At 75.6% G+C, this 46,736-nt stretch carries 50 protein-coding genes; 20 read left to right on the top strand and 30 right to left on the bottom strand.

The features are described 5' to 3' along the window. Window positions 1–1,024: terpene synthase family protein (locus ACFWA9_RS17360; protein WP_380388015.1), on the top strand; the 1,024-nt coding region annotated here is incomplete at its 5' end. Here the strand turns inward: ACFWA9_RS17360 and ACFWA9_RS17355 are convergent. From ACFWA9_RS17355 to ACFWA9_RS17345, 3 genes are all read right to left on the bottom strand, one after another. Next, window positions 1,002–1,133, bottom strand: a complete 132-nt coding sequence (locus tag ACFWA9_RS17355) for a DUF6126 family protein (protein ID WP_329491248.1) — start codon at window positions 1,131–1,133, stop codon at window positions 1,002–1,004. The genes ACFWA9_RS17360 and ACFWA9_RS17355 overlap by 23 nt on opposite strands. Window positions 1,134–1,207: 74 nt before the next feature. After that, window positions 1,208–1,582 (bottom strand): ArsR/SmtB family transcription factor, encoded by a 375-nt coding sequence (locus ACFWA9_RS17350; protein WP_380388013.1) that lies wholly within the window; start codon window positions 1,580–1,582, stop codon window positions 1,208–1,210. A 245-nt stretch (window positions 1,583–1,827) separates the two neighbouring features. After that, entirely contained in the window at window positions 1,828–2,283 is a 456-nt protein-coding gene (locus tag ACFWA9_RS17345) for a hypothetical protein (RefSeq protein WP_380388011.1), read from the bottom strand. 268 nt (window positions 2,284–2,551) lie between these two features. Between ACFWA9_RS17345 and ACFWA9_RS17340 the strand changes: the two genes are divergently transcribed. Continuing rightward, a complete protein-coding gene (locus ACFWA9_RS17340) occupies window positions 2,552–3,268 on the top strand; it encodes a polysaccharide deacetylase family protein (protein WP_380388009.1) in 717 nt (238 codons plus the stop codon). A gap of 22 nt (window positions 3,269–3,290) precedes the next feature. Here the strand turns inward: ACFWA9_RS17340 and ACFWA9_RS17335 are convergent, their stop codons facing one another. Beyond that, entirely contained in the window at window positions 3,291–4,502 is a 1,212-nt protein-coding gene (locus tag ACFWA9_RS17335; protein ID WP_380388007.1) for a glycoside hydrolase family 3 N-terminal domain-containing protein, read from the bottom strand. Window positions 4,503–4,678: 176 nt separating this feature from the next. Then, window positions 4,679–6,172 carry a PLP-dependent aminotransferase family protein gene (locus ACFWA9_RS17330; protein ID WP_380388005.1) on the bottom strand — a complete coding sequence of 498 codons (1,494 nt, stop codon included), beginning with the start codon at window positions 6,170–6,172 and terminating at the stop codon, window positions 4,679–4,681. 29 nt (window positions 6,173–6,201) lie between these two features. Here ACFWA9_RS17330 and ACFWA9_RS17325 point away from each other — a divergent pair, with 29 nt between their 5' ends. After that, window positions 6,202–7,131, top strand: a complete 930-nt coding sequence (locus ACFWA9_RS17325) for a methyltransferase domain-containing protein (RefSeq protein WP_380388003.1) — start codon at window positions 6,202–6,204, stop codon at window positions 7,129–7,131. A gap of 81 nt (window positions 7,132–7,212) precedes the next feature. On the opposite strand, the gene ACFWA9_RS17320 is transcribed toward ACFWA9_RS17325, so the two are convergent. After that, the gene (locus tag ACFWA9_RS17320; protein ID WP_380388001.1) at window positions 7,213–7,710 is read right to left on the bottom strand and encodes a MarR family winged helix-turn-helix transcriptional regulator; all 498 of its coding nucleotides are present in this window, start codon (window positions 7,708–7,710) and stop codon (window positions 7,213–7,215) included. A 98-nt stretch (window positions 7,711–7,808) separates the two neighbouring features. Here ACFWA9_RS17320 and ACFWA9_RS17315 point away from each other — a divergent pair, with 98 nt between their 5' ends. Both ACFWA9_RS17315 and ACFWA9_RS17310 read left to right on the top strand, forming a co-directional pair. Next, window positions 7,809–8,783 carry an EamA family transporter gene (locus ACFWA9_RS17315; RefSeq protein ID WP_380388000.1) on the top strand — a complete coding sequence of 325 codons (975 nt, stop codon included), beginning with the start codon at window positions 7,809–7,811 and terminating at the stop codon, window positions 8,781–8,783. 78 nt (window positions 8,784–8,861) lie between these two features. Then, a complete protein-coding gene (locus ACFWA9_RS17310; RefSeq protein ID WP_380387998.1) occupies window positions 8,862–9,500 on the top strand; it encodes an NAD(P)-dependent oxidoreductase in 639 nt (212 codons plus the stop codon). Window positions 9,501–9,657: 157 nt separating this feature from the next. Here ACFWA9_RS17310 and ACFWA9_RS17305 read toward each other — a convergent pair whose 3' ends face one another. The 3 genes from ACFWA9_RS17305 to ACFWA9_RS17295 form a co-directional block, all read right to left on the bottom strand. Then, window positions 9,658–10,758: a M20 family metallopeptidase gene (locus ACFWA9_RS17305; protein ID WP_380387996.1), complete on the bottom strand. Its 1,101-nt coding sequence runs from the start codon at window positions 10,756–10,758 to the stop codon at window positions 9,658–9,660. A gap of 114 nt (window positions 10,759–10,872) precedes the next feature. Next, window positions 10,873–11,067 carry a hypothetical protein gene (locus tag ACFWA9_RS17300; protein ID WP_380387994.1) on the bottom strand — a complete coding sequence of 65 codons (195 nt, stop codon included), beginning with the start codon at window positions 11,065–11,067 and terminating at the stop codon, window positions 10,873–10,875. A 38-nt stretch (window positions 11,068–11,105) separates the two neighbouring features. Further along, window positions 11,106–11,360, bottom strand: coding sequence for a helix-turn-helix domain-containing protein (locus ACFWA9_RS17295; RefSeq protein ID WP_380387992.1), 255 nt, complete (start codon window positions 11,358–11,360; stop codon window positions 11,106–11,108). A gap of 41 nt (window positions 11,361–11,401) precedes the next feature. Here ACFWA9_RS17295 and ACFWA9_RS17290 point away from each other — a divergent pair, with 41 nt between their 5' ends. Further along, window positions 11,402–11,539 (top strand): hypothetical protein, encoded by a 138-nt coding sequence (locus ACFWA9_RS17290; RefSeq protein WP_380387990.1) that lies wholly within the window; start codon window positions 11,402–11,404, stop codon window positions 11,537–11,539. On the opposite strand, the gene ACFWA9_RS17285 is transcribed toward ACFWA9_RS17290, so the two are convergent. Beyond that, on the bottom strand, window positions 11,536–13,071 hold the full coding sequence (locus tag ACFWA9_RS17285; RefSeq protein ID WP_380387988.1) for a hypothetical protein: 1,536 nt from the start codon (window positions 13,069–13,071) through the stop codon (window positions 11,536–11,538). The two genes, ACFWA9_RS17290 and ACFWA9_RS17285, sit on opposite strands and share 4 nt — an antisense overlap. A gap of 300 nt (window positions 13,072–13,371) precedes the next feature. Between ACFWA9_RS17285 and ACFWA9_RS17280 the strand changes: the two genes are divergently transcribed. Continuing rightward, the gene (locus ACFWA9_RS17280; RefSeq protein WP_380387987.1) at window positions 13,372–14,916 is read left to right on the top strand and encodes an alpha/beta hydrolase; all 1,545 of its coding nucleotides are present in this window, start codon (window positions 13,372–13,374) and stop codon (window positions 14,914–14,916) included. Between the two features lie 136 nt (window positions 14,917–15,052). On the opposite strand, the gene ACFWA9_RS17275 is transcribed toward ACFWA9_RS17280, so the two are convergent. The 3 genes from ACFWA9_RS17275 to ACFWA9_RS17265 all read right to left on the bottom strand — a co-directional run bounded on the left by ACFWA9_RS17275 (window position 15,053) and on the right by ACFWA9_RS17265 (window position 17,641). Beyond that, complete coding sequence (locus ACFWA9_RS17275; RefSeq protein ID WP_329491235.1) at window positions 15,053–15,415, bottom strand: hypothetical protein; 363 nt, start codon at window positions 15,413–15,415, stop codon at window positions 15,053–15,055. A 204-nt stretch (window positions 15,416–15,619) separates the two neighbouring features. Further along, complete coding sequence (locus tag ACFWA9_RS17270; RefSeq protein ID WP_380387985.1) at window positions 15,620–16,516, bottom strand: neutral zinc metallopeptidase; 897 nt, start codon at window positions 16,514–16,516, stop codon at window positions 15,620–15,622. A 144-nt stretch (window positions 16,517–16,660) separates the two neighbouring features. Continuing rightward, window positions 16,661–17,641: an EamA family transporter gene (locus tag ACFWA9_RS17265; RefSeq protein WP_380387983.1), complete on the bottom strand. Its 981-nt coding sequence runs from the start codon at window positions 17,639–17,641 to the stop codon at window positions 16,661–16,663. A 46-nt stretch (window positions 17,642–17,687) separates the two neighbouring features. Here ACFWA9_RS17265 and ACFWA9_RS17260 point away from each other — a divergent pair, with 46 nt between their 5' ends. Then, window positions 17,688–18,236 (top strand): MarR family winged helix-turn-helix transcriptional regulator, encoded by a 549-nt coding sequence (locus tag ACFWA9_RS17260; RefSeq protein ID WP_380387981.1) that lies wholly within the window; start codon window positions 17,688–17,690, stop codon window positions 18,234–18,236. 116 nt (window positions 18,237–18,352) lie between these two features. On the opposite strand, the gene ACFWA9_RS17255 is transcribed toward ACFWA9_RS17260, so the two are convergent. Next, the gene (locus ACFWA9_RS17255; protein ID WP_380387979.1) at window positions 18,353–18,895 is read right to left on the bottom strand and encodes an AAA family ATPase; all 543 of its coding nucleotides are present in this window, start codon (window positions 18,893–18,895) and stop codon (window positions 18,353–18,355) included. A gap of 131 nt (window positions 18,896–19,026) precedes the next feature. Here ACFWA9_RS17255 and ACFWA9_RS17250 point away from each other — a divergent pair, with 131 nt between their 5' ends. Continuing rightward, complete coding sequence (locus tag ACFWA9_RS17250) at window positions 19,027–19,683, top strand: AAA family ATPase (RefSeq protein WP_352290910.1); 657 nt, start codon at window positions 19,027–19,029, stop codon at window positions 19,681–19,683. Here ACFWA9_RS17250 and ACFWA9_RS17245 read toward each other — a convergent pair. Beyond that, complete coding sequence (locus ACFWA9_RS17245) at window positions 19,644–20,063, bottom strand: helix-turn-helix domain-containing protein (protein WP_329491229.1); 420 nt, start codon at window positions 20,061–20,063, stop codon at window positions 19,644–19,646. The genes ACFWA9_RS17250 and ACFWA9_RS17245 overlap by 40 nt on opposite strands. 141 nt (window positions 20,064–20,204) lie before the next feature. Between ACFWA9_RS17245 and ACFWA9_RS17240 the strand changes: the two genes are divergently transcribed. After that, complete coding sequence (locus ACFWA9_RS17240; protein ID WP_380387977.1) at window positions 20,205–21,140, top strand: NADP-dependent oxidoreductase; 936 nt, start codon at window positions 20,205–20,207, stop codon at window positions 21,138–21,140. A gap of 34 nt (window positions 21,141–21,174) precedes the next feature. Next, on the top strand, window positions 21,175–21,318 hold the full coding sequence (locus ACFWA9_RS17235) for a hypothetical protein (protein ID WP_380387976.1): 144 nt from the start codon (window positions 21,175–21,177) through the stop codon (window positions 21,316–21,318). Between the two features lie 100 nt (window positions 21,319–21,418). Here the strand turns inward: ACFWA9_RS17235 and ACFWA9_RS17230 are convergent, their stop codons facing one another. Together ACFWA9_RS17230 and ACFWA9_RS17225 are read right to left on the bottom strand one after the other, a co-directional pair. Then, window positions 21,419–21,682: a hypothetical protein gene (locus ACFWA9_RS17230; RefSeq protein WP_352290907.1), complete on the bottom strand. Its 264-nt coding sequence runs from the start codon at window positions 21,680–21,682 to the stop codon at window positions 21,419–21,421. Window positions 21,683–21,702: 20 nt separating this feature from the next. Next, a complete protein-coding gene (locus ACFWA9_RS17225; protein WP_329491226.1) occupies window positions 21,703–22,083 on the bottom strand; it encodes a hypothetical protein in 381 nt (126 codons plus the stop codon). A 420-nt stretch (window positions 22,084–22,503) separates the two neighbouring features. Here ACFWA9_RS17225 and ACFWA9_RS17220 point away from each other — a divergent pair, with 420 nt between their 5' ends. The 7 genes from ACFWA9_RS17220 to ACFWA9_RS17190 all read left to right on the top strand — a co-directional run bounded on the left by ACFWA9_RS17220 (window position 22,504) and on the right by ACFWA9_RS17190 (window position 30,160). Then, window positions 22,504–23,172: a hypothetical protein gene (locus ACFWA9_RS17220; RefSeq protein WP_380387975.1), complete on the top strand. Its 669-nt coding sequence runs from the start codon at window positions 22,504–22,506 to the stop codon at window positions 23,170–23,172. A gap of 285 nt (window positions 23,173–23,457) precedes the next feature. After that, window positions 23,458–25,026 carry a PQQ-binding-like beta-propeller repeat protein gene (locus ACFWA9_RS17215; RefSeq protein ID WP_352290905.1) on the top strand — a complete coding sequence of 523 codons (1,569 nt, stop codon included), beginning with the start codon at window positions 23,458–23,460 and terminating at the stop codon, window positions 25,024–25,026. Between the two features lie 278 nt (window positions 25,027–25,304). Further along, entirely contained in the window at window positions 25,305–25,472 is a 168-nt protein-coding gene (gene pqqA / locus ACFWA9_RS17210; protein WP_380387973.1) for a pyrroloquinoline quinone precursor peptide PqqA, read from the top strand. Then, window positions 25,457–26,203, top strand: a complete 747-nt coding sequence (locus tag ACFWA9_RS17205) for a pyrroloquinoline quinone biosynthesis protein C (protein ID WP_380387971.1) — start codon at window positions 25,457–25,459, stop codon at window positions 26,201–26,203. Before pqqA ends, ACFWA9_RS17205 begins: the two co-directional genes overlap by 16 nt. Beyond that, a complete protein-coding gene (gene pqqE, locus ACFWA9_RS17200; protein WP_380387969.1) occupies window positions 26,200–27,627 on the top strand; it encodes a pyrroloquinoline quinone biosynthesis protein PqqE in 1,428 nt (475 codons plus the stop codon). Before ACFWA9_RS17205 ends, pqqE begins: the two co-directional genes overlap by 4 nt. Further along, a complete protein-coding gene (gene pqqB / locus ACFWA9_RS17195; RefSeq protein ID WP_352290943.1) occupies window positions 27,543–28,532 on the top strand; it encodes a pyrroloquinoline quinone biosynthesis protein PqqB in 990 nt (329 codons plus the stop codon). The genes pqqE and pqqB overlap by 85 nt, the downstream gene beginning before the upstream one ends. Before the next feature lie 224 nt (window positions 28,533–28,756). Beyond that, window positions 28,757–30,160 (top strand): lytic transglycosylase domain-containing protein, encoded by a 1,404-nt coding sequence (locus ACFWA9_RS17190; protein ID WP_380387967.1) that lies wholly within the window; start codon window positions 28,757–28,759, stop codon window positions 30,158–30,160. A 102-nt stretch (window positions 30,161–30,262) separates the two neighbouring features. Here ACFWA9_RS17190 and ACFWA9_RS17185 read toward each other — a convergent pair whose 3' ends face one another. The 3 genes from ACFWA9_RS17185 to ACFWA9_RS17175 all read right to left on the bottom strand — a co-directional run bounded on the left by ACFWA9_RS17185 (window position 30,263) and on the right by ACFWA9_RS17175 (window position 33,007). Continuing rightward, the gene (locus ACFWA9_RS17185) at window positions 30,263–31,312 is read right to left on the bottom strand and encodes a DUF5954 family protein (RefSeq protein WP_380387965.1); all 1,050 of its coding nucleotides are present in this window, start codon (window positions 31,310–31,312) and stop codon (window positions 30,263–30,265) included. A 230-nt stretch (window positions 31,313–31,542) separates the two neighbouring features. After that, window positions 31,543–32,127 (bottom strand): TerD family protein, encoded by a 585-nt coding sequence (locus tag ACFWA9_RS17180; protein ID WP_329491221.1) that lies wholly within the window; start codon window positions 32,125–32,127, stop codon window positions 31,543–31,545. Window positions 32,128–32,356: 229 nt separating this feature from the next. Further along, window positions 32,357–33,007 (bottom strand): class I SAM-dependent methyltransferase, encoded by a 651-nt coding sequence (locus ACFWA9_RS17175; RefSeq protein WP_380387963.1) that lies wholly within the window; start codon window positions 33,005–33,007, stop codon window positions 32,357–32,359. Between the two features lie 275 nt (window positions 33,008–33,282). Between ACFWA9_RS17175 and ACFWA9_RS17170 the strand changes: the two genes are divergently transcribed. Next, entirely contained in the window at window positions 33,283–35,646 is a 2,364-nt protein-coding gene (locus ACFWA9_RS17170; RefSeq protein WP_380387961.1) for a glycosyl hydrolase family 18 protein, read from the top strand. A gap of 75 nt (window positions 35,647–35,721) precedes the next feature. On the opposite strand, the gene yidD is transcribed toward ACFWA9_RS17170, so the two are convergent. The 9 genes from yidD to ACFWA9_RS17125 form a co-directional block, all read right to left on the bottom strand. Further along, a complete protein-coding gene (gene yidD / locus ACFWA9_RS17165) occupies window positions 35,722–36,258 on the bottom strand; it encodes a membrane protein insertion efficiency factor YidD (protein WP_352290897.1) in 537 nt (178 codons plus the stop codon). Between the two features lie 86 nt (window positions 36,259–36,344). Further along, window positions 36,345–37,115 (bottom strand): hypothetical protein, encoded by a 771-nt coding sequence (locus ACFWA9_RS17160; RefSeq protein WP_329491217.1) that lies wholly within the window; start codon window positions 37,113–37,115, stop codon window positions 36,345–36,347. Between the two features lie 118 nt (window positions 37,116–37,233). Next, entirely contained in the window at window positions 37,234–38,088 is an 855-nt protein-coding gene (locus tag ACFWA9_RS17155; protein ID WP_380387959.1) for a hypothetical protein, read from the bottom strand. Window positions 38,089–38,342: 254 nt separating this feature from the next. Further along, window positions 38,343–39,752, bottom strand: coding sequence for a family 2B encapsulin nanocompartment shell protein (locus ACFWA9_RS17150; protein ID WP_352290942.1), 1,410 nt, complete (start codon window positions 39,750–39,752; stop codon window positions 38,343–38,345). Between the two features lie 429 nt (window positions 39,753–40,181). Further along, window positions 40,182–41,138, bottom strand: a complete 957-nt coding sequence (locus ACFWA9_RS17145; protein ID WP_380387957.1) for a hypothetical protein — start codon at window positions 41,136–41,138, stop codon at window positions 40,182–40,184. 161 nt (window positions 41,139–41,299) lie between these two features. Beyond that, window positions 41,300–42,187: a DUF1963 domain-containing protein gene (locus tag ACFWA9_RS17140; RefSeq protein ID WP_380387955.1), complete on the bottom strand. Its 888-nt coding sequence runs from the start codon at window positions 42,185–42,187 to the stop codon at window positions 41,300–41,302. A 130-nt stretch (window positions 42,188–42,317) separates the two neighbouring features. Next, the gene (locus ACFWA9_RS17135; RefSeq protein ID WP_352290893.1) at window positions 42,318–42,827 is read right to left on the bottom strand and encodes a hypothetical protein; all 510 of its coding nucleotides are present in this window, start codon (window positions 42,825–42,827) and stop codon (window positions 42,318–42,320) included. 218 nt (window positions 42,828–43,045) lie between these two features. Further along, on the bottom strand, window positions 43,046–44,590 hold the full coding sequence (locus tag ACFWA9_RS17130; protein WP_380387953.1) for a PLP-dependent aminotransferase family protein: 1,545 nt from the start codon (window positions 44,588–44,590) through the stop codon (window positions 43,046–43,048). Between the two features lie 102 nt (window positions 44,591–44,692). Next, on the bottom strand, window positions 44,693–44,980 hold the full coding sequence (locus ACFWA9_RS17125; protein ID WP_329491211.1) for a hypothetical protein: 288 nt from the start codon (window positions 44,978–44,980) through the stop codon (window positions 44,693–44,695). Between the two features lie 329 nt (window positions 44,981–45,309). Here ACFWA9_RS17125 and ACFWA9_RS17120 point away from each other — a divergent pair, with 329 nt between their 5' ends. Continuing rightward, window positions 45,310–45,585, top strand: coding sequence for a chaplin family protein (locus tag ACFWA9_RS17120; RefSeq protein ID WP_352290891.1), 276 nt, complete (start codon window positions 45,310–45,312; stop codon window positions 45,583–45,585). Between the two features lie 101 nt (window positions 45,586–45,686). Here the strand turns inward: ACFWA9_RS17120 and ACFWA9_RS17115 are convergent, their stop codons facing one another. Further along, window positions 45,687–46,199, bottom strand: coding sequence for a universal stress protein (locus ACFWA9_RS17115; RefSeq protein WP_352290890.1), 513 nt, complete (start codon window positions 46,197–46,199; stop codon window positions 45,687–45,689). Window positions 46,200–46,736 lie beyond the last annotated feature (537 nt).

Here is a 46,736-nt window from a genome sequence, read left to right as displayed (position 1 = left end):
GCCAGGCACCCCGCCGGACAACCCCACCCCCCCGGCGACCACCACGGCCGGGACCGCCACCCCCCGCCCCCCCCCCGCCGCCCGGCCGCCCGCCCCCGGAGGCCCGCGCCGGCCCGCCGAACTGCGCGCCTCCACCGCCCGGCACGCCGACTGGGTGGTCGGCCACGGCCTGCTCACCCCGGCCGACCTGCCGCGCTACCAGGCCTACGCGCTCCCCGAGCTGATCGGCCACGCCTACCCCCGGGCCCGCGGCGCCGAACTCGACCTGCTCGTCGACGTCCTGGGCTGGTTCACCATCCTCGACGACCGCTTCGACGGTGCCCCCGGCCGCCACCCCGACCGGGCCCGCGCCCTCGTCGATCCGCTGCTCGCCGTCCTCACCGGCCCCGACCGCGCGACCGCGCCCGCCGGACCGGCCCCCGGCGACGACCGGCTCCTGGGCGCCTGGCGGGAGCTGTGGCTGCGGCAGAACGAGGGCATGTCACCGGCCTGGCGCGCGCGCGGCGCCACCGAGTGGCGGTCCTGCCTGGACACCTTCATCGCCGAGGCGGTGCACCGGTCGCGGGGCACCTCCCCCGGCCTCCCCGAGACGATGCGGCTGCGCCGCCACGCCAGCTGCCTCTACCCGTTCATGAACATACTGGAGCGCGTCCACGGCGCCGACGCGCCCGCCGGGCTGCACGCCGATCCCGAACTGCACCGGCTGCGCGCCCACACGGCCGACGCCGCGACGCTGATCAACGACCTCTACTCGCTGGAGCGGGAGGAGCGCCAGCCGGCCGCCGCCTTCAACACCGTGCTGACCCTGCAGCGGGTCCGCGGCTGCACCCGCCGCCGGGCGGAGCTGTCGGTGCGCGCCCGGATCGCGCGGCTGCGCGAGGAGAGCCGGACGCTGCGCCGCCGGCTGCGGCGCCGCCACCCCGCCGGGCACTGGTACCTCGACGGCAGCCGGGAGTTGGTCGACGGCGTCTACGCGTGGACCAGCACCAGTCGCCGCTACCTCAGTGACGGTCGCCGAGGGTGAACAGCAGGAGCACGAACCCGGCGAACAGGTGGGTGGCGAAGATGTAGATGCCCGCGCGGATCAGCATCGCCCTGCGCCGGCTCTTCTCGTCGCTGGTGCCGCTGGCCATGGCCGGGTTCTCCTTCGGTCGGGGGCCGGGTGCGCGATCGGACGGCCGGGTGGCGGCTGCGGGCTGCCCGGCCCTCATCCGCTCGTCACCCGCTCGGCGCGGGGGCCCGGCGCCCCGGCGGCGTCCGGCCCCCGGAGCTCCGTGAGCAGCGCGCCCTGGTCGGTGATCAGGTCGGTGAGGATCCGCCGGGCGGCCCGCAGGAGTTCGGCGACGTCCGACGTGCTCAGGGCGTACACCACGGTGTTGCCCTCACGAGTGGCCGTGACCAGCCGGGTGCGGCGCAGCACGGCGAGCTGCTGGGAGAGGTTGGACGGCTCGATCCCGATCTCGGCCAGCAGCTCGCGCACCGGCCGCGGCCCGTCCTGGAGCAGCTCCAGGACCCGGATCCGGACGGGGTGCCCGAGGGTGCGGAAGAACTCCGCCTTGGCCTGGTACAGCGGGACCGCCATCGTCCGCTCGCTCCCTGCTGCTCGGTGGTGCCGGTGCGCACGCCCGCGCCGGCGGGGCCGTGCCCCGGCCGCCACGACCGGGAAGCATCATCCTGGCAGATGAAGATTTCTTCAAGTCATCATCATCCGGAGCCCGAGCACCCCGGGGATCGCGCCGGGCCGAGCCCGGGGCGCCCCCGGGAAACGCGGTGGCCGGGCCCGGGGGTTCGCACCACCCCCGGGCCCGGCCGCCGCGCACGCGTCGCCTAGCAGGCCACGACCACGTTCACGGTCACCGGAGCCGGGTTCCACGGGAAGGACGCCACGCCGAAGCTGCCGTGGACGGTGGACCCGCAGGGCACCGTGCCGCCGACGCCACGGGCCTGCACCGTGCTGGCGGTGAACAGCGTGCGCCCGTTCGACGAGCCGAGCGAGGCACCGCCCACGACCTCACCGGACAGCGTGGTCAGCAGCTCCTTGGTCTGCGGGGCGGGACCGCCCGGGGTCGGCGGACCGGCCAGCGAGACCTGTCCGTACAGCTGGACCTGGTCACCGGTCACCTCGACGCACACCTTGGTCGCCAGGCCGGCCTGCAGCCCGGAGGCACCGCAGGTGGTGACGGTGCCGGTGGCGGTCGTGGTGGCGGCACCGGCCTGGGCCGGAACGGCCAGCAGGGTCGCCGCACCGGCGACCTCGGCGGCGAGCAGAGCGATTCGGTTCATCGGGTTCTCCGTCTTCTCAAACATCGACTCATTCACATGTGACATTTCACATGTGCCATGCCTCAACCCTGGCATGGGATTCGAACGCCTGAGTGGTGATCCACCCCGGAAAACCTGAACAGACCAGAAATCGACCTTCGATGGCGCGATCAGTGCCGCCCCGCCCGTCCCGACCGTGACCGACCGAGCCGCCCAGGGTCCCTGCGCACGGGACACCCGGTCGGCGGTGCGCCGCGTGCCCCGCCCGGTCCGGACGCGTTGGGCAGGCGTGAAGCCCTTCCGCACGACCTTCGCCGCCGTGCTCGCCGCCCTCGCCCTCGTCGCCGCCCGGCCGGTGCCCGCACCGCTGATGGGTGCGGAGGTGCGCCTGCTCCCCACCGGGGATCGCGTCCTGGCCCTGACCTTCAACGCCGCCTGGGACGAGACCGGTCTGGACACCGTGCTGAGCACCCTGCGGGAACGCGGGGCGCCGGCCACCTTCTTCCCCACCGGCCAGTACGCCGAGCGGCACCCGGACGCGGTCCGCGCGATGGCGGCCGCCGGGCACGGGCTCGGCAACCACTCGTACAGCCACCCGCTGTTCACCGAGCTCGACGCCCGGCAGGCCGGGGCCGAGGTGCTGCGCGCCGACACGGCGATCCGCGAGGCCGCCGGGACGGACCCCCTGCCGTTCTTCCGCTTCCCCTACAGCGAGACGACGCCGCAGCGGATCGCCGACGTCAACGCGCTCGGCTTCGCCGACCTCGAGTTCACCACCGACACCAACGGCTACCTCGGCACCGCCGGCGGCATGACCACCGCCAAGGCCGTCGACCGCGCCCTCGCCGCCCTCGCCCCCGGCGCCATCCTCCAACTCCACGTCGGCGCGTCCGACGCGAGCGCCGAACGGCGCTGCCTGGACGCCGAGGCGCTCCCCCTGATCATCGACGCCGTCCGCGACCGCGGCTACCGCATCCTGGACCTGCGCACCCTCCTGGACGGCTGAGCCGTCCTCCCCCGGCTCCCGCTCAGCCCCCGCCGACGGACTCCCGGAGGGCGTCTATCCGCCGGACGGACTCCAGGAAGGCCGTCCGGTCCAGGCCGCCGGCATCGAGGGCGGCCGCGAGAGCGGTGGCGGCGGCCTCGCCCTGCTCGGCGTCGCGGGCGGAGCAGAGCAACAGGTCCATGCCCGCCCCGGCGGAGGCCAGGGCGCGGGCGCCGGTGTCGCCGTACGGGGCGAGGGCCCCGGCCTCCAGGGCGTCGGTGACGGTGACGCCCCGGAAGCCCAGCCGGTCGCGGAGTTCGCCCTGGACCACGGCCGGGGAGAAGCCCGCCGGACGGTCGGGGTCGAGGGCGGGGTAGACCGCCCAGGAGGCCATCACCAGCCGGACCCCGGCGGCGATGGCGGCCCGGTACGGCTCCTCGCCCCGGGCCCGGAGGTCCGCGAGGGGGACGGGCAGGGTGACGGGGCCCTCGTCGGTGTCCAGGCCCCCGGAGGCGGAGCCGAGGCCGGGGAAGTGCTTGGCGGTGGCGGCGACGCCGAGGTCCTGCTGGGCGGTGAGGAAGGCGCTCCCCAGCCGGGCCACATAAGCCGGGTCCTGGCCGTAGGAGCGCTCACGGTGGTCGATGAAGTTGTCCGGGGCGTCGTAGACGTCGAGGACGGGGGCAAGGTTGACGTTCAGGCCGGCGTCCGCGACCGTGCGGGCCGCCCCGGCTCCCGACCGGGCGGCCTCGCCGACGGGATCGGCCGACGCCCCGGTGCGGCGCGCGGAGAGTACGGGCGCGCCGGGCAGGCGGCGCACCTGACCGCCCTCCTGGTCGGTCAGCAGCAGGAGCGGGCGGGGGTCCGGCGCCTCGGCCGCGGCCTGCCGCAACTCGCCGACGGCTGCCTTGAGTTGCTCCGGCGAGGTGACGTTCTCGCCGAACAGGATGACACCGGCCGCCCGGCCCTCGCGGATCGCCCGGAGCACGGTGGGCGACGGCGTCGGGCCGGGGTAGGAGTAGACGATCCGCCGCCCGGCGAGGTGCCGGGAGTCCAGGCCGGCGGTCCGGTCGGTGGGCGAGGGGGAGCCCGCGGTGGTGGGCGACGCGGCATCCGGACCGGTGGCCATCGACGAGGTCCTCTCCGCCGCGGACGGCGGTCGCTGCCCGCCCTGGGCCGAACAGGCCGACACCAGGGCCGCCGCGGTCAGCAGCAGCGCCGGGAGCACGACACCGGCGGTCCGCGGCAGCGACGGCATCGGGCCTCCCCGGGACTGGGACGAGTGCGGGCGGGTGCGGGCGGACGGGTTCGAGCGGACCGAGCGGGGTGCCCGCCCGGTCCGCCACGCTACCGGGACCGCGGCCGACCGGCACGGCGGACGGCATCCGCCCTCCCCCGGCCCCGGGCGCCTCCACGGCCCGTCACCCCGGCCCGTCACCGCTGCCGGCGCAGCAGCCGGCCCAGGACGGCGATGCCCTCCTCGATCCCGCCCGGCGTGCCCGCCGCGTAGCCGAGGACGAGCCCGGGCGGGTGCGGCAGCCGGGCGTGCCAGGAGAGCGGCTGCACCTTGACGCCGTGCACGAGCGCCGCGGTGGCGAGTTCGGCGTCCCCGCAGCCGAGCCCGGCCGGGAAGGTGACCGTCAGGTGCAGCCCGGCCGCGGCGCCGTGCACGACGGCCCCCGGCAGGTGCGCGCCGATCGCGGCGATCATCGCGTCGCGGCGGCGCCGGTGCCGGGGCCGCAGCAGGCGCAGGTGCCGCTCCAGCTCGCCGGAGTCCATCAGCCGGGCCAGCACCAGCTGGGGCAGCACGGGATTGCCGAGGTCGGCGAAGCGCTTGGCCGCGAGGGCGGCCTCGCGGTAGCGGGGCGGGACGAGCAGCCACCCCGTCCGCAGCGCGGGGGCGAGCAGCTTGGAGACGCTGCCCATGTAGCAGACCTGCTCGGGGAGGACCGCGCGCAGGGCGGGCACCGGCGGCCGGTCGTACCGGTGCTCGGCGTCGTAGTCGTCCTCGATCACCAGGCCGCCCTCGCCGGCCCAGTGCAGCAGCTCGCGGCGGCGCCGGCCACCGAGCACCACGCCGGTCGGGAACTGGTGGGCGGGGGTGAGCAGCACGGCCGGGGCGCCGGTGGCGCGCAGTGCGTCGACCCGGATGCCCTCCGCGTCGACCGGGACGGGCGGGGTGGCGCGGAGCCAGTGGCCGAGGTGCTGGCGGGTGCCGAGCGAGCCCGGGTCCTCGACGGCGACCTCGGTGATGCCCGCCCGGCCGAAGACCTGGCCGAGCAGGGCGAGGGCCTGGGCGGCGCCCGCGACGATCAGCACCTCGTCGGGGTCGGCGCCGATGCCGCGGTTGCGGGCCAGCCAGCGGGCGACGGCCCGGCGCAGCGCGGCGCTGCCCCGCGGGTCTCCGTAGCCGAACTCGTGGGCGGGGAGCGCGTCGAGGACGGCGCGTTCGGCCCGGAGCCAGGCGGCCCGGGGGAAGGCGGCGAGGTCGGGCACGCCGGGCGAGAGGTCGATCCGGGCGGGCGCGGCCCGCAGCGCGTCGAAGCTGGCGGGGACGGGGTCGGCCGCGAACAGGGCGGGCTCCGGCCCGGCCGGCACCGGGGTCACGAACGGCGGCGGTGGTACGGAGACGGCCGCGGCGAGGACGACCGTCCCGCCGCGCCCCCGACCGGCGAGCCGGCCCTCCTCGGTGAGGCGGCGGTACGCGTCGGTGACGACCCCCCGGGAGATCCGCAGCTCCGCCGCCAGCACCCGGGTCGCGGGCACGCGGCTGCCCGCCGGGAGCCGGCCGTCCGAGATCGCCTCGCGCAGGCGGTGGGCCAGCCAGTCGCCGAGGCCGCCGGGCGGCGCGTCGGCGGCGTCGAGCTGGAGGAAGTCCGCACCGGCGGTTATGGACCCCTGAGCGGGCGTCACTTTGGACCTGTTCACCGGGCCATTGTGCGGGCCAGGGTGGGGTCATGACCACGGAGACGACGGACACCGCAGCAGCCCCCACCGCCGGACCGGCGAGCACCCCGCTCCCGCACGACGACCTCCAGCCCGACGCGCACGCCCACGAGCGGGGCGGTGAACAGGCCGGCGAGCACTCCTACGTCCACGGCTACTCGCCCACCGAGGCGCTGCGGCTGGGCGACCAGGCCGACGCCCTCGCCGAACTGCTGCACGCCGGTACGGCCTACCCGGCGGGCAGCCGGGTCCTGGAGGCGGGCTGCGGCGTCGGGGCGCAGACCGTGCACCTGCTGGCGTCCAGCCCGGGCGCGGAGCTGACGGCCGCCGACATCTCGGCCGACTCGCTCGCCCAGGCCCGCGCCCGGGTGGCGGCGCAGGCGCCCGGCGCGCAGGTGACCTGGCACCACGGGGACCTGCACGAACTGCCCTTCCCGGACGACTCGTTCGACCACCTCTTCGTCTGCTTCGTGCTGGAGCACCTGGCGGATCCGTCGGCCGCGCTGACCGCGCTGCGGCGGGTGCTGCGTCCCGGCGGCACCGTCACGGTGATCGAGGGGGACCACGGGTCGACGTTCTTCCACCCGGACAGCGCCGCCGCCCGGGCGACCGTGGACCACCTGGTCCGGCTCCAGGCCGACGCGGGCGGCGACGCGCTCCTCGGCCGCCGGCTGCACCCCGTCCTGGCGGCCGCGGGCTTCCGGGACATCGCCGTCCGCCCGCTCACCGTCTCGGTGGACGACAGCCGGCCGGCGCTGGTGGAGGGGTTCACCCGGCGGACCTTCGTCGCGATGGTCGAGTCCGTGCGCGCCGACGCCCTCGCCGCGGGGCTCAGCACCGCGGCCGCGTTCGACCGCGGCATCGCCGACCTGCGGCGCACGGCGGAGGAGGGCGGGACGTTCCACTACACCTTCTTCAAGGCGGTGGCCGTCAACCCCTGACCGTCCGGCTGCCGTTGCCGCCCGGGGCCGGTGGCGCCCCGGTCCCACCCCGGTCCCGGTCCCGCCCCGGCCTCGGTTGTGCTACTCCGGGCTGTCCCCGAGGGAGGCGAGGAGGGTGCGCAGGGCGTCGATCAGCGCCTCGGTCTGCGGCTCGTCCAGGCCGGCCAGCAGCCGCCGTTCGGTGGCCAGGTGGTCCGGGAGTGCCCGGTCGACCAGGGCGCGGCCCTCGGGGGTCAGTTCGACGTCCCGGCTCCGCCCGTCGGAGCCGCTGGGGGTGCGGGTGACCAGACCGCGGGCCTCCAGCCGGTCGAGCCGCTGGCTGATGGCACCGGAGGTGACCATCGCGGTCCGCATCAGGCCGGTCGGGGTGAGGCGGTAGGGCGGGCCGCTGCGGCGCAGGGTGGCGAGGACGTCGAAGGAGGGGGCGTCCAGGCCGTGGGTGGCGAAGTTCCGCTTGAGCTCGGCCTCCACCAGGTAGGTGAGCCGTTTCAGCCGGCCGATCACCTCCATCGGGGAGACGTCGAGGTCGGGACGCTCGGCGCCCCACTGCTTGACCAGCCGGTCCACATGATCTGCCACGCCCCCAGCCTAAACGATGCCTTAGCGGTGAGATACCTCACACGACCGAACGGCCGACGCCGACCCGAGATGACTTAGCGCTGAGATATATTGGCTTAGTGCTAAGGAATCGACGACTCGGAATCGTCCTGCTGACCGCGCTGGCCCCCGCCATCTGGGGTTCGACCTACCTCGTCACCACCGAACTGCTCCCGCCCGGCCGCCCGCTGCTCGCCGGGGTGATCCGCGCCCTGCCCGCCGGACTGCTGCTCATCGCCCTCACCCGCCGGCTCCCGAAGGGCAGTTGGTGGTGGCGCTCACTGGTCCTGGGCGCGCTCAACATCGGCGCGTTCTTCGCCCTGCTCTTCATCGCCGCCTACCGACTGCCGGGCGGGGTCGCGGCCACCGTCGGCGCCGTCCAGCCGCTGATCGCCGCCGGGCTCTCGGCCGGTCTGCTCGGTGACCGGCTCTCACTGCGCACCCTCCTCTCCGGCATCGCCGGGATCGCCGGCGTCAGCCTGCTGGTCCTGCGCGCCGGCGCCCAGCTCGACGCCCTCGGCGTCGCGGCCGCGCTCGGCGGCGCGGTCGTGATGGCCACCGGCGTCGTCCTGTCCAAGCGCTGGACCTCACCGGCACCACTGCTCGCCACCACCGGATGGCAGCTCACCGCGGGCGGACTGCTGCTGCTGCCCGTCGCCCTCGTCGTCGAGGGCGCCCCGCCCTCCCACCTCACCGGCGACAACCTGCTCGGCTACGGCTACCTCGGCCTGATCGGCGCGGCCCTGTCGTACGCGCTCTGGCTCCGCGGCATCCGGGCGCTGCCCGCCACCTCGGTCACCTTCCTGGGACTGCTCAGCCCGGTGGTCGCCACCGCCCTCGGCTGGCTCGTCCTCGGACAGAACCTCACCCCCGTCCAGGGGCTCGGCGCGGTGATCGTGCTCGGCTCGCTGGTCGCCGCCCAGACCCAGCGGCCCCGCACCGCCGCGGCCCCGGCCGAGCCCGCCGACCCCGCCGACCCGGCGGCCCCGACCGGCCCGGAGCCCGCGCGGCACGGTGAGCGGCCCGCGAACGAGTCCGCCGCCGCACGCGCCTGAACCGTCGTCAGGCACTCCCGCAGAACCCCTCACCCACGCCACCCCTCACCAACACCACCAGAGAACCGGAGCCATCCCATGCGCATCACCGTCTTCGGCGCGACCGGCAACGTCGGCAGCCGGGTGGTGACCGAGGCCCTCGCCCGGGGCCACGACGTCACCGCCGTCCTCCGCGACCCGTCCCGGCCGCACGCGCTGCCGGCCACCGCCGAGATCGCCACCGGCGACGCCCGCAACCCGGAGGACGTCGCCCGTCTCGCCGCCGGCCGGTCCGTGGTGATCAGCGCCACCCGCCCCGCCCCCGGCAGCGAGTCCGACCTGGCGCTCGCCACCAAGGGCCTGCTGGCCGGCCTGGCCGGGACGGACGTCCGCCTGCTCGTCGTCGGCGGCGCGGGCAGCCTGACGCTGCCCGGCGGCGACGGCGCCACCGTCATCGACGACCCCGACTTCCCGGCCGCCTGGCTCCCCATCGCCCTCGCCTGCGGCGAGCAGCTCGCCCTCTACCGCGCCGAGACCGAGGTCGACTGGGCCTACCTCAGCCCCGCCGCGCTGCTCGAACCGGGCCGGCGCACCGGCCACTACCGCCTCGGGCGCGACGAGCTGCTGGTCGACGAGGCCGGTGTCTCGGCGATCTCCATGGAGGACCTCGCCGTCGCCCTCCTCGACGAGGCCGCTCGGCCGGCCCACCACCGCACCCGCTTCACCGTCGCCTACTGAGCCCCGCCGTCACCGCCCCCGGGAGTGCCCGGTGCCCTCGGCACCGGGCACCCGCACGTCACGGGCGGGTCGGCGGCGGGCGGCGGGGAGGCCGCGGGGGCGGGCGGCGGGGAGGCCGCGGGGGCGGGTCGATGGCGGGGCCGGCCGCAGGGGCGTCCTACGCGTTCCGGATCACCGTCACCAGACCGGCGACGAGATCCGCCCGCTCGGCCATCGACGCGACCTCCAGGTACTCGTGGTCCGCGTGGGCACCCCCGCCGACCGCTCCGAGTCCGTCGAGTGTCGGGATCCCCAGGGCGGCCGTGAAGTTGCCGTCGCTCCCGCCGCCGACCCTCATGCTCCCGACACCGGGCAGCAACCGCTCCGCCAGCGCGAAGAGTTCGGCCGACGCCGACGCGGGCATCGGCGGCCTGCCGACGCTCCCCCGCACCGTGATCCGCGCCCCGTCGAGATGCGGGGCGAGCGCCGCGAACGCGGCCTCGATCCGCTCCTTCTCCCCGGCCGACTCGACCCGGACGTCGACGGTGACGGTCGCCCCGGCCAGCACGACGTTGTCCAGGGTGCCCGCCGAGGCCACGGTCGGGACCACGGTCGTGCCGACCTCCGGCCGGCCGAGCGCCGCGATGTCGAGCACCTGGTGCGCCGCCTCGACCAACGCGTTGACGCCCGCCTCGGGTTCGAGGCCCGCGTGCGAGGCCCGGCCCACGACGGAGACCTCGAACGTGCCGCAGCCCTTGCGGCCGGTCTTCAGCGCCCCGCCGTCGGCCGCCCCCTCGAAGACCAGCACGGCGCCGCAGGCCCGCGCACGTTCCTCGATGAGGGCCCGGGACGAGCCCGAGCCGACCTCCTCGTCGGCGGTCACCAGGATCTCCACGCCCGACAGGTCGTCGAGGGCCGCCAGCCCGTGCACGGCCTGGACCAGGCCGCCGAGCATGTCGAAGACCCCGGGACCGGTCGCGCGCCCGCCCTCGACCGCGAACGGGCGGCGCCGGAGGGTGCCCAACGGGAACACCGTGTCGTGGTGGCCGAGGATCAGGACCTTGGGCTCGCCGCCGCCCGACCAGTGGACGTGCGGCCCGGCGTCGGTCCCGACCAGCACCGCGCGCCCGCCGAGGCGGCTCTCGACCACACCCGCCACGGCCTCGGCCGAAGCCTTCAGCGCGTCGAGGTCACGTGACGGGGACTCGACCTCGACGAGTGTCCTGAGGTCCTTGAGCATCTCGTCGACGTTCACCGGTGCGGCCTTGTGCGTAGTCATGCCCGCCACGCTACTGAACCCGCCCGCCCCCTCGAACCGCCGTCCCGCCCCAGAGGCCCCCGAGCCCGACCCGTCGACCCGCCCGCCGCGCCCGGGGAACGCGTCCGGGCGCGATCAGCGGAGGGGAGGCGCGAGGGCGTGGGCGAGGAGGGTCTCCGCGGCCGCGCGCGCGTGCCGGCCGTAGTCCGCCTCGTTCAACACCATGGCGCGACTGGCCGCGCCGTCCGCGAGGGTCACCAACTGCTCGGCGAGCGCGGCGGGCTCGGCGCACCCCAGCTCCGCCACGAGCGTGGTGACCAGATGGGCCATCAGCAGTTTCCGTTCCCGGGCGTAGGCGCGGATCGGGCTCAGGGGGTCGGGGAACTCCGCCGCGGCACCGATGAACGGGCATCCCCGAACCGGGGCCGCCGCCGCGGCGGGTGGGTCGAACAGTCGAAGGATCCGCTCCCGGGGATCGAGGCCTCACGGGTGAGCACGCTCTCCAGCGTGTTCCCCGGCCCGGCGAGCGCCCGCAGGTAGGCGATCACGAGGTCGCTCTTGGTCCGGAAGTGGGCGTAGAGGGTGCGCTTGGACACCGGCGCCGCTTCCGCGATCCGCTCCATGCCGGTCGCGGTGATCCCCTGCTCCGCGAACAGCCGACACCGTGCGCGGCGAACTCGGCGTCAGCGGAGGGAAGCTGCTCGTCGGGGTCTCGTTCGGCTACGCCGAAGCCGCCGCACCGGTGAACCGCGTCAGCACCGGACGCGTGGCACTGACGGCGACCCCGACGTTCCACGACTAGGTGACCGGGACGACGGCGACGATCCGGCCGCCCGCCAGGAAGCACAGCCGCTCGGCCCGGGTCCGGTAGCCCCAGGCCCGCACCCGGTGGAAGCAGAGGTCGGCCGGTATCGGCGCCTCCCGCAGGTCCGCCACCAGGGCGTCCCCGGGGAGCGCGGCCGCCGCCGCGGCCCGCAGTGCGTCGCCGGCCGCGGCCCACTCCCGCGCCGGGGCCGAGAAGACCCAGGGCTCGCCCGTGTTGGGCAGGAAGTGGTGGAGGGCGGACCGCACCCGGCTCGCGAACCGGGCGCCGTCCACACCGCCGTCCGCCGTCGCCGCCCGGCGCGCCGCACCGCGGGCGGCCCGGGCGAGGACGAGCAGCAGGTGCGGCAGCGATTCGGCGAGCAGGGACACCTCCGGCCATTCGGCGAGCCGCCCCGCGTCCCCCGGGACGGAGACGACATGGCCCCACTCCCCCGTCTCCCGGTCGATCCGCACCTGCACGGAGACCGGGTCGCGGCCCCGGTCCAGCCAGGCCACCGGCCAGAACGAGCCGGGGCCGCCGACCATGTCCACCAGCGTCGGCGAGTGCCGGTCGGCCACCGCACCGGGGCGCAGTTCGACCGGCTCCAGACCGGCGATCCGGACGCCGGTGAGCTCTCGCAGCACGGCGCGCACCTCGCCGGGCAGCGGCACCGGCCAGTCGTCCAGCTCCGCCTCGGTGCAGCCCCCCTCCAGGACCACCAGGCCGGGCAGCTCCGCCGCCAGGGCGCGCAGTTCGGCCACCGCCCGCTCGGGAGCGTCGGCGGGGACGGCGGGCCGCTCGACCGGGCGGCCCAGGAAGTCCCCGCTGACCAGGCTCCGGACCAGCAGCGCCCGCCCGTCGCCGACCAGGGTGAACGAGACCTCGCTGCCGCTGGTGTCCGCGGTGGCGTGCGCGGTCGAGTAGTACGGCTCCCAGCCGAGCGTGCACGGGTAGCCGGGCAGTTCCCGCAGGTCGACGACGTCGGTCAGACTGTCGCCGGGGCCCGCCAGCCGGGCGAGCCCGGGATCGGCGGCCGCCGCCCGCAGCGAGGGCACGGCGAGCACCGTCGAGGCACCGGCCGGCTGCTGCCAGGCGTCCTCACCCTCGGCCAGCCGGCCGGCCAACTCCGGCAGCCAACCGACGAATCCGGGCGCCTCGACGACGCTCTCCTCGTCACCCCAGGGTTCGAGGCGCAGCACCGGGCCCCAGTCGGCACGCGCCGCCGCCCCGACACCGACCACCAGCTGCCCGCCCTCGTAGCCGGTCTCACCGACGACCAGGTAGCCCTCGCCCGGTGCCTCCCCGCCGACCGGACCGAAGGCGTAGGTGCCCCACTCCTCGCTCTCGACCCCGCCGACCTCGCGCAGCACCGCGCGGCAGGCCGCCGGCACGAAGACCGGCCAGGCGTCCATCTGTTCGTCCGTGAAGCCGCCCAGCAGCTCGATCCCACCGGACGGTTCCTGCGCCAGCGCGCGCAGCGCGGCCAGCGCCTCGCGGGCCCCGCCCACCCCGTCGTCCGTCGTCGTCATACCGCTACCGCCTGCCCCGTGCCCGTGCTGGTTCCGTTCCGATCACTGCGGACGGCAGCCTAACGACCTGCACCGACAATCGCTCCTCCGGGCGGCGCGACCCCGACACCCGACCGGGCCGTCCCCCTCGCGCGCCCGCCGGTCGCCCGTCCGACGGCCCGTCAACAGTGCTGCCCGGGCAGCCCGGAGGAGCCCTGCGCCCTCGGCGCCCCCGCCGTTCGGCGGGTGTCGTCCGCACCACCCCGAAAAGTGGTGCGTGCCGGATCGACCGCACCCGCTCCGGGCCCCGAGGATCAAGACGTGAACGAATCCGTACCCAGCACCCGCCGGCGCCGGGGGGCGCTCGCCACCGCGGTGGCCGCGCTCCTCGCCGCCCTGTCCCTGCCGGTCACCGGGGCCGCCGCGGCCACCGGCGCCCCGGTACCGCCCGTCCCCTCCCGCTACACCCAGCAGCGACTCGCCTGGCAGCCCTGTGCGGAGGCGCCCGAGCTGGAGTGCGCCACGATGGCCGTCCCGCGCGACTGGCACCACCCGAAGCGCGGTCCGGACCTCTCCGTCGCGGTGTCCCGGCACCGGGCGGACGACCCGGCGAAGCGGCGCGGCACCCTGCTGATGGCCGCCGGCGGCCCCGGCGGGGCGGGGCTGCTGCGGCCGGGCAGCTTCGTGCGCGCGGCGCCGGCCGTCGGAGCCGCGTACGACGTGGTGGGCTTCGACCAGCGCGGGGTGGGCCGGAGCACCCGGCCCGTCTGCCAGACACCGGAGGAGTTCCAGGACTTCTTCGCCGGGGACTTCCGCGACGACGACCCGGCCGCCCGCGCCCGCGTGATCGACGACTCCCGTCGCCTCGGCGCCGACTGCGCGCGGCGCAGCGGCGGTCTGCTGCCGTTCCTGACCACCGAGCAGACCGTCCGCGACCTCGACCTCTTCCGCGCCCTGCTCGGCGAGCGGCGGATCACCTACTACGGCCCGTCCTACGCGACCATGATCGGCGCGTACTACGCGACGCTCTTCCCGCGGCGGGTGGAGCGGATGGTGCTGGACAGCAACGTCGGCTTCGACGGCAGCTGGGAGCGGTTCCAGCTGGGGCAGCCGATGAGCTTCCAGCGCCGCTTCGAGGAGGACTTCCTGCCCTGGTTGGCGGCCCGGGACGACACGTACCACTACGGCGCCACCGTCGCCGAGGCCGGGGCCCACTGGGAGCGGCGGCGCGCGGCCCTGCACGACGGCCCGCTCGTCGACGGCGCCCTGACGGTCGGCCCCAACCAGCTGGACAACGGCACCGTCCAGGCCGTCTACCGGGCGAGCGACGGATTCCCCGCGCTGGCCACCGCCCTGACCGCACTGGACGACTGGCCGGGCGCGAGCCCGACCGCCCGGGAGACGGCGCGACAGGTCTTCGGCCAGTACCTGAGCCCCGGGTTCCTCGCCGAGTACTTCGCCGTGACCTGCAACGACACGCCCTGGACGGGTGATCTGGACACCTGGGTCGCGCGGGGCCGCGAACTCACCGCCCGTTGGCCGCTGGCGGGCGCCCGGACGCTGGCCTTCGCCGCCGTCTGCGCCACCTGGCCGGCGCCGACCGCACCCCGGGTGCGGGTGACGGGGGCGGGTCTGCCGCCCACGCTGATGCTCAACTCGGTGCACGACCCGGCCACCTACTACGAGGCGGCCCGCTCGGCCCACCGGGCCTTGCGCGGCTCCCGGCTGGTGACGGTGACCGGCAGCGGCGACCACGGCCAGTACCCGGGGTCCAACGCCTGCGTCCGCGAGGTGGTCGAGTCCTACCTGCTCGACGGCCGCGTCCCCGCCCGTGATCTCAGCTGCCCGTCCCCGCAGTCGGGTTGACCGGCGCCCAGGCGCCCCCCGGCGCCGGGTGCGGTCCGGCCGGACGGGTGGTGGCCCCGGCCTGCCGGGAGTGCGGGGGTGGCCGCCGGGCCCGGTGGCCACCCCCGCATCCTCGGCAGATCGGAGCCGGCGGAGCTCAGGGGCGGTCGAGGGTGATGGAGTTGACCGGGCCCAGGTCGGCCCAGACGCCGTTCTGGGCGGCCATGTCGTAGTTGCAGTTGGTGCCGTTGTAACCGAGGCACAGGCGGGCGTGGGCGCCACCGGTCTGGTTGTTGAGGACCCAGTGCCAGCCCGTCTTGTTGCTCAGGTTGTGGGCTCCGTAGCTGTAGAAGACATCGGTCGGCGGGGTGGAGGTGGGGGCGCCCTCGCCGTAGATGCAGACCGCTCCGGACGGGCAGCCGTCCCAGCTGCCGGCGGCCTGGGCGCCGGTGGCACCCAGGGTGGTGACGGCGGCGGTCGCCAGGGCGAGCGCGGCGGCGGCGTGCAGGATCCTGCGCATGTGGTTCTCCCTCTGGGGTCGCGGGGCCGGCGGTGAGTGATCCGGCCACTGATCAGCAGCGTAGGAGCGGTGCGGCGGCAACGGTCCCTGACGGATGACAGGGTGTGGCGGGCGGCGGGGCGCGCGGAACGACACACACCGGGCAGCCCCGGGAGCAGCCGGGCGGCCGATACGGGTACCGGTCGGCGTGAAGTCCGAACAGGGTCAGCGCGGGGTCGCGAAGGTGTCGCAGTCGCTCATCGAGCCCGTGCGGTAGCCGGCGGTGAACCAGGCCTGGCGCTGCGCCGAGGAGCCGTGCGTCCAGACCTCCGGGTCGATCCGGCCGGTCGCCTGCTTCTGGATCCGGTCGTCGCCGACGGCGGCCGCGGCGTCCAGACCCTGGGCGATGTCCTGGTCGGTGAGGGTGCTGATCAGTGGCCGGCCGGTGGAGGCCTGCGGGGTGGTGGTGGCGTGGTGCGCCCAGACCCCCGCGTAGCAGTCCGCCTGGAGTTCGAGCTTCACCGAGGCGCTGTTCCGGCCCTGCCGGTCCCCGCCGACCCGCTGGGTCGTGCCGGTCAGGTTCTGGATGTGGTGCCCGTACTCATGGGCCACCACGTACGCCTCGGCGAAGGGGCCGCCGCGGGCGCCGAAGCGGGTGGAGAGCTCGTCGAAGAAGCCGAGGTCGAAGTAGGCCTGACGATCGCCCGGACAGTAGAACGGGCCGACGGCGGACGTCGCCGCGCCACAGGCGGTGGAGACGCGGTCGGTGAACAGGACGGTCTCGGCGGGGCGGTAGGGCGTGCCGTGCCGGGGCAGTTCGCCCCGCCAGTACTCCTGGAGGCTGTTGGTGACGGCGACGATCCGGCAGTCCTGACGGCGGTTCGCGTCCGCGCCGCTCCGGCAGACCTGCTGCACCTCGCCGGCGGTACTGGGGCGCGCGTCCGCACCGGGACCGCCTCCCTCGGAGAGACCGAGCAGGCTCGGGTCGACCCCGAAGAGCACCGCGACCAGCGCGATCAGCAGGCCCGCCGCGCCACCGCCGATGGCGACCCGGCCACCCGGGCGGCCGCGCCGGTCGTCCACCTGCGAGGTGTCGAGGTCCCCCTGCTCGTCGAACTGCATGTCCCTCCGTCCGTCGCACCCGCCGCGACCCGGGTGCGGCCGCCCGGCCACGGTAGCCCGCCGGGCCACCCCGGCCGGGGCAGGACGCGCAGGCCAGAACGGGTCTGCCGCACCCGGCCGCCAGGGTGATCCAGTTGAGCCGGCTCACCCACGTCGCCGGGCCCGGAACGCCCTGTCCGCGCCGCGCCCCGCACCCCGGCGGGCCCCACCCTCGACCGTCTCGACCGCCGCGACCCCCTCCACCGGCGCCCCCGGCCGCGGACGTTCCGCACGCCGCCCCGCCGCACGCGGCCGCCCGAGCAGCACACCCACCAGCACCAGCAGCAACCCGCCCGCCTGGACCGGCCCCAGCTCCTCTCCCGCCACCGCCGTACCGAGCAGGACACCGGTCATCGGGTTGAGCAGGCCGACCAGGCCGACCGTCCCGGCCGGCAGGTGCCGCAGACCGGCGAACCACGCGACGAACGCCAGCGCCGTGGCCACCACGGCGACGTACCCGAACGCCAGCAGCTCCGCCAGGGCGGGCACCGGCGGCGCCCCCTCGGCGACCGCGGCCACCGGGAGCAGGACGAGCCCGCCCGCGATCAGCTGCCAGGAGGTCGAGGCCAGGACGTCCGCACCGTCGCGCCAGCGGCCGGCGAGGACGTATCCGAAGGAGGAGACCAGCATGGCGGCCATCGAGGCGGCCAGCCCGGCCGGGCTCACCGCACCCGCCCGGCCGAGCACCATCAGCCCGACCCCGCCCAGCCCCACCAGCGCGCCGACCAGGTGCGCGCGGGCCGGCCGCTCGGCCACCAGGGCCCAGGCGATCAGCATCATCGCCAGCGGGGAGGCCGCCATGACGGTCGAGGCGACGCTGGTGGCGAGCAGTTGCGAGGCGACGTAGAGCAGGACGAAGAAGACCCCTGTGTTGAGCAGTCCGAGCACCGCCGAGCGCCACCACCAGGCCCCGCGCGGCAGCCGCCGGCCGAGGGCGAGCAGGATCAGGCCGGCCGGCAGGGCCCGCAGGGCGGCACCCCAGAGCGGGCGGTCCGCCGGGAGGAACTCGCGGGTGACGTAGTAGTTGGCACCCCAGGCGACCGGCGCGACGGCGGTCACCAGGATCCACCGAATGTTCGCTTCCATGGAAGCAATATAGCTTCCAAGGAAGCTATCGCGCTAGGATGGCGCCATGGAACAGCAGCGCGACCCGCTCGGACCGCCGCCCGGAGCCCCGGACCACGTGGCCGCCATCCAGGCCGAATGGCGGCGGGAGCGGCCCGATCTCGATGTCTCGCCGCAGGCGGTGATCGGCCGGCTGCACCGCCTCGCCGCCCGCCTCACCGACGAGCTCGGCCTGGTGTACGCCCGCTACGGCCTCGGCGAGGGCGAGTTCGACGTGCTCGCCGCGCTGCGCCGCGCCGGCACCCCCTTCGAACGGGCCCCCGGCGAACTCGCCGCCCACACGATGGTCACCACCGGCGCCATGACGAAGCGGGTCGATCGCCTGGAGCGGGCCGGGCTGGTCACCCGCCGTCGCAGCGACGAGGACGGGCGCGGGCGCGTCGTCGCACTCACCACGGCCGGCCGGCGATTGATCGACGAGGCGTTCACCGCCCACATGCGCAACGAGCACCGCCTGCTGGAGCTGCTCACCCCCCAGGAGGCCACCGCCCTGGAGGGCCTGCTGACCAGCTGGCAGTACCGCCTGGACCACCCCCCGAAGTCCACCGAGGCCTGACGAGGATCCGCCCGCCCTCCCCGGGAAGCCCCGACGGGCCAGAACTCCGACGGCCCAGGGCTCCGGCGGCTCAGAACTCCGACGGCCCAGGGCTCGGCAGCTGAGGAAGCGGCAGCTCAGGGCTCGCCGGCTCCGGACGCCGGCGGCGTCAGACCGGCGTCCGCCAGGATCCGCGCCACGGTCTGCTCCAGGGTGCTGTCCTCGCCGACGACCTGCTCCGCACCACCGGGCAGCAGATCGCCCCCGACGTACCAGCCGGTCATCTCCTCGGAGCCGAACTCGGCGGCCTGCGGCCGCAGCGAGTGCCGGCGCAGAGTCTCCGCCAGGTCGACGTCGAGGTAGTACAGCAGGGTGCGGCCGCGGTGGTCCGCGGCCAGCCGCCCGAGCATCGGGCCGTACCGCGCGGCGGTCAGGATGCCTTCGACGACGACGTGGAAGCCGTGGTCGAGGGCGTAGCGGGCGACGGTGTCGATCAGGCCGATCGAGGCGCAACCGTCCGTGTCCCGCTCCTGCAGCACGGTCCGGCGCAGGTTGTCCTGGCCGACCAGCGCGAGCTTCCCCCGCCCGCACCGGGCCCGCAGCTCGGCCGCGATGCTCGACTTGCCGGATCCGCTGTTGCCCCGCAGGACGATCAGCACGGTGTGCTCACTGCCTGTCATCCACCCCACGCTAGTGGACGCCGCCCGAGCCCGCCGGGCACCGCCGCGATGCGGACGGGCCGGCCCGCCGCCGCACCGGCCCGGTGGAATGCGGGTGATCGCGCCCCTCGGCCCGCGATACGGTCCGCCGCATGGCGACCTTGTGGTGGGACATCGTGCTGATCGGCGGAGCCTCGGGCATCGGGAAGAGCCGGGCAGCCGCGCGACTGGCGCGGGAGACGGGCGCGTTCGTGGTGGAGTTCGACGACGTGGTCAGCGCCGTCCAGGAGATCACCACAGCCGCCCAGCACCCGGGGCTGCACCACTTCGACGGCCCTGACCCTGCCGAACCCCGCACAGCGGAGCAGGAGTTGGAGTTGCAGATCGCGACCGCCCGGGCACTGGAGCCCGCCGTCCTCGGTGTCGTCCGCAACCGCCTGACGGTGGACGTGCCCGCCGTCGTCGAGGGCGACTACCTCACCCCGGCCGCCGCCGCCCGGGCCGTCGAGGCGGGGCGGGCGGCCGGGCGCCGCGTCCGGGCGGTGTTCCTGCACGAGCCGGACGCGGCCCGGATCACCGCCAACTACGCCGCCCGCGAGCCCGGGTGCGGCCCGCAGGTGCGGCGGGCCGAGGTCGGCGCCCGGTACTCGCACTGGCTCGCCGAGCAGGCGGACCGGTACGGCCTCCCGGTGGTCGACTGCCGCCCCTGGGACACCCTCGCGGTCCGCCTCGACGAGGCGCTCCGCACTCCCTCGGGCCGGCCGGGCCCTCAGCCCCCCGCGCCTCGTACGTCCGGCCGGGTGTCGTAGGCGTCCCGGGCGGCGAGCACCTCGGGCATGTTCTCCTCCGCCCAGGCCTTGATCGCCCGCACCACCGGCAGCAGTCCGGTCCCCAGCGGCGTCAGCGCGTAGTCGACCCGGGCGGGCACCGAGGGCGTGACGGTGCGGGTGAGCAGGCCGTCCCGCTCCAGGGCGCGCAGGGTCTGGGTGAGCATCTTCTCGCTGACCCCGGCCAGTCGGCGGCGCAGCTCGCTGTACCGCTGCGGGCCGTCGGCCAGTGCGTTGACGAGGAGGCTGACCCACTTGTCGCCGATCCGGTCGAGCAACTGCCGCGCCGGACACTGCGCGAGGTAGGCGTCGAAGCTCGCGCGCTCGGCCGAGCGGCGCTGGGCGGCGGTCATGGTGGCCATGGGCTTCCCTCCCCGTACGGTACGCACTTCGCGGTGCGTGCTTCCGACCGGAGAGCAACTCTCCCTAGCGTGGGTGCCGTTGGCAAGTCCGATCGCCCCGGGACCGCCGGGTCCCGCCGTCCCCTCCCCGAGGAGTGCCCCGTGCGCGCCGTCGTCGTCCGCAGCCATGCCGGTCCGGAAGCCCTGGAGCTGGTCGAGGTGCCCGTCCCCGAGGCCGGCCCTGGCCAGGTGCGGGTCCGGGTGTCCGCCGCCGGGGTCAATCCGGTGGACGCCGTGACCCGCTCCGGGGCCCTGGTGGCGGCGGGGCTGATGGCACCGCGCGAGGTGACCGGGCTGGGCTGGGACGTGGCGGGCACGGTCGACCGGGTGGGCCTGGGAGTGTCCGGCTTCGGCCCGGGCGACCCGGTGATCGGTCTGCGCGACCGTCTGGACGTCCCGCTCGGCACCTACGCCGAGTACGTGGTGCTGGACGCCTCGGCGCTCGCCCCGGCCCCGGCGGGGGTGCCGGCCGTCGAGGCGGCGACGCTGCCGTTGAACGGACTGACCGCCGCCCAGGCACTGGACCTGCTCGGCCTCCCGGCCGGCGCCTCGCTGCTGGTGACCGGCGCGGCCGGCGCGGTGGGCGGCTTCGCCGTCGAACTCGCCGCCCTGCGCGGCCTTCGGGTCGTGGCCCTGGCCGGTGCGGCGGACGAGGCGCTGGTCCGGGGTCTGGGGGCCGAGTGGTTCGTGCCGCGCGGCAGCGCCGATCCGGCCGCCGCCGTCCGGGCGCTCGTCCCGGGCGGGGTGGACGGCGCCCTGGACGCCGCCCTGCTCGGGGTGGTCGCACTCGGCGCCGTCCGCAACCGGGGCAGCTTCGTCACCGTGTCCGGGGGCGCGCCCCAGGGCCTGCGCGGCATCCGGGTCGCCAACGTCTGGATCGCCGCCGACGGCCCGGCGCTCGCCGAGCTGTCCGCCCTCGCCGCCGCGGGCCGGCTCACCCTCCGGGTGGCCGCCACCCACCCGCTGGCCCGGGCCGCCGACGCCCACCGCCGGCTGGCCGGCGGCGGCCTGCGCGGCCGGCTCGTCCTGGTCCCCTGACCCACCGCCGGCGCGAGAACGGTGCGACCTCGGCGTGCTCTACCACCGCAACGACGGCGCCATCGGCCTCCACCCCGGCCTCGCCGGCACCACCGGCCACAGCACCGCCTTCCAGGGCGGCCCCTCCACCGTCCCCGCCAACGCCGGCTGGGGCAGGAACGGCATCCAGCTGCCGTGACCCCGGTCCCCGTCCCGCCCCCGGCGTGACGGCGCGAGGGCCGACGACCAGCGGGTCGCCGGCCCTCGCGCCGGGCGTCGGCGTGCGGACGACGGCGGAACTACCCGCGCGAGGCCTGCCGTTGGCGGAGCCAGGCGAGGGCACCGATCAGGCCGACCGCGCCGCCGGCGCAGAGTTTGACGGCGCCCTTGGCGAGCAGCCAGCCGATCCCGGGGGCGGTCCAGCCCAGCCAGTGGAGGACGGCCAGCAGGACCGCCACCGCCCCCAGCGCCGCCAGGACGGTCACCACCACCGCCGCGCCGGTGGAGAGTTCGGTCTCCCCGGCCGTGGTCGCCCGTACCTCGTTCGTGCCCCCATCATCCATGGGAGCGATCATAATCCGGCTCAGCGCGGGGCGTGGTGGGTGTCGCCGCTGTGCTCGCCGGTCTCGTGGTCGGGGAAGCTCACGGCCAGCGTGACGCGGTACTCGTAGACGTCGTCGCGGTGCCCGGGCACCCGGGCCCAGGCCAGCGAGTGCACCTCCGCCTCGGGTGCCTGGCGGCACCACGCGGCCGCCTCCTCCAGTGCCCGGGCCGCCGAACGGCCGGTGCACACCACGGCGGTGTACGCCGCGACGGCGACGTCGCCGCCGCTGCGCCCCGCCCGCGAGACCGCCCGGACGGCGGCGGCGGCATGGGTCAGGTCACGGGCCAGGTCGTCCACGACCCGGGGCGGCGCCGGGAGGACCGGCCCCTCCGCCACGGTCTCCGGCAGGTTCGTGCTCACCGTCTGGGCCTCCATCCGCCTGGTCTCGGGATCCGCCGATTGCGGGATCCGCCTGGTCACCGGCCCAAGGATGCCGGGCCGCCATTCCTGGCATGACCACTTTCACCAGAACATCACCCGTCCGGGGAGCTGAGGAAGGAGAGCTCGACACCGACCGCCCGGTACTGGTAAAGGACTTGCGTCGCATCGGTCCTGGTCAGACCCTCCCGTCCCGGGCGCCGCCGGGAGCCCGGCCGCACGTGCGCGTACCACCCCCGCACCCCGAACCGCCGGTCCGACCGCCGGACGCGCCGGGTCGGGCTCGTGACGCAGCTGTGCAACTCCCGTTTCGGGAACGGGAAATACCGGACCGGCCCGGCCACTAGGATCCCTGGAGCACCACAGTCCGCCGCACCGGCGGGCGCCGGACAAGGGGGTCCCATGCAGCTCAAGTCAGCGGTCCGGTACGGGCGTCGGCAGCTCTGGCTGCCCGCGTTGGCCCTCGCGGGCGTCGCCGTGGCCGGCTGCTCGTCCTCCGGCGGGGCGACGGCCGCGCCTCCGCCCACCACACCCGCCGCGGCCGCGTCGACGCCCGGCGCGCCCGCGCCCACGGCGGCGACGGCACCCGGATCCAGCGCCTCCGCGCCCGCCCCCGCGAGCACCGGAGCACCCACCGCCGCGCCCGCCGGGCGGCCGGCGGACGCCTGCACGCTGCTGCAGTCCCCCCAGGTCGTCGCGGCGGTGGGCACCTCGGGCCCGTTCCGCGGCACCCACCCCGACCCGGCGAGCGACGGCAGCCCGGTCTGGGGCTGCACCTGGGGCTCGCCCGACTCCTACGCCTCGGTCCGCGAGACCACCCCGACCGCCCTGGCCTCGGCCAAGGCGGACGGCCAGCTGCAGGTCACCACCCTGCCGGGGGTCGGCCAGGAGGCGGTGCTGACCCAGCGCAAGGACGGCACCCACCCGAGGGCCCTCTTCGTGGCCGGCGGACGCGTCTACGCCGTCGAGGTGGTGAAGGACCGCGGCCCGGGCGACGGCGTCAACGCCCCGGCGGAGGCGCTCGCCGAGAGCGGGCTGGCGATGGTGCTGGCCAAGTCGCTCGGCGGCTGAGCCCACGGCGAACCGGCGGGTCTCAACCGGCGGGCCCCCAACCAGCGGCCCCCGAACCGGCCGCCGGGGGGACGCCGGGCGGCGCAGCCGGTTCCCTCCGGGGCGTGAACGGCGCCGGGCGGGGGCCTGCGGGCGGATGCGGGTACGGCACGGGCGTTCACAGAATGACGCCACCGTGCCGTACCCGGCACTCCCCCGAAAGCCAAGGCGGACCGCATGAGCCGACTCCACCCACCCACGCCCCCGGACCGCCCGCGCGACACGCCTCCGGGGGGCCGAACGCCGGTGTCGCACACCGCCACCGCCCTGCTGGGCGGACTGGCGCTGCTCGCCCCGGCCCTGGCCGGTTCGCTGGTCACCCCGATACCCGCGCACGCCGACAACCCCACCGTCTCGGTGAACAGCCTGCGCACCGGCTGGGACGCGGCCGAGCCGGGCCTGGGCCCGGCGCAGGTCTCCGGCTCGGACTTCGGCCGGCGCTGGTCCACCGCCGTCGACGGCGCCGTCCTCGCCCAGCCCCTGGTCGCCGGTTCGACCGTGGTGGTCGCCACCGAGACGAACCACGTCTACGGCATCGGCGCGACCGACGGCCGGATCCTGTGGCAGCGCGCGCTCGGCACACCGGTCCCGTCGTCCACCGCCTGCCTCTCCCCCGGCACCGGCATCACCTCGACACCCGTGTACGACAAGTCGACCGGCACGGTCTACCTGGTGGCGAAGTCCACCGAGGGGGGCGCCCACTTCTCCGTGCACGCGCTGGACGTCACCTCGGGCGCCGAGCGCGGCGACTGGCCGGTCACCGTCCAGGGCTCGCCGGTGAACAGCCCCGGGGTCCCGTTCAACCCGGGCACCTCGGCGCAGCGCGCCGGACTCCTGCTGCTGGACGGGGCGGTCTACTTCGGCTTCGCCTCGGACTGCGGCGTCGGGACGTACGTGGGCCACGTCGCGGGCGTCCACACCGGGACCCGCAAGCTGACGCTCTGGTCCACCCAGTCCGGCTCGGCCTCGCAGAACGCGGGCGTCTGGATGAGCGGCGGCGGCCTGGTCTCGGACGGCGCCGGGCGGATCCTCCTCGCCACCGGCAACGGCGCGGGCACGGGCTCCTCCCCGCCGAAGGGCCCCGGCGACAAGCCGCAGGGCCACTTCGCCGAGTCCGTCGTGCGGCTGGGTGTGAACGCCGACGGCAGCCTCACCCCGAAGGACTTCTTCAGCCCGACCGACAACCGGGACATGGACCACGGCGACGTGGACCTCGGCTCCGGCGGGCCGGCCGCCCTGCCGTCCGGCTTCGGCACGACCGCCCACCCGCACCTGCTGGTGCAGGTCGGCAAGGACGGCCGGATCTTCCTGCTGGACCGTGACCGGCTGGGCGGCATGGGCCAGGGCCCGAACGGCACCGACGCCGCGGTCGGCACGACCGGCCCGTTCAAGGGCGTCTGGGGCCACCCGGGGGTCTGGGGCGGGGACGGCGGCTATGTCTACCTGGTCGAGAACTACGGCTCGCTGCGCGCGCTCAAGTACTCGGTGAACAGCGCCGGGAACCCCCAGCTGACCAGCGCGGGCACCAGCGCCGAGGGCTTCGGCTACGCGTCCGGCTCCCCCGTGGTCACCTCCAACGGGACGGCCTCCGGTTCGGCGCTCGTCTGGACCGTCTACTCCGGCAGCGGTCCGGGCGGCCAGAACGGCGAGCTGCGGGTGTACGACCCGCTGCCGGTCAACGGCGTGCTCAAGCTGCGCCGCAGCTTCGCGCTCGGCACGGTGAGCAGGTTCGCCGTGCCCGCCACGGACGGCGGGCGGGTGTTCGTGGGCACCAAGGACGGCCACCTGGTCGCCTTCGGCCGCGCCGCCGCCTGACACGGTTCCAACCCGGCGCGCCGCCCCCGGATGCCGCGCCGGCCCGACCGCGCCGGCCCGACCGCGCCGCCTCCCGACCGCGCTCCGGCCCGACCGCCCGGTGGCCGGTCAAACCCCCGGCCCCGGCCCGTCACCCGTTCGAGCGCGATTGTCCGCACATCGCGCGGGTTGGACCGGCGGCCGGGCCCGGCGGCTCGTAGCGTCCTGACCCACGGGGCCGCGCGGCCCACCGGGCGCGTGCGCTCCTCCCACCCGCCCTCTCCCGAGGAGGAATCCCGATGAACCGCACCGCCGCTCCGCTGCCCACCCCCGCCGCCGCACCGCCCGAGCGCCCGGCCGACGCCACCCCGAAGCCCGCCTGGTCCGCACCGGCGGTCGAGTGCCACCGCACCGGCGCCGAGGTCACCGCCTACGCCGGACGGGCCGCCCAGTGGCTCAGCCGCTGACCCGCGAGCGGTTCGCGGCCAGGCTGTACGACCTGCGGGAGCGCTACTGGGACAGCCACCCGTTCCATCTGCGCCTGCACTCCGGTGGCTGCACGCCACCGGAGTTGCGGCGCTGGGTCGCCAACCGCTGGTACTACCAGCTCTGCCTGACCCGCAAGAACGCCGCGATCATCGCCAACTGCCCGCTCCCGGAGGTCCGCCGGACCTGGGCCGAGCGGCTCGCCTACCAGGACGGACCGGCGCCCCTACCCGGCCCCGAGCGCGGCGCACCGGCCGGGGGCGCACCGGACGCCACCGCACCCGCCGAGGGCGGCCTCGCCGACTGGCTGGTCCTCGCCGAGGCGGTCGGCCTGGACCGCGCGGAGGTGACCGACGAACGGCACGTCACCCGCGGGGTCCGCTTCGCCGTCGACGGCTACCTGCACTTCTGCCAGACCAGAGCGTGGACGGAGGGCGTCGCGGCGGCCCTCACCGAGATGTTCTCGCCCGACCACATGGCCCAGCGGGTGACCGCCTGGCGCACCCACTACGACTGGATCGACCCGGCGGGGTACGCCTACTTCGAGCACCGCATCCCCACCGCCCGCAAGGACAGCGCCCGCACCCTGGAGCTCGTACTGGACCACTGCGTCACCGCCCACCAGCAGCAGGCCGCCCTCGACGCGCTGGCCTTCAAGTGCGAGGTGCTGCGGGCCATGCTGGACGCCGTCGACTACGGGGCCGACCGGTGACGACCGCCCAGGCCGCCCAGGCCGCCCAGGCCGCCCAGGCCGCCCCCGCCGCCCAGGTGCCGGGGCTGCGGCGCGGGGTGCGGCTGGTGCACGACCCGGTCCGCGACCGGGCCGCCCTGCTCTACCCCGAGGGCGTCCTGCTGCTCAACGACACCGCGGCCGCCGTACTGCGCCACTGCGACGGCCGGCGCGACACCGCGCTGATCACCGCCGGGCTCGCCGCGGAGTACGACGGGGTGGACGACGGGCAGGTCCGCGAGCTGCTCGCCGACCTCGCCGAGCGCCGGCTGCTCACCCTGGACGGCTCCGGCGCACCCGCGCTGCCGTACCCGGCCACCGGCCTGCCGGGCGCGGCCGTCCGGGCACCGGCGCCGTTCGGCCTGATCGCCGAACTCACCTACCGCTGCCCGCTCCAGTGCACCTACTGCGCCAACCCCGTCGAACTCGCCCACTACCGGGATGAACTGGACACCGACCAGTGGCTGCGCGTGCTCGACCAGGCCCGCGGGCTCGGCGTCCTCCAGGTCCACCTCACCGGCGGCGAGCCGCTGCTCCGCCGCGACCTCGCCCGGATCGTCGCCCACGCGCACGACCTGGGCCTCTACACCAACCTGGTCACCAGCGGGCTCCCGCTGGACGAGCCGCGTGCCGCCGCGCTGGCCGGGGCGGGCCTGGACCACGTCCAGCTCTCCCTCCAGGACGCCGACCTGCGCCGCGCGGACGCCGTGGCCGGCCTCGCCGCGCACGAGCGCAAGCTCGCCGCGGCGGCGCTGCTGACCGGCGCCGGGCTGCCGCTGACCGTCAACGCCGTGCTGCACCGGGGCAATCTGGCCCGGCTCGGCGCCCTCGCCGACCTGGCCGTGGCGCTCGGCGCCGACCGGGTCGAGCTGGCGCACACCCAGTTCTACGGCTGGGCCTGGCAGAACCGGGCGCACCTGGCGCCGAGCGAGGCCCAGGTCCGCCAGGCCGAGCTGGACGTGGCCGCCGCCCGGGAGCGCCACGGCGGGCGGATCGAGATCGTGCACGTCGCGGCCGACCACCACGGCGGCGCCGTGAAGCCCTGCATGGACGGCTGGGGCCGCCGGCAGCTGGTGGTCGCGCCCACCGGTGACGTGCTGCCCTGCCTGGCCGCCGCGCAGCTGCCCGGTCCGGCGCTGCCGAACGCGGTGACCGACGGGCTCGCCGCGATCTGGCACGACTCGCCCCTGTTCAACCGGTACCGGGGCACCGACTGGATGCCGGAGCCCTGTCGCGGCTGCGCGCTGCGCGAGGTCGACCACGGCGGCTGCCGCTGCCAGGCCTTCCAGTTCACCGGGGACGCCGGCGCCACCGACCCGGCCTGCCGCCTCTCCCCCGACCACCACCTGGTCACCGGGCCGGTCCCGGCGACCACCCCGGCCCCCGTGCCCCGGAGGACGCGCTGAAGATCCGGATCCTGGGCACGGCCGCCGGCGGCGGACTGCCCCAGTGGAACTGCGGCTGCGAGGGCTGCTCCACCGCCCGCCGCACCGGCGCCGCCCGCAGCCAGGACTGCCTGGCGGTCAGCGCGGACGGCGTCGCCTGGTACCTGGTCAACGCCTCGCCCGACCTGCGGAGCCAGCTGCTGGCCGCCCCGGAGCTGGCGCCGGCCGCCGGCACCCGGGACACCCCGCTGCGCGGCGTCCTGCTCACCAGCGGCGAGCTCGACCACACCCTCGGCCTGTTGACCCTGCGGGAGGCCGCCGGGCTGAGCGTGCACGCCACCGAACCGGTCCGTGCCGCGCTGCACGGCGCCTTCCCGGTCGGCCCGCTGCTCGCGCCCTACACCAAGGCCCGCTGGCAGTCCGTCGCGCCGGGCACCGCCTTCGACCTGGCCGGCGGGCTGCGCGTCGAGCCGCTGGCGCTGGGCGGCAAGCGGCCGCGGTACGCCGCCGACCTGCCCGGCGAGGCCTGGGACGGCCGGGCGGACTGGGTGACCGGCTACCGCTTCACCGCCGCCGGGTGCCGGTCGAGCGCGGTGTACGCGCCCGGACTGGCCGCCTGGACGCCGGAGCTCGACCGGGCGGTGGCCGGTGCGGCCGTGGTGATCCTCGACGGCACCTTCGCCACCGACGACGAACTCGCCGAGCGCACCGGCGGCTCGCGCTCCTCCCGCGGCATGGGCCACCTGGCGGTCCGGGACTCGCTGGCCCACCTGGGCCGCCACCCCGGCCCGCGCTACCTCTACACCCACCTCAACAACACCAACCCGCTGGCCCACCCGGGCTCCCCCGGCGCCGCCGCCCTCGCACCGGCCCTGGCGGCGGCGGGCGCGGCCGTCGCCGAGGACGGTCAGCTCGTCGAGTTCTGAGCCCCGGCGCCGCTCCCCGGCCCGCCGGGTACCCCCGGGCGCACCCTCGCCACCTGCCCGTTCACCGGACGGTGGGGCCCGGGACAGCCGCTGCTCACCCGGGTCCGGTCAGATCATCGTGATACTAATCATTCCGGTAACACGAACTGTCATGCACTGGCAGGCACGATGGTGACAGCCCGTCCGTTCCCCCGGGGTCCGGACGGTGACGGGGAGGGCACGGCATGAAGGCACGGGTCGACAGCGGACGACAGACGGGGCGCCGGATACGGCTGGGCAAGCGGGTGACCGGGACGGCCGCCGCGTTCACCGCACTCGCGGCCCTGACCGGCTCTCAGGTGACGGGACTCGGCCTCTCCGGTGTCGCGGCCGCCGAGCCGGTGCCGCCCGTGATCGACCCGACCACCTCCGTGGTCGCCACCGCTCCCGGCACCGCGCTGCCCGGCTCCGAGCTGCCGTCGCCCGCCGGCGGGCCGACCGTGCCGGTCGACGGCGGGGGCGCCGTCCCGCTGCCGCAGCCGCCCACGACCCTGCCGGGCGACCCGTCCGCCGGACCGTTCCGGACCGGGCCCGCCCTGCCGGCGACGGTCTTCGCCGCCTACCGCAAGGCCGAGGCCGCGCTGGCCGTCCGCTCGCCCGGCTGTCACCTGCCGTGGCAGCTGCTGGCCGCGATCGGCGAGGTCGAGTCCGGCCAGGCCAACCGGGGCGGGGTGGACGCCGCGGGGACGACGTACCGGCCGATCCTCGGCCCGGCGCTCAACGGCAACGGCTTCGCCGCGATCTCCGACACCGACGGTGGCCGCTACGACGGCGACCGGCTCTGGGACCGGGCCGTCGGACCGATGCAGTTCATCCCCTCCACCTGGGCCTACTGGGGGGTCGACGCCAACGGCGACGGCCAGGCGGACCCCAACAACGTCTTCGACGCCGCCGAGTCGGCCGGCCGCTACCTCTGCGCGGGCGGCCGCGACCTCGGCAATCCGGCCCAGCTGGACCGGGCGATCCTCGGCTACAACAACTCGGGCGAGTACCTGCGGACCGTCAAGAACTGGATGGCGCACTTCGGCAGCGGGACGGCGACCACGACGCCGGACCGGCCCGCCCCGGCCGGCGCGCCGACCGCGCCGTCACCGTCGCCGACCGTGCCCGCACCGGCGACCGGCCCCACGACGCCCACGCCCCCGGCATCCCCTGCGCCGTCGACCGGCACGCCGACCGGTGGCCCGAGCGGGACGCCGACGGGGGCGCCCACGCCCACCGCGTCGGCCTCGCCCTCGGCCGGCCCGAGCCCGAGCGCCACGCCGAGTGCCACACCCAGTGCCACCCCGACCGGTACGCCGAGCACCTCGCCGACCGGTACGCCCAGCACCACCCCGACGGCCACCCCCACCGGGACGCCGACCGCCACCCCCACCGCCACGCCCACCACCTGCGCCACCCCCACGGCGACGGCGACGCCCACCGACGGCGCGAGCCCGACGGCCGCCCCGTCGGCCACCGCCACCGCGACGCCCCCGGCGCCCGGCTGCCCGACGCCGACCGGCACCCCGTCGGCCACCGCCACCCCGAGTGGCTCGTCCTCGGCCGCCGCCTCCCCGTCGGCCTCCCCCTCGCCCTCGGCGCACTGACCACGCGCCGAGTACGAACCGAGCACGAACCGAGCACGCACGGAGCACGCGTGACCCCGGCCCGGGCGCCCCGATCAGCGGGCGCACCGGGCCGGCGGCCGTTCAGTCCTCGTCGTCCTCGTCCTCGTCGTCCGGGTAACGGCCGGCCGCCCGGTCCTGCTCCTCCTGGGCCTTGACCGGGAGGTCCGGGTCCCAGTCGGAGGGCCGCGGCCGTTCGGGCCCGTCGGGGCCGAGACGGAGCACCGGCTCGACCCGCACCAGCCGGAACCGCCGGTCGGCCGCCCGGAGTTCGTGTCCGCGCTCGGCGTCCAGCCGGTCGGCGGCGGCGGCGTACCGGGCGCGCTCGTCCTCGCCGAGGTCCGGCAGCAGCCGCGGGGCGAAGTCGCGCAGGTAGGCGGCGAGACTGTCGCGGGCGGCCTGCGGGGTCTCGTAGGCCCCGGTCATCGGGCCCCAGTGGCCGTCCTCGTACTCGGCGACGGCGCAGTGCACCGGGAGCACGAACACCTTGGGGTAGCGGCTGGAGGCGTGCCGGGCGTCGGCGCGGACGTTCTCGGGGATGCCCCGGCCGACCGGCACCAGCGTCATCATGTCCAGCCGCAGGATCCCGTCGACCAGGGTGACGTCGGCACCGGGGTCGACGACGAAGCCGTCGACCCGGGACGGCAGCCGGTAGGCCTGGCCGACGGCGGCCGGGTCCGGGTCGGTGGGGCGCGGCGGTTCGATGCCCTCGGGGCCCGAGCGCAGCACCTGTTCGGCCCGGAAGATCCGGTACTCCCGCCCGGCGACGGTGATCTCGTCGAGCGCCTCCCACTCCATCCGCCGGTACGCCGCCGTGTAGGCGGCCCGCTCCTCGTCGGTGATGTCCCAGGTGGCGGCGAACCGGGCGCCGCGCTCGGCCCGCGCCCAGCAGCGGAACTGGTGGCCGAGGTCGTCGCGGGCCATCTGCGGGGTGGTCGCGCGGTAGCCGAGGATCCGCCAGGTCCCCTCGGGGGTGCGCTCCAGGCTGCCGAAGGCGGGCGCCATCATCATCAGGCTCGGATACCGCTCCCGGGAGGCCCACGCCTCCAGACCCGCCACGGCCGCGACCGGGTCGTCGGTGTGCGCGACCCGGATGGTGAGGTGCCCCGGCAGCTGCGCAGCGTCATCGTCCATGCGGCCAGTGTTAGCGGACGCGGTGAGTGGGCCGCAGGGATATCGGGGAAGTGCACCCGACCGGGCAACGGCGGCGGACCGGAGGGCCGTCCGCGCGACCGCGCGGGACGGGGACAGCGGGCGCGGGGCCCGTCCGGGGGGAGATCGGACGGCCCCCGCGCCGCCGGTCGACGGACCGACCGGACGGCCGGTCGCGGGCGGTGCGGCGCGGGCGGGCCCGCGGCGCACCGTCAGAGGTGCTTGGCCAGCTCCGGCATCAGGTCCTGGAAGGTCCGCCCGCTGGCCGGCTGGCCGATCGCGGCCATCTGCCAACCACCGGCCGTGCGCTGCACCTTGGCCATGATCTGGGCGGTGTACGGGCCGCCGCCGGTGAGCGTGTACCGGGCCAGCTCGGCGCCGGTCTGCTCGTCGACCAGCCGACAGAAGGCGTTCTCGACCTCCTGGAAGGTCTGCCCGGTGAAGGAGTTGACGGTGAACAGGATCTGGTCGACCTCGCTCGGCACCCTGGTGAGGTCCACCGTGATCGACTCGTCGTCGGTGGCGTCGCCGGCGCCGCCGGTCAGGTTGTCCCCGCTGTGCCGCACCGAACCGTCGTTGCTGGTGAGGTGCTGGAAGAAGACCACGTCCACCGGCTTGCCGGCGGCGAACAGCACCGCCGAGGCGTCCAGGTCGATCTCCTGCGAGGCCAACAGCTTGGCGAAGAACCCCTTCCGCTGGGCGGCCCGCCAGCCGAGGCCCATCCGCACCACGCCCAGCTGCCCCCCGCCCGGCTTCTCCAGGCTCAGCTTCTGCCCCTTGGCCAGCGAAACGCTCATCGCGTCCTCCTCGTTGCTCCGCCCTGCGTCCTGAATCTACAGCACTGTAGAGATTCCCGGGTGCGCAGGGTCGGTCCTGGGAATCCCGTACCCCGCTCCGACGATCAACACCACATCATCCGGACACGGAGGGATTCGCGACGACCCACCGGCGTCCCGGCCGCAATTGCGCACGCGGGCTCCGGCGCCGGTCCCGCACGCGGCGCCCGGCGGCGCCGACGAACCCCCGCTACGGCCGCTCCAACGGCCGCTCCAGCCGCACCAGGGCGTCGACCGCGGCAGCGCGCCCGCCGGTAGCCCCGTCGCGGTGGCCGGCCTCCGCGGCCACCGGGCGGAGCACCCGCTCGGCGCGGACGGTCCGCAGCCCGGCGTCGGCGAGGTCGGCGAGCACGTCGTCCGGGGTGAAGAGGACGCGCGGGTCCTGCGGGCCGCCGACCCCTTCGGTGAGGTTGCTGCTGTCGTGGCCGACCACCAGCAGGGTGGCGCCGGGGGCGAGCGCGGCGGCGGCCCGGCGCAGCGCGGTGCGGCGGTCGGCGGCGGGGAGCTGGAGGTAGGCGACCAGCACCAGGTCGTAGCCCTCGGCCGGGAGCGGGAAGCCGCGGGCGTCGTCGTGGCGCCAGGTGAGCCGGTCGGCGACCTCGTCGGGCAGGTCCGCGGTGAGCCGCTCGGCGCGCTCCAGGGCGACGGCGGAGAAGTCGAGGCCGGTCACCCGCCAGCCCTGCCGGGCGAGCCAGATGCTGTTGCGCCCCTCGCCGGCCGCGACGTCCAGGGCGCGGCCGGGAGTGCGGCCGGTCAGCTCGCCGACCACCCAGCGGTTGGGCTCGGCGCCCCAGACCAGCTCGCTCGCGGCGTAGCGGTCGTTCCAGTCCTGGCTGTCCATGGCTCGTCCTCCGTTCGGCGGGGCTGCTCCGTACGCCACCGTACCGGCGCGGGGGCCGCCGACCGTCCAGCGGGCGGACACCCTTGACGGCGAATATTGGTCCAGTCCAATCTGTGATGTCGTCGATGCGTACGGGCCCGGCCCGACGGTGTCGACGCGTCGTACCGAAGCATGTGTCACCCCGCCCGCGCGCCCCCACAGCGCTCGGCTCGGCTCCCTTCGGCCCACCCGGGCCACCGCACCGCCGGAACCCCCACTCATCCGGAGGACACCGCATGCACGACCGAGTCACGCCCGCGCGCCCCGCCGAGCGCCGGGCCGCCGCACCACGCCGGCGAGCCACCGCGCTGGCCCTGGCGGCCACGCTCACCACCGGCACCGCCGCCCTCGCGCTCTCCCTGAACACGGCCTCCGCGGCGCCCGTCAACCTGCTCGCCAACGCCGGTCTGGAGACCGGCTCGCTGGCCGGCTGGACCTGCGTCAACGGATCCGTCGTCACCACGCCGGTGCACGGCGGGAGCTACGCGCTCAGCGGGGCGGCCTCGGCCTCCGACACCGCGCAGTGCCAGCAGACCGTGACCGTGCTGCCCAACACCCAGTACACCCTGTCGGGCTGGGTCCAGGGCAGCTACGTCTACCTGGGCGCGACCGGGACCGGGGTCAACTCCTCCTCCTGGACGCCCAACGCGACCGGCTGGACGCAGCTGAGCAGCACCTTCACCACCGGCGCCGCCACCACCTCGGTGACGGTGTTCACGCACGGCTGGTACGGCACCGGCACCTACCGGGCGGACGACCTCAGCCTGACCGGCCCGGCCGGGCCGACCAGCAGCAGCAGCCCGACCGCGACCGGCAGCCCCACGGCGACCAGCAGCCCGACCGCGACCAGCAGTCCGACGGCGAGCACCAGCCCGACCGCCTCGAACAGCCCCACCGCGAGCACCAGCCCGACGGCCTCGAACAGCCCGACGGCGACCACCAGTCCCACCGCGACGGCCACCGCCACGGCGACGGGCACCGGCCCGGCCGGGGACGGCAAGGTCACCGTGCCCGGCGGGCTCACCGTCGGCAAGGTCACCGGCAACGCCGTGGTGCTCAGCTGGCAGCCGTCCACGCTGACCGGCGGCGACGGCCCGGTCGCCTACAAGGTCTACTCGGGCAGCCAGCTGGTCGCGACCTCGATGGGCACCTCGGTGGCCGTCAGCTCGCTGCTGCCGAGCACCAACTACCGGTTCACCGTCCAGGGCTACTCGGGCAGCCACGCCTCCGCGCAGTCCGCGCCGGTGGGCACCACCACCGCGCCCGCCCCGGCCGCGAGCCCGTTCCGCTCGGCCTACTTCGACCAGTGGGGCGTCTACGAGAACGCGTACCACGCGAAGAACGTGGACACCAGCGGCGCGGCGGGCAAGCTGGACGTGATCACCTACGCCTTCGCCAACATCCACCCCACCACGCACACCTGCTTCCAGGCCGTGAAGGCCTCCGACTCGGCCAACGAGTCCAACCCCAACGCCGGGGACGGCGCCGGGGACGCCTACGCCGACTACCAGGCCGACTACAACGGCGCGGCCAGCGTGGACGGCAGCAGCGACACCTGGGAGCAGCCGCTCAAGGGCAACTTCAACCAGCTGCGCCAGCTGAAGGCCAAGTACCCGAACCTGCGGTTCACCATCTCGATCGGCGGCTGGACGTACTCCAAGTACTTCTCGGACGCGGCCGCGACGGACGCCTCCCGCAAGGCCTTCGTCTCCTCCTGCGTGGACATGTTCCTCAAGGGCAACCTGCCGACCGGCGTGGCCGGTGACGCCTCGGGCGGCCAGGCCTCGGCGGCCGGACTCTTCGACGGCGTGGACCTCGACTGGGAGTACCCGGGCTCGGCCGGCGGCCACACCGGCAACCACTACTCCGCCGCCGACAAGCAGAACTTCACCCTGCTGCTGAAGGAGTTCCGCACCCAGCTGGACGCCCTCGGCAACGCCCAGGGCAAGCGGTTCCTGCTGACCGCCGCGCTGCCCAGCGGCCAGGACAAGATCGCGCAGCTGGAGACCGACAAGATCGGCGCCTACCTGGACTACGCCGACGTCATGACCTACGACATGCACGGCGCCTGGGACGCCAAGGGCCCGACCAACCACCAGGACCCGCTGCACGACAGCCCGGCCGACCCGACCACGCCGATCACTCCGGGCACCCGCAAGTACAACGTGGACACCACCCTCGCCGCGTACACCACCGGCCTGCCGGAGTACGGCATCGCGGGCGGCTTCCCGACCAACAAGCTGGTGCTGGGCATCCCGTTCTACTGGCGCGGCTGGACGGGCGTACCGGCCGGCTCGAACTACGGCCTGTACCAGAGCGCGACCGGTCCGACCCCGGCCAAGCCGCTGAGCGCCGAGGCCGGCCTGGCCGCCTGGAAGGAGCTCAACGCCAGTGCCGCGAACACCCACTGGGACCCGGTGACGGAGACCTCCTGGGTCTACGACGGGACCAACTTCTGGACGGGTGACACCCCGCAGGCCATCCAGGCCCGGGGGGCGTACGCCAAGAGCAAGGGCCTGGCCGGGATGTTCGCCTTCTCCCTGGAGAACGACGACGCCTCCGGCACCCTGCTGAACGCGATCGACAGCAGCCTGCGCTGACGCACCACCGGGCAGGGGCCGCGCGGATCAGCGTGATCCGCGCGGCCCCTGCGCCACCGCTCCTCGCGACGGGCCCTACCGTCCCGGCACCGGGTCCGCCCCGCCGCGGCGCGCCGTGCCCGGGCGGCAGCGGAGCAGCCGCCCGGCGGTCAGCCGCGCCCCGCGCACGGCGCCGTGCCGGTGCAGCGCCTGGACGGCATAGGTCGAACAGGACGGCGTGTACGGGCAGCAGGCCGGTCGCCGGGGGCTGATCTCGCTCCGGTAGTACCGCACCGCCCCGTACAGCACGCCCGCCGCGAAGCCGGCCGGGGCGGGCGCCGACGGATCGGCGGCCGCGCCGCGCCGTCCGCGGCCGCCGCCGAGGGCGAACCGCAGGCCCGCGGCCATCATCACCGGGACGAGCGCGATCAGGCACGGGTCCCCGAGGTCGCAGCAGTCGCAGGCGTCCGAGCAGTCGTTGTCGTTCTTCTTGCCCTTCTGCCGCTGGTACGCCCGCCACTCCTCGCGCTGCTTGCGGCGCCGGCGGCGCTCCTTCTCGGGCAGCCACCACCAGGCGACCTGGGGGCGTCGGGGCGGGTAGGGCGCGCCCTGCTGGGGCGGCGGGTAGGTCACGACTGACGATCCTCTCGATGCGCCCGACGGGACCGACCCCCGACGGCCGGATCAGATTATCGAAGGAACGCCGGTCCGCGTGACGCTCAGTCGCCACCGCCCAGGGTCGGGAACAGGTCGGTGAACGTCTGGGTGGTCACCGAGACGCTCCGGCCGAACGGATCGTCGAAGTCCCAGATCAGGAAGAGCAGGAAGGCGATCAGCGCGCTGAACGCCCCCGCCAGCAGCAACTCCCGCGGCGAGCGCCGGATCTGCAGCGCGAACACCATGCCGACGGTCACCACGGCTCCGACGATCAGGCCGAACCAGACCACGCCCGGCATGGTCGGCCCGGCGTTCTGGCCGCGGGCGCTGCGGGCGTCGTCGACGGTGCTGATCCGGTCCATGATCGGCTGGTAGGCCTGGGCCTCCAGATCGCTGGCCGGCGTGCGGGTGGCGACGTCGGTGCGGAGCTTGTCGAGTAACTCGGTGCCGCGCTCGGAGATCTCGCCGTGCTCGCGCATGTACGTCCACTCGGTGTCGACCACGTAGGAGACGTAGGCGTCCACATCGGCGCGGACCTTGTCGCGGAACTCGACCGGATAGATCTGGGCGCGCTCGCTCACCTCGTGCAGCGACTGCGCCTCGCGCGCCACGTCGTCCTGGGCGGCGCCGCGCGCCTCCCAGACGCCGGCGATGGCCAGGCCGAGCACGATCGCGTAGACCACGCCGATCATCATCGTCATGTACTCGATGACGTCGGGCGTCTCGTCGGTGTCCTCCTCCTCACTGACCCTGCGGTGCCTCAGCAGCACCACCGCCACCACGACGGCGCAGGCCGCCGACATGGCGATGGCCAGCGCCAACCACTCGGACATGGGAACTCCCTTCTTCAGCTCGGGTTCTCTGTATCGGGCCCGGCCGTCACCCGTTCACCGGACGGCCGGGCGGTCGAAGGCGGCCGGCCGGGCCGGGCCGCCTCGGGGGCCGGGTGCCTCAGGAGCGGCCGGAGCCGCCCCGGCCGGACCGGCCGCGCGGGCGCAGGGCCGCCGCGGCGAGCACGGCGGGCACGGTGACGAGCAGCATCGTCCGGGTCGGCGAGCTGCCATGGTGGCGCTCCGGAGCGGGCACCGGCGGGGCCGCCAGCGGCACCCGGACGGGCTTGACCACGGGCCGCGGCTTCGCTTCGACGGCCGCCGGGCTCGGCGTGGCGGTCGGCGAGGGCGGCTCGGGCGCGGGGGCCGGTGGCACGACCGGTGCCGCGGTCGGCTTCGGCGTGGGCTTCGGCACGGGCCTGGTCGACGCGGGCGGCGGGGTGGGCCTCGGCGTCGGGGCGGGCGGCGGCACCGGCGCGGGGGTCGGCGTCGGGGTGGGCTTCGGCTCCGGCGTCGGCGGGTGGATCGGCGTCGGCGTCGGGGTGGGGGTGGGAGTCGGCGTCGGCGTCGGCGTCGGCGTCGGGGTGGGTGTCGGCGTCGGGCTCGGCTTGGGCGTCGGGGTGGGGCTCGGGCACGGGTGGTGGTGGTGCCAGGGCGGGTGACTGGGCTTCGGGTGCGGACCGGGGTGGTGCAGCACTCCGGAGAGGTCGACCGAGAGGCCCACCTCCACGTCGACATCGACATCGACGCCCACGCCACCTCGGCCGACCGACACCGACACGTCCGTGCCGGTGGAGACACAGGTCTCGACGACCGGCCCGTGCGGGTCGCCCCCGCCGTGGTGCTCGGAGGTCCGGGCGGCACCGGCCGCGCCGCTCAGCAGCGCGCAGAGGGCGGCCACCCCGGCCGCCGCGCCGGCCAGCCGGGCCCGGCGCCCGGAAGCGCCCTTGCTCACGACGATCAGGTCTGCGGTCACGACGGCCCGTCCACCGGTATCCGCCGTGCCCGCCGGGGCTGCGCCAGGGGCTCCATGTATCTCTCGCATCGTCAGGAGGTCCGCGTTCGTGGGGAGTTGTCCTCGTCGGGAGTCGGCCCCGTCCTGGAGCCCGGTCGGCGCCGGGAGGGGCGACATCGGACGGCCCGCCTTTGAGGGGCGGGCCGTCCGACGTCAGGTGAAACGATCTTGCGGTGGGCCGGTTACGGCCCGCCCGCGCCCGATCGGGCCGTTGTTCAGTGGCGACCGTGCGCGATCTCGACGTTCTCCAGGACGCCGACCGCGTCCGGCACCAGGATCGCGGCCGAGTAGTAGGCGCTGACCAGGTACGAGATGATCGCCTTCTCGCTGATGCCCATGAAGCGCACCGAGAGGCTCGGCTGGTACTCGTCCGGGATGCCGGTCTGGTGCAGGCCGATGACGCCCTGGTTGTCCTCGCCCGTCCGGATCACCAGGATCGAGCTGGTGTTCTCCTTGGTGATCGGGATCTTGCTGCACGGCAGGATCGGTACCCCGCGCCAGGCCGGCACCTGCTGCCCGCCGAGGTCGACATGGTGGGGGTAGAGCCCGCGGGAGTTCAGCTCGCGGCCGATCGCCGCGATCGCGCGCGGGTGGGCGAGCAGGTAGTCGGGGTCGCGGCGGCGGCTCAGCAGCTCGTCGAGGTCGTCCGGGGTGGGCGGGCCCGAGTGGGTCTGGATCCGCTGCGAGAAGTCGGCGTTGTTGAGCAGGCCGAACTCCGGGTTGTTGACCAGCTCGTACTCCTGGCGCTCGCGCAGCGCCTCGATGGTCAGCCGGAGCTGGTGCTCGGTCTGGTTCATCGGCTGGTTGTAGAGGTCGGCGACCCGGCTGTGCACCTTCAGCACCGTCTGGGCGACGCTCAGCTCGTACTCGCGCGGCTTCAGCTCGTAGTCCACGAAGGCGCCGGGCAGCTCGTACTCGCCGTGGTGGCCCGCCGACATGGCGATCTCGGCCTCGCCGCGCTCGTTCTGGCGCTGGAGCGGCAGGGCCAGGAACTCCTCCAGGTGCCGCTGGAGCGCGGGCGAGCCGTCCCGGATGGCCTGGAACTCGCGCCTCGGCAGCGAGAGCACGGTGCCGGCGGTCACCGTGGTGGCGGTGAACTCCCAGACGGCGTCCGGGTCGAGCACGGCGTGCTCGCCGAAGCGGTCGCCGTCGCCGAGCACGCCGACCACCGTCTCGTCGCCGTACTTGCCGGTGCCGATCTGGTTGATCTTGCCGTGGGCGATCAGGTAGATGCGGTCCGCCTCGGTGCCCCGCTCGGCCAGCACCTCGCCGGGGCCGAAGTCGCGCTGCTCGCAGCGGTCGGCGAGGGCCGTCAGCACCCCGTCGTCGTCGAAGCCGCGCAGCAGGGCGAGCTCCCCGAGCTCACGGGGGATGACCCGGACCTCCGAGCCGGTCTTGATGAACTCCACCCGGCCGTCGCCGACGGTGTAGGTGAGCCGGCGGTTCACCCGGTAGGCGCCACCGGCGGCCTGGACCCAGGGGAGCACCTTGAGCAGCCAGCGGGAGGTGATCTCCTGCATCTGCGGCGCGGACTTGGTGGTGGTGGCGAGGTTGCGGGCAGCGGCCGTCGTCAGGCTCGACTGCTGCGGTACCTGCTGCGTCTCCGGGTTCGTGTCCACCGGCATCGGCAGGGTCTCCTTCATCTGGTCAAGGTCACGCCGACCCGCCCCGGAGTCCGGGGACGGATCATCAGATACGCGTACGGGAAGGGGTGTTGGCGAAAGAGCGCGATCGTGTCCGCCCACTCGGGGCGACCCACCGGGAACCCTAGATCACCCGCGCCCGGCCAAAGCCGTACGGCCCCAAAGCACCCCTCGATAGGGTGAATCTGATGCGCCTGGCGGTTGGAATCCCGTGCGTTCCTCCCACCGATCCCGGACTTGCTGTGCATGCGAATCGCCCGCCCACCGGAACGATCCCCTCCACCCGAACGGAGCGACGTGCGGGCCCGCGGGCCGGCGGGCGGCGCACGAGCGGATGGCACAGGTGTTCCCGTGTCGAACACCTGGCCAAGCGCCAGGTGACGGCCGCTCGGACGCCCGGGCGGCGGCCCGTCACCCGCCCTGCGCCGCGGCCCGCCGGTGGCGGCGGTACCAGACCTCGCCGACCAGGACGGACAGCACGAGCAGGATGATCGACATCAGCGGCCACCGGCTGCCCGCGACCCGGATGTCGGCGAGCAGCAGCATGATCACCGCCCCCACCGGCAGGACCAGCGATATCCCCGCCCTGATGGTGGCCGCGACGGTCGCCGGGTCGGCGCGGCGACGGCGCCGCCGCAGCGCGGCCCCGGCGACGTCGCCGCCGAAGTAGAAGTCGACGGCCCGGCTGCCGACCCGGTCGGTCGCCCGGGCGTAGGAGAAGCCCATGTAGGGCAGCCAGACCAGCGGCGCGACCAGCCCGATCAGGAAGACCAGCAGGACCAGCAGCCAGCCGCCGGCCGTCCGCCAGCGGGAGGGCGGCGGATCGGCCCCCTCACTGGTCAGCCCGAGCAGCCGGGCCATCCGCCGGAGCAGCGACCAGAGCCCGCGCCGCCGCCCGCCCGACGGCCCGGGCGCGGTGTCCAGGGCGCGCCCGGCGGCCGCGACATCGGGGTAGGCGCCCTGGAGCACCAGGACCTCGGCGGCCCGGGGCCGGGCGGCCGGGTCCCTCCCGGCCAGGGCGGCGAGTTCGAGGAACAGCTGGGCCTGGGCCAGCAGCGCGGTGCAGAACGCGAAGGGGATGAGCACCATGAACGGCCCGCCGACGAAGGCGCCCTCGCTCTGACTCACCCGCCGGGCGTGCGTCACCGCCAGTCCGGCCAGCTCCTGCGGCGTCGCCTCCGGGTGGGCCGCCCGCAGCGCGGCGACCCGGCGGGCGGCGCGGGGGCCGCGGTGGCGGACCGCGAAGACGGCGAGGGTCTCGGGCAGCAGCGAGGGGTGGGCCCGGACCGAGCGCAGCAGCTCGCCGACCGGGGGCTCCGGGCCGTCGGGCGCCGCCGCGTCGAATGCCGCCGATCCCTCTGCTGCCACGTCCGTCCCACCGGTTCGGCGATCGGGGTCCGACCGCTCGGCCGGGCGGACCGGCGGTCGCGGGCGGGTGCCCCCACCTCTTCCAGCAGCCTAGTGGCGGCCGGGCGGCCCCGCCCGGGCAGCGGTGGCGGGCCCGCTCCGGGCGGCGCTCGCCGGCCCGCTCAGGCGACCTCGAAGCCGTGCCGGACGCGGTCGAAGCGGCCCGCCGCCAAGTCCTCGTCGGTGATCCAGAACGACACGTTGACGCACTCGCCCCAGTCCACCGCGAGGGCGCGGCTCCCGATCTGCAGCAGCGGCCGGTGCCCCGCCGGGCGGCCGGTGTCGGTGTCGCACCAGCCGAGCACCCGCACGCCGGGGGCGGCGAGGTGGTCGCGGAAGTCGGCGGCGAGGTCGAGGGCGATCATGAAGTCGTCGGGGAAGACGTTCTCCAGCTCGCGGTCCTGGTAGGAGGGCGCGGAGAGCCGCCACTCGGCCCGGACCTCGACGGCCGGGACGGCGGGGGTGCCCGGGCCGTCGGCCGGGGCCGGTCCGGGCGGTGCGCCCACGGGCACGTGCAGGACGCGGCAGCCACGGCCGGTGAAGTCGGAGAGCCACTCGTCGTGGAAGAAGAGGAGCAGCCCGGCGGTCGGCAGCGGCCAGTCACCGCCCCGGCCGGTGGTGCGGAAGGCCTCCGCCAGGCCGGCGCAGTCGAGCTGGGCCAGCAGCTGCATCGGGCGCCCGGCGAACTCCGGCCACCCGGTGCCGGCCGGCAGGGCGGGCAGCCCGCCGAGCACCCCGGCCGGCGGACCGTCGCCCCCGGCGGCGAGCGCCAGCGAGGGCCGCATCAGGCCGTGGACCAGCGGAGCCGTCCGCTCGTCGGCCCGGGCCAGGATCGCCTCGGCGACACCGGGCGGGACGGGCAGCCCGCGCGGGCCCGGCTCCCCCGGGTGGGCGGCGGACCGGCCCGGGGAGCTGGCGGTCGTGCTCGCGGCTGCGGTCATGCGCGCGGGGAGGCCCGCGGGCGCGCTCGCGGCGGCGCGGTCGGTCGCGTCAGTCAGCGGTTCGGCCATGCGCGCAAGCCTGTCACGAGGGTCCGACAGCGCACGCGAAAGGCCCGTCAGGTGCCGGTACGGGGGCGGCCGGCACCTGACGGGGGACTGTGGGACGGGTGCCCGCGCGAGCGGGCCGGACCGGCCGGGGTCAGGAGCAGACGACCTCGTTGCCGGGGATGTCGAAGATGCCGGAGTCGGAGGCCGCGCCGGACTGGTACTCGTAGTAGAGGTACGTGTAGAAGTCGATCCGCGTGCCGGCGCCGCAGGCCGAGCCGGCCGCGATGTCGTAGGTCAGCGTCACGGTGGTGGAGGCCCCCGCCGCGACGGGCACGGTGTGGTGGACCAGGCCGCTGGTGCCGCCGGTGTCGCACGCGCTGACCGCCCCGCCGCAGGACGAGAAGGCGTACGCCAGACCGGGGACCTGGCTGGTCTGGTAGGTCGGCTGGACGGACTGGTAGACGAACCGCACGGGGGTGTCGTGCGGGTTGGTCAGCGTCAACGTCAGGGTGACCGCGGAGCCCGGGGTCGCCGTCGCCCGGTCGGAGGCGACCGTGAGCAGCGGCGTGTCCGCCTGGGCGGGAGCGGCCGAGAGGAGCAGACCGACGACGAGGGCCAGGATCGCAGCGATTCCGAGACGGCTCACATGTGTTCTGCGCATGACCAGTGAGCCTAGGCGGCGCCGCCGGTCGTGGCACCGGCCTCCGCCCGGGCCCGTACTGGCATAGGACAGCGGAGCGGACGCGGCGGGCCATTGACTACGCCACGACACCTCCGGCTACGGCCCTTCCCCTTACCCTCCGGCCCGCACCACCCGCCCGGGGCCGGAGGGTGCGGGCCGGAGCGTGCGGGCCGGAGCGTGCGGGCCGGCGGCCCCGGTCAGAGCGGGGCGGGCAGGACGTCGCAGAGCGCGGCGACGGCCGCCTGGTAGGCGTGGTCGGCCGGCGTGGCGTAGCCGACCACCAGACCGTCCGCCACGGGCATCGCGTCCGGCCCGATCAGCGGGTGCCGGTAGTCCGCCAGCCCGTCCAGGGCCAGCCCCCGGTAGGCCGCCGCCTTGAGCACGGACCGCTCGGTGCCGGGCGCGAGCCGGAGCACCGCGTGCAGGCCGGCCGCGATCCCGGACACCTCGATGTGCGGCGCCCGCACGGCCAGTTCGGCCAGCAGGTGGTCCCGGCGGTCCCGGTAGCGCCGGCGCATCCGCCGCACGTGCCGGTCGTAGCCGCCCGACTCGATGAACTCCGCGAGCGTCAGCTGGTCGAGCGCGCTCGCCCAGGCCTCCCGCTCGCCCTTGACGGCCAGCACCCGGTCCACCAGCTGTTCGGGCAGCACCATCCAGCCGAGCCGCAGCGCGGGCGACAGGCTCTTGCTGACGCTGCCCAGGTAGATCACCCGTTCCGGGTCGAGCCCCTGCACCGCGCCGACCGGCCGGCGGTCGTAGCGGAACTCGCCGTCGTAGTCGTCCTCCAGTACCAGCGCGCCGCTCCCGCGCGCCCAGTCGATCACCGCCGCGCGCCGGGCGGCGTGCAGCGGGCCGCCGGTCGGGAACTGGTGGGCCGGGGTGAGCAGCGCCGTGCGCACCGTCGGGTGCTCCGCGAGCGCGTCGATCCGCGCGCCGTCCTCGTCCAGCGGCAGCGGCAGCGTCGTCACCCCCGCCCTGGCCAGCAGCGCCCGGTGGAAGCCCAGGCCGTAGGCCTCGACGGCCAGCGGACCGGCGGCGGGGCCGCCCAGCACCGCGCCCGCGCCGTCGAACAGCAGCCGCAGCGCGTGGGCGAAGCCGGAGCAGACCACGATCCGCTCGGGGTCGGTGCGCACGCCCCGGGCCCGGGCCAGGTAGTCGGCGAGGGCGACCCGCAGCTCGCGGCGGCCCTGCGGGTCACCCGGGCCGAAGGCCTCGTTGGGCGCGGAGGTGAGCGCCCGGCGGCCGGCGGCGAGCCAGTCGGCGCGGGGGAAGGCGGAGGCGTCGGGGCGGCCCTGGATCAGGTCGTGGGCGGGCCGGCGCGACGGGGACGTCCGGCGGGCCCGGGTCGCGGCGACCGGCTCGGCCCGGTCGGCGACGGTGGTGCCGGAGCCCTGACGGGCGGTCAGCCAGCCCTCGGCGGCCAGCTCGGCGTAGGCGTCGGCGGCGGTGTTGCGGGCGATGCCGAGGTCGGCGGCGAGCGAGCGGTACGGCGGCAGCCGGGTGCCGGGGGCGAGCCGGCCGCTGCGGATCGCCTCGCGCAGGGCGGCCATCAGCGCGGCGCGGCGGCCGCCGGTGGCGGGCAGTTCGAGGTGCAGGTCACTGCCGGCCGGGCCGTCGGGCGGGCCGGCCACGAGCGTCGCCGTCACCGGTGCCGCAGCCGTCGCTGCCGCCGCCGGGCGGGGTCTCGGCCCGGCCGTCGGGCGGGCGGGCTTCCGGGGGTGTGCGACCGGGGTGTCCGTCATGGTCCCGAACCCTATCGCCGGGTACGAACCGGCCCGAGGGCGGGCGGGTGGCACCGCCCCGCGGACCGGCTCGCGCCGGGGCCCAGCCGGAACCGGCCGGTCTCAGTCGATCCGGACCGAGTTGACGATGTAGGTGCGGACGTCGTTCCGGGTCCGCTCGGCGAGCGCCGAGTCGGTGGAGTAGGCGCTGACCGTGATCCAGATGTTCCCGGACTGCGGGACGCAGACGATATTGGCGATCACGGCGGAGTTGCCGCCGATCACCTGGTAGTCGCCGTCGCCGGCGAGGTCCCAGACCTGGAAGCCCTGGCGCTGCAGCGCGCTCTGGGCCACGCCGAGACAGTCTCCGAGGGTGTCGTTCTTGGTGAAGGTACCCCAGTGCGCGAACATGCGGTCTCCCTTGCGTGGCGTGAGCCGTAGCGGGTCGTCGGGCGGTACGCCCCGGGGCCGTCGTACCGGCCCCGCGCATCGAGCATCGGACGGCGGACGTCCCGGACGCACGGGACCGGCGTCCCATCGCGGCCCCGACCGCGGACCGGGACAGCGCCCGGCCCCGGACCGGGACCGGCGGCCCGGCGGTGCCCGCGCCCGATGCCCGCCGTTCGGGTGACGGCCGGCCGGCCCGGTTCCTGCATCCGAGTCGGATCGCAGCGCCGATCGGGTGGCACTCCGGTCGGATCGTGTCCGGTTCAGCGTGTCGGCTGGCTATTCCTACCGGCATGACCAACACCAGGAAGTACCTGCTCGCCGCCGGTCTCACCGCCGCGCTGGCCGTCATATCCACCGGCCCCGCCTTCGCGGGGGACTGCGACGGGGTCGGGCACAGCGCCGCCGCCGCCGAGTTGTCCTCCGGCACCACCTGCGTCAACACCGGCGGTGCCTACGCCAGCGGCGTCGTCACCGGTTCGCCGGGGGTCCTCTCCGGCAACCAGATCCAGATCCCGATCAGCATCCCGATCAACATCTGCGGCAACAGCGTCAGCATCCTCGGCTGAGCGACCTCCCGACAGCCGGAAGGGCTGCGGTCCGGTCCCACCCGGATCGCAGCCCTTCCGCACGTCCAACTCCGCCGTCCGCCGGCCCCCGCCCCTCCCCCTTACGGCACCACGGTCACCGGCCAGCGGCCCGCCTTCACCAGCCGGACCGCGACCGAGCCGATCACCCGGTGCCCGGCCTGCTCGGAGCCGCCGACCACCACGGCGTCCGCCCGCAGCTCGTCCGCCATCCGCGCGAGGCCCGCGAACGGGTCGCCCCGGAGGGTCAGGAAGCGCCAGTCCAGCCGCCAGACGTCGCTCAGCCGCCGCTCCGCCTCGCGCAGCGCCGCCAGCAGCTCGTCGGCGATCTCCTGCGTGGTCTCCCCGACGGCCGCGCCCGCGAGCGCGGTGGCCGCCCCGAGGACGGGCTGGACGTACGCCACCGCGAGGGTCGCGTGCTGCCGCCGGGCGAGCCCGGCCGCGTAGGCGGTCGCCCGCCACGAGGACTCCGAGCCGTCCAGCCCCGCCAGGATCACCTTGGGCCCGTCGGTCCCCAGCTCGAACCCGGCGGGCGCGACCGCCGCCCCCGGCTCCTCGGCGCCGCCGACGGCCTCTGCATCGCTCTCGTTGCTCATGCCCAGAGGCTATGGCGGCCACGCCGGGTGAGCGGACGGGGCACGTCGGGTGAGGGCTGTGGTGCGCGCCACCCGACCCCGGACCCCCACCCCCCACGATCCGCACCCCCCGCCGACACCCCGTCACCCACCGTCGACGATGTGCCCGGCCTCACACCCCCAAACCTGTGGCCCGGACCACTCCTACCCCCCAAACGATCTTGAAAAACGGGGCAAACACCTTCAAAACAGCCCAATCCCTAGATCCATACCCCCGGTAACCACCCACCCACCAGCCCAAACCTACGAATCCTTGAAACCCCCACCCCACCCCCGTAACTTCGAACCCGTTGCACCGACCACCACGCACCGCAGGGCCCACCACCCCGCACCGCACCCGGTGCCCCCACCCCCCGCGACACGAAACCACCCCACCCAGGGCCTGGTTCCGCACGCTCGCACACCCCCCCGAAAGGACCCGCATGACCCTCCGTAACGAGACCACCGCCGCCACCACCACCGCCACCAAGCGCCGCAACCGCGTCCGCACGGCACTCA

This window comes from Kitasatospora sp. NPDC059973 (genome assembly GCF_042737525.1).
Lineage (GTDB): Bacteria > Actinomycetota > Actinomycetes > Streptomycetales > Streptomycetaceae > Kitasatospora.
This window is presented reverse-complemented; position numbering and strand designations above follow the sequence as displayed.

What these genes read in the sequence shown, in the direction of transcription:
- ACFWA9_RS17355 (WP_329491248.1), bottom strand. Translation starts at nt 1,133, where the DNA reads ATGGCCAGCGGCACCAGCGACGAGAAGAGCCGGCGCAGGGCGATGCTG.
- ACFWA9_RS17350 (WP_380388013.1), bottom strand. Translation starts at nt 1,582, where the DNA reads ATGGCGGTCCCGCTGTACCAGGCCAAGGCGGAGTTCTTCCGCACCCTC.
- ACFWA9_RS17345 (WP_380388011.1), bottom strand. Translation starts at nt 2,283, where the DNA reads ATGAACCGAATCGCTCTGCTCGCCGCCGAGGTCGCCGGTGCGGCGACC.
- ACFWA9_RS17335 (WP_380388007.1), bottom strand. Translation starts at nt 4,502, where the DNA reads ATGCCGTCGCTGCCGCGGACCGCCGGTGTCGTGCTCCCGGCGCTGCTG.
- ACFWA9_RS17325 (WP_380388003.1), top strand. Translation starts at nt 6,202, where the DNA reads ATGACCACGGAGACGACGGACACCGCAGCAGCCCCCACCGCCGGACCG.
- ACFWA9_RS17310 (WP_380387998.1), top strand. Translation starts at nt 8,862, where the DNA reads ATGCGCATCACCGTCTTCGGCGCGACCGGCAACGTCGGCAGCCGGGTG.
- ACFWA9_RS17305 (WP_380387996.1), bottom strand. Translation starts at nt 10,758, where the DNA reads ATGACTACGCACAAGGCCGCACCGGTGAACGTCGACGAGATGCTCAAG.
- ACFWA9_RS17300 (WP_380387994.1), bottom strand. Translation starts at nt 11,067, where the DNA reads ATGGCCCATCTGGTCACCACGCTCGTGGCGGAGCTGGGGTGCGCCGAG.
- ACFWA9_RS17295 (WP_380387992.1), bottom strand. Translation starts at nt 11,360, where the DNA reads ATGGAGCGGATCGCGGAAGCGGCGCCGGTGTCCAAGCGCACCCTCTAC.
- ACFWA9_RS17285 (WP_380387988.1), bottom strand. Translation starts at nt 13,071, where the DNA reads ATGACGACGACGGACGACGGGGTGGGCGGGGCCCGCGAGGCGCTGGCC.
- ACFWA9_RS17275 (WP_329491235.1), bottom strand. Translation starts at nt 15,415, where the DNA reads ATGCGCAGGATCCTGCACGCCGCCGCCGCGCTCGCCCTGGCGACCGCC.
- ACFWA9_RS17270 (WP_380387985.1), bottom strand. Translation starts at nt 16,516, where the DNA reads ATGCAGTTCGACGAGCAGGGGGACCTCGACACCTCGCAGGTGGACGAC.
- ACFWA9_RS17265 (WP_380387983.1), bottom strand. Translation starts at nt 17,641, where the DNA reads ATGGAAGCGAACATTCGGTGGATCCTGGTGACCGCCGTCGCGCCGGTC.
- ACFWA9_RS17260 (WP_380387981.1), top strand. Translation starts at nt 17,688, where the DNA reads ATGGAACAGCAGCGCGACCCGCTCGGACCGCCGCCCGGAGCCCCGGAC.
- ACFWA9_RS17255 (WP_380387979.1), bottom strand. Translation starts at nt 18,895, where the DNA reads ATGACAGGCAGTGAGCACACCGTGCTGATCGTCCTGCGGGGCAACAGC.
- ACFWA9_RS17250 (WP_352290910.1), top strand. Translation starts at nt 19,027, where the DNA reads ATGGCGACCTTGTGGTGGGACATCGTGCTGATCGGCGGAGCCTCGGGC.
- ACFWA9_RS17245 (WP_329491229.1), bottom strand. Translation starts at nt 20,063, where the DNA reads ATGGCCACCATGACCGCCGCCCAGCGCCGCTCGGCCGAGCGCGCGAGC.
- ACFWA9_RS17230 (WP_352290907.1), bottom strand. Translation starts at nt 21,682, where the DNA reads ATGGATGATGGGGGCACGAACGAGGTACGGGCGACCACGGCCGGGGAG.
- ACFWA9_RS17220 (WP_380387975.1), top strand. Translation starts at nt 22,504, where the DNA reads ATGCAGCTCAAGTCAGCGGTCCGGTACGGGCGTCGGCAGCTCTGGCTG.
- pqqA (WP_380387973.1), top strand. Translation starts at nt 25,305, where the DNA reads ATGAACCGCACCGCCGCTCCGCTGCCCACCCCCGCCGCCGCACCGCCC.
- ACFWA9_RS17190 (WP_380387967.1), top strand. Translation starts at nt 28,757, where the DNA reads ATGAAGGCACGGGTCGACAGCGGACGACAGACGGGGCGCCGGATACGG.
- ACFWA9_RS17185 (WP_380387965.1), bottom strand. Translation starts at nt 31,312, where the DNA reads ATGGACGATGACGCTGCGCAGCTGCCGGGGCACCTCACCATCCGGGTC.
- ACFWA9_RS17180 (WP_329491221.1), bottom strand. Translation starts at nt 32,127, where the DNA reads ATGAGCGTTTCGCTGGCCAAGGGGCAGAAGCTGAGCCTGGAGAAGCCG.
- ACFWA9_RS17175 (WP_380387963.1), bottom strand. Translation starts at nt 33,007, where the DNA reads ATGGACAGCCAGGACTGGAACGACCGCTACGCCGCGAGCGAGCTGGTC.
- ACFWA9_RS17170 (WP_380387961.1), top strand. Translation starts at nt 33,283, where the DNA reads ATGCACGACCGAGTCACGCCCGCGCGCCCCGCCGAGCGCCGGGCCGCC.
- ACFWA9_RS17160 (WP_329491217.1), bottom strand. Translation starts at nt 37,115, where the DNA reads ATGTCCGAGTGGTTGGCGCTGGCCATCGCCATGTCGGCGGCCTGCGCC.
- ACFWA9_RS17150 (WP_352290942.1), bottom strand. Translation starts at nt 39,752, where the DNA reads ATGCCGGTGGACACGAACCCGGAGACGCAGCAGGTACCGCAGCAGTCG.
- ACFWA9_RS17140 (WP_380387955.1), bottom strand. Translation starts at nt 42,187, where the DNA reads ATGGCCGAACCGCTGACTGACGCGACCGACCGCGCCGCCGCGAGCGCG.
- ACFWA9_RS17135 (WP_352290893.1), bottom strand. Translation starts at nt 42,827, where the DNA reads ATGCGCAGAACACATGTGAGCCGTCTCGGAATCGCTGCGATCCTGGCC.
- ACFWA9_RS17130 (WP_380387953.1), bottom strand. Translation starts at nt 44,590, where the DNA reads ATGACGGACACCCCGGTCGCACACCCCCGGAAGCCCGCCCGCCCGACG.
- ACFWA9_RS17125 (WP_329491211.1), bottom strand. Translation starts at nt 44,980, where the DNA reads ATGTTCGCGCACTGGGGTACCTTCACCAAGAACGACACCCTCGGAGAC.
- ACFWA9_RS17120 (WP_352290891.1), top strand. Translation starts at nt 45,310, where the DNA reads ATGACCAACACCAGGAAGTACCTGCTCGCCGCCGGTCTCACCGCCGCG.
- ACFWA9_RS17115 (WP_352290890.1), bottom strand. Translation starts at nt 46,199, where the DNA reads ATGAGCAACGAGAGCGATGCAGAGGCCGTCGGCGGCGCCGAGGAGCCG.